The organism is Bacillus sp. ISL-46 (assembly GCF_018613205.1).
On sequence record NZ_JAGGQR010000049.1, the window covers coordinates 57,672 to 115,342 of the forward strand.

59 protein-coding genes (2 of these 59 cut by a window edge) are annotated in these 57,671 nt (G+C 40.9%); 25 read left to right on the forward strand and 34 right to left on the reverse strand.

Annotated elements, in window-relative coordinates; translation table 11 throughout:
• Positions 1-393 carry the 5' end (the start) of a radical SAM/CxCxxxxC motif protein YfkAB gene (yfkAB, locus tag J7E67_RS22935; protein WP_214715266.1) on the reverse strand. Its footprint begins 726 nt before the window's first position, so 393 of the gene's 1,119 nt are visible here — the first part of the coding sequence; its start codon is at positions 391-393; its stop codon lies off the left edge, out of view.
• Positions 394-609: 216 nt separating this feature from the next.
• Here yfkAB and J7E67_RS22940 point away from each other — a divergent pair, with 216 nt between their 5' ends.
• A complete protein-coding gene (locus tag J7E67_RS22940) occupies positions 610-1,410 on the forward strand; it encodes a formate/nitrite transporter family protein (RefSeq protein ID WP_214715265.1) in 801 nt (266 codons plus the stop codon).
• Between the two features lie 156 nt (positions 1,411-1,566).
• Here J7E67_RS22940 and recQ read toward each other — a convergent pair whose 3' ends face one another.
• Positions 1,567-3,699, reverse strand: coding sequence for a DNA helicase RecQ (recQ, locus tag J7E67_RS22945; protein WP_214715264.1), 2,133 nt, complete (start codon positions 3,697-3,699; stop codon positions 1,567-1,569).
• A gap of 225 nt (positions 3,700-3,924) precedes the next feature.
• Here recQ and J7E67_RS22950 point away from each other — a divergent pair, with 225 nt between their 5' ends.
• A complete protein-coding gene (locus tag J7E67_RS22950) occupies positions 3,925-4,569 on the forward strand; it encodes an HAD family hydrolase (protein ID WP_214715263.1) in 645 nt (214 codons plus the stop codon).
• A 177-nt stretch (positions 4,570-4,746) separates the two neighbouring features.
• Here J7E67_RS22950 and J7E67_RS22955 read toward each other — a convergent pair whose 3' ends face one another.
• From J7E67_RS22955 to J7E67_RS22990, 8 genes are all read right to left on the reverse strand, one after another.
• A complete protein-coding gene (locus J7E67_RS22955; protein WP_214715261.1) occupies positions 4,747-5,841 on the reverse strand; it encodes a CaiB/BaiF CoA transferase family protein in 1,095 nt (364 codons plus the stop codon).
• A 15-nt stretch (positions 5,842-5,856) separates the two neighbouring features.
• Entirely contained in the window at positions 5,857-7,431 is a 1,575-nt protein-coding gene (locus J7E67_RS22960; RefSeq protein WP_214715259.1) for a fatty acid--CoA ligase, read from the reverse strand.
• Between the two features lie 138 nt (positions 7,432-7,569).
• Entirely contained in the window at positions 7,570-8,727 is a 1,158-nt protein-coding gene (locus tag J7E67_RS22965; RefSeq protein WP_214715257.1) for a thiolase family protein, read from the reverse strand.
• A 14-nt stretch (positions 8,728-8,741) separates the two neighbouring features.
• Positions 8,742-9,887, reverse strand: a complete 1,146-nt coding sequence (locus tag J7E67_RS22970; protein WP_214715256.1) for an acyl-CoA dehydrogenase family protein — start codon at positions 9,885-9,887, stop codon at positions 8,742-8,744.
• 210 nt (positions 9,888-10,097) lie between these two features.
• Positions 10,098-11,633, reverse strand: coding sequence for a long-chain-fatty-acid--CoA ligase (locus J7E67_RS22975; RefSeq protein ID WP_214715255.1), 1,536 nt, complete (start codon positions 11,631-11,633; stop codon positions 10,098-10,100).
• A 175-nt stretch (positions 11,634-11,808) separates the two neighbouring features.
• On the reverse strand, positions 11,809-13,554 hold the full coding sequence (locus J7E67_RS22980; RefSeq protein WP_214715254.1) for a sigma-54-dependent Fis family transcriptional regulator: 1,746 nt from the start codon (positions 13,552-13,554) through the stop codon (positions 11,809-11,811).
• 131 nt (positions 13,555-13,685) lie between these two features.
• The gene (locus J7E67_RS22985) at positions 13,686-14,453 is read right to left on the reverse strand and encodes a 3-hydroxyacyl-CoA dehydrogenase (protein ID WP_214715253.1); all 768 of its coding nucleotides are present in this window, start codon (positions 14,451-14,453) and stop codon (positions 13,686-13,688) included.
• Positions 14,454-14,676: 223 nt separating this feature from the next.
• A complete protein-coding gene (locus J7E67_RS22990; protein WP_251026937.1) occupies positions 14,677-15,885 on the reverse strand; it encodes an MFS transporter in 1,209 nt (402 codons plus the stop codon).
• Between the two features lie 250 nt (positions 15,886-16,135).
• On the opposite strand from J7E67_RS22990, the gene J7E67_RS22995 reads away from it, so the two are divergent.
• Positions 16,136-17,092 (forward strand): D-2-hydroxyacid dehydrogenase, encoded by a 957-nt coding sequence (locus J7E67_RS22995; protein ID WP_214715252.1) that lies wholly within the window; start codon positions 16,136-16,138, stop codon positions 17,090-17,092.
• Between the two features lie 72 nt (positions 17,093-17,164).
• Here J7E67_RS22995 and J7E67_RS23000 read toward each other — a convergent pair whose 3' ends face one another.
• The 3 genes from J7E67_RS23000 to J7E67_RS23010 form a co-directional block, all read right to left on the reverse strand.
• Positions 17,165-18,391, reverse strand: a complete 1,227-nt coding sequence (locus J7E67_RS23000; RefSeq protein ID WP_214715251.1) for an RtcB family protein — start codon at positions 18,389-18,391, stop codon at positions 17,165-17,167.
• A gap of 112 nt (positions 18,392-18,503) precedes the next feature.
• Positions 18,504-21,257: a dynamin family protein gene (locus J7E67_RS23005; protein WP_214732890.1), complete on the reverse strand. Its 2,754-nt coding sequence runs from the start codon at positions 21,255-21,257 to the stop codon at positions 18,504-18,506.
• Between the two features lie 325 nt (positions 21,258-21,582).
• Positions 21,583-23,262, reverse strand: a complete 1,680-nt coding sequence (locus J7E67_RS23010) for an acyl-CoA dehydrogenase family protein (protein WP_214715248.1) — start codon at positions 23,260-23,262, stop codon at positions 21,583-21,585.
• A 157-nt stretch (positions 23,263-23,419) separates the two neighbouring features.
• On the opposite strand from J7E67_RS23010, the gene J7E67_RS23015 reads away from it, so the two are divergent.
• Together J7E67_RS23015 and J7E67_RS23020 are read left to right on the forward strand one after the other, a co-directional pair.
• Positions 23,420-23,926 carry a hypothetical protein gene (locus tag J7E67_RS23015; protein WP_214715247.1) on the forward strand — a complete coding sequence of 169 codons (507 nt, stop codon included), beginning with the start codon at positions 23,420-23,422 and terminating at the stop codon, positions 23,924-23,926.
• Positions 23,927-23,943: 17 nt separating this feature from the next.
• Positions 23,944-24,210: a zinc ribbon domain-containing protein gene (locus J7E67_RS23020; protein ID WP_214715246.1), complete on the forward strand. Its 267-nt coding sequence runs from the start codon at positions 23,944-23,946 to the stop codon at positions 24,208-24,210.
• Positions 24,211-24,241: 31 nt separating this feature from the next.
• Here the strand turns inward: J7E67_RS23020 and J7E67_RS23025 are convergent, their stop codons facing one another.
• The 3 genes from J7E67_RS23025 to J7E67_RS23035 all read right to left on the reverse strand — a co-directional run bounded on the left by J7E67_RS23025 (position 24,242) and on the right by J7E67_RS23035 (position 26,542).
• Positions 24,242-24,964 (reverse strand): amino acid ABC transporter ATP-binding protein, encoded by a 723-nt coding sequence (locus J7E67_RS23025; RefSeq protein ID WP_214715245.1) that lies wholly within the window; start codon positions 24,962-24,964, stop codon positions 24,242-24,244.
• Positions 24,961-25,617 carry an amino acid ABC transporter permease gene (locus J7E67_RS23030; RefSeq protein WP_214715244.1) on the reverse strand — a complete coding sequence of 219 codons (657 nt, stop codon included), beginning with the start codon at positions 25,615-25,617 and terminating at the stop codon, positions 24,961-24,963. The genes J7E67_RS23025 and J7E67_RS23030 overlap by 4 nt, the downstream gene beginning before the upstream one ends.
• A 103-nt stretch (positions 25,618-25,720) precedes the next feature.
• Entirely contained in the window at positions 25,721-26,542 is an 822-nt protein-coding gene (locus J7E67_RS23035) for a basic amino acid ABC transporter substrate-binding protein (RefSeq protein ID WP_214715242.1), read from the reverse strand.
• A 260-nt stretch (positions 26,543-26,802) separates the two neighbouring features.
• Here J7E67_RS23035 and J7E67_RS23040 point away from each other — a divergent pair, with 260 nt between their 5' ends.
• The 16 genes from J7E67_RS23040 (at position 26,803) to leuD (ending at position 43,108) form a co-directional block, all read left to right on the forward strand.
• Positions 26,803-27,186: a hypothetical protein gene (locus J7E67_RS23040; RefSeq protein WP_214715240.1), complete on the forward strand. Its 384-nt coding sequence runs from the start codon at positions 26,803-26,805 to the stop codon at positions 27,184-27,186.
• Between the two features lie 187 nt (positions 27,187-27,373).
• Positions 27,374-27,511, forward strand: coding sequence for a hypothetical protein (locus J7E67_RS23045; protein ID WP_166256179.1), 138 nt, complete (start codon positions 27,374-27,376; stop codon positions 27,509-27,511).
• A 37-nt stretch (positions 27,512-27,548) separates the two neighbouring features.
• Positions 27,549-27,701: a Fur-regulated basic protein FbpA gene (locus tag J7E67_RS32370; protein ID WP_374197122.1), complete on the forward strand. Its 153-nt coding sequence runs from the start codon at positions 27,549-27,551 to the stop codon at positions 27,699-27,701.
• A gap of 145 nt (positions 27,702-27,846) precedes the next feature.
• Positions 27,847-28,173, forward strand: a complete 327-nt coding sequence (locus J7E67_RS23055) for a MerR family transcriptional regulator (protein WP_214715238.1) — start codon at positions 27,847-27,849, stop codon at positions 28,171-28,173.
• 236 nt (positions 28,174-28,409) lie between these two features.
• The gene (locus J7E67_RS23060; protein ID WP_214715237.1) at positions 28,410-29,669 is read left to right on the forward strand and encodes an ammonium transporter; all 1,260 of its coding nucleotides are present in this window, start codon (positions 28,410-28,412) and stop codon (positions 29,667-29,669) included.
• A gap of 75 nt (positions 29,670-29,744) precedes the next feature.
• Entirely contained in the window at positions 29,745-30,701 is a 957-nt protein-coding gene (locus J7E67_RS23065; protein ID WP_214715236.1) for a DUF294 nucleotidyltransferase-like domain-containing protein, read from the forward strand.
• A gap of 1 nt (position 30,702) precedes the next feature.
• Complete coding sequence (locus J7E67_RS23070; protein ID WP_214715235.1) at positions 30,703-31,434, forward strand: exonuclease domain-containing protein; 732 nt, start codon at positions 30,703-30,705, stop codon at positions 31,432-31,434.
• Between the two features lie 410 nt (positions 31,435-31,844).
• Positions 31,845-32,753, forward strand: coding sequence for a branched-chain-amino-acid transaminase (gene ilvE, locus J7E67_RS23075; RefSeq protein WP_214715233.1), 909 nt, complete (start codon positions 31,845-31,847; stop codon positions 32,751-32,753).
• A gap of 13 nt (positions 32,754-32,766) precedes the next feature.
• Positions 32,767-34,437 (forward strand): dihydroxy-acid dehydratase, encoded by a 1,671-nt coding sequence (ilvD, locus tag J7E67_RS23080; RefSeq protein WP_214715231.1) that lies wholly within the window; start codon positions 32,767-32,769, stop codon positions 34,435-34,437.
• Between the two features lie 573 nt (positions 34,438-35,010).
• A complete protein-coding gene (ilvB, locus tag J7E67_RS23085; RefSeq protein WP_214715229.1) occupies positions 35,011-36,738 on the forward strand; it encodes a biosynthetic-type acetolactate synthase large subunit in 1,728 nt (575 codons plus the stop codon).
• On the forward strand, positions 36,735-37,256 hold the full coding sequence (ilvN, locus tag J7E67_RS23090; RefSeq protein WP_214715227.1) for an acetolactate synthase small subunit: 522 nt from the start codon (positions 36,735-36,737) through the stop codon (positions 37,254-37,256). The genes ilvB and ilvN overlap by 4 nt, the downstream gene beginning before the upstream one ends.
• A 27-nt stretch (positions 37,257-37,283) precedes the next feature.
• The gene (ilvC, locus tag J7E67_RS23095; protein WP_214715225.1) at positions 37,284-38,318 is read left to right on the forward strand and encodes a ketol-acid reductoisomerase; all 1,035 of its coding nucleotides are present in this window, start codon (positions 37,284-37,286) and stop codon (positions 38,316-38,318) included.
• Positions 38,305-39,849: a 2-isopropylmalate synthase gene (locus tag J7E67_RS23100; RefSeq protein ID WP_168242129.1), complete on the forward strand. Its 1,545-nt coding sequence runs from the start codon at positions 38,305-38,307 to the stop codon at positions 39,847-39,849. The genes ilvC and J7E67_RS23100 overlap by 14 nt, the downstream gene beginning before the upstream one ends.
• 33 nt (positions 39,850-39,882) lie before the next feature.
• Entirely contained in the window at positions 39,883-40,989 is a 1,107-nt protein-coding gene (gene leuB, locus J7E67_RS23105) for a 3-isopropylmalate dehydrogenase (RefSeq protein ID WP_214715223.1), read from the forward strand.
• 109 nt (positions 40,990-41,098) lie between these two features.
• On the forward strand, positions 41,099-42,520 hold the full coding sequence (leuC, locus tag J7E67_RS23110) for a 3-isopropylmalate dehydratase large subunit (RefSeq protein ID WP_214715221.1): 1,422 nt from the start codon (positions 41,099-41,101) through the stop codon (positions 42,518-42,520).
• A 3-nt stretch (positions 42,521-42,523) separates the two neighbouring features.
• Positions 42,524-43,108: a 3-isopropylmalate dehydratase small subunit gene (leuD, locus tag J7E67_RS23115; protein WP_214715219.1), complete on the forward strand. Its 585-nt coding sequence runs from the start codon at positions 42,524-42,526 to the stop codon at positions 43,106-43,108.
• 47 nt (positions 43,109-43,155) lie between these two features.
• On the opposite strand, the gene J7E67_RS23120 is transcribed toward leuD, so the two are convergent.
• The 4 genes from J7E67_RS23120 to J7E67_RS23135 all read right to left on the reverse strand — a co-directional run bounded on the left by J7E67_RS23120 (position 43,156) and on the right by J7E67_RS23135 (position 45,908).
• Entirely contained in the window at positions 43,156-43,731 is a 576-nt protein-coding gene (locus tag J7E67_RS23120) for a GNAT family N-acetyltransferase (protein ID WP_214715217.1), read from the reverse strand.
• An 11-nt stretch (positions 43,732-43,742) separates the two neighbouring features.
• Positions 43,743-44,057: a DUF3892 domain-containing protein gene (locus J7E67_RS23125; protein ID WP_214715215.1), complete on the reverse strand. Its 315-nt coding sequence runs from the start codon at positions 44,055-44,057 to the stop codon at positions 43,743-43,745.
• 67 nt (positions 44,058-44,124) lie between these two features.
• A complete protein-coding gene (locus tag J7E67_RS23130) occupies positions 44,125-45,027 on the reverse strand; it encodes a hypothetical protein (protein WP_214715214.1) in 903 nt (300 codons plus the stop codon).
• A 227-nt stretch (positions 45,028-45,254) separates the two neighbouring features.
• Positions 45,255-45,908, reverse strand: a complete 654-nt coding sequence (locus J7E67_RS23135; RefSeq protein WP_214732891.1) for a glycosyltransferase — start codon at positions 45,906-45,908, stop codon at positions 45,255-45,257.
• A gap of 122 nt (positions 45,909-46,030) precedes the next feature.
• Between J7E67_RS23135 and J7E67_RS23140 the strand changes: the two genes are divergently transcribed.
• The gene (locus J7E67_RS23140) at positions 46,031-47,599 is read left to right on the forward strand and encodes a glycosyl hydrolase family 28-related protein (protein ID WP_214715212.1); all 1,569 of its coding nucleotides are present in this window, start codon (positions 46,031-46,033) and stop codon (positions 47,597-47,599) included.
• Here the strand turns inward: J7E67_RS23140 and J7E67_RS23145 are convergent.
• Complete coding sequence (locus J7E67_RS23145) at positions 47,590-48,180, reverse strand: DUF1836 domain-containing protein (protein WP_214715211.1); 591 nt, start codon at positions 48,178-48,180, stop codon at positions 47,590-47,592. The genes J7E67_RS23140 and J7E67_RS23145 overlap by 10 nt on opposite strands.
• Positions 48,181-48,310: 130 nt before the next feature.
• Here J7E67_RS23145 and trhA point away from each other — a divergent pair, with 130 nt between their 5' ends.
• The 3 genes from trhA to J7E67_RS23160 all read left to right on the forward strand — a co-directional run bounded on the left by trhA (position 48,311) and on the right by J7E67_RS23160 (position 49,905).
• The gene (gene trhA / locus J7E67_RS23150) at positions 48,311-48,958 is read left to right on the forward strand and encodes a PAQR family membrane homeostasis protein TrhA (protein ID WP_214715210.1); all 648 of its coding nucleotides are present in this window, start codon (positions 48,311-48,313) and stop codon (positions 48,956-48,958) included.
• A 121-nt stretch (positions 48,959-49,079) separates the two neighbouring features.
• Positions 49,080-49,631: a YitT family protein gene (locus tag J7E67_RS23155; protein ID WP_214732892.1), complete on the forward strand. Its 552-nt coding sequence runs from the start codon at positions 49,080-49,082 to the stop codon at positions 49,629-49,631.
• Positions 49,534-49,905 carry a YitT family protein gene (locus J7E67_RS23160; RefSeq protein ID WP_251026939.1) on the forward strand — a complete coding sequence of 124 codons (372 nt, stop codon included), beginning with the start codon at positions 49,534-49,536 and terminating at the stop codon, positions 49,903-49,905. The genes J7E67_RS23155 and J7E67_RS23160 overlap by 98 nt, the downstream gene beginning before the upstream one ends.
• Positions 49,906-50,184: 279 nt before the next feature.
• On the opposite strand, the gene J7E67_RS23165 is transcribed toward J7E67_RS23160, so the two are convergent.
• The 13 genes from J7E67_RS23165 to J7E67_RS23220 form a co-directional block, all read right to left on the reverse strand.
• Entirely contained in the window at positions 50,185-50,559 is a 375-nt protein-coding gene (locus tag J7E67_RS23165; protein WP_214715208.1) for a DUF488 domain-containing protein, read from the reverse strand.
• A gap of 117 nt (positions 50,560-50,676) precedes the next feature.
• Positions 50,677-50,907, reverse strand: a complete 231-nt coding sequence (locus J7E67_RS23170; protein WP_214715206.1) for an excisionase family DNA-binding protein — start codon at positions 50,905-50,907, stop codon at positions 50,677-50,679.
• A gap of 5 nt (positions 50,908-50,912) precedes the next feature.
• Positions 50,913-51,047: a hypothetical protein gene (locus J7E67_RS31480; RefSeq protein WP_374102974.1), complete on the reverse strand. Its 135-nt coding sequence runs from the start codon at positions 51,045-51,047 to the stop codon at positions 50,913-50,915.
• A complete protein-coding gene (locus J7E67_RS23175; RefSeq protein ID WP_214715205.1) occupies positions 51,044-51,979 on the reverse strand; it encodes a dipeptidase in 936 nt (311 codons plus the stop codon). The genes J7E67_RS31480 and J7E67_RS23175 overlap by 4 nt, the downstream gene beginning before the upstream one ends.
• A gap of 98 nt (positions 51,980-52,077) precedes the next feature.
• Complete coding sequence (locus tag J7E67_RS23180) at positions 52,078-52,536, reverse strand: SRPBCC family protein (RefSeq protein ID WP_214715204.1); 459 nt, start codon at positions 52,534-52,536, stop codon at positions 52,078-52,080.
• A gap of 118 nt (positions 52,537-52,654) precedes the next feature.
• Positions 52,655-53,473, reverse strand: coding sequence for an urease accessory protein UreD (locus J7E67_RS23185; RefSeq protein WP_214715203.1), 819 nt, complete (start codon positions 53,471-53,473; stop codon positions 52,655-52,657).
• Entirely contained in the window at positions 53,474-54,085 is a 612-nt protein-coding gene (gene ureG, locus J7E67_RS23190; protein ID WP_214715202.1) for an urease accessory protein UreG, read from the reverse strand.
• Positions 54,086-54,109: 24 nt separating this feature from the next.
• Positions 54,110-54,781 (reverse strand): urease accessory protein UreF, encoded by a 672-nt coding sequence (locus J7E67_RS23195; protein WP_308161470.1) that lies wholly within the window; start codon positions 54,779-54,781, stop codon positions 54,110-54,112.
• Positions 54,782-54,788: 7 nt separating this feature from the next.
• Entirely contained in the window at positions 54,789-55,235 is a 447-nt protein-coding gene (gene ureE / locus J7E67_RS23200) for an urease accessory protein UreE (RefSeq protein WP_214715200.1), read from the reverse strand.
• 10 nt (positions 55,236-55,245) lie between these two features.
• A complete protein-coding gene (gene ureC, locus J7E67_RS23205; protein WP_214732894.1) occupies positions 55,246-56,958 on the reverse strand; it encodes an urease subunit alpha in 1,713 nt (570 codons plus the stop codon).
• A complete protein-coding gene (locus tag J7E67_RS23210; protein ID WP_214715374.1) occupies positions 56,955-57,284 on the reverse strand; it encodes an urease subunit beta in 330 nt (109 codons plus the stop codon). Before J7E67_RS23210 ends, ureC begins: the two co-directional genes overlap by 4 nt.
• Positions 57,285-57,316: 32 nt before the next feature.
• On the reverse strand, positions 57,317-57,619 hold the full coding sequence (locus tag J7E67_RS23215) for an urease subunit gamma (RefSeq protein ID WP_214715196.1): 303 nt from the start codon (positions 57,617-57,619) through the stop codon (positions 57,317-57,319).
• Positions 57,616-57,671: the 3' end of an ArgE/DapE family deacylase gene (locus J7E67_RS23220; protein WP_214715194.1), read on the reverse strand. It continues 1,204 nt past the right edge of the window; 56 of the gene's 1,260 nt are visible here — the last part of the coding sequence; its start codon lies off the right edge, out of view — the gene reads right to left on this strand; the stop codon is at positions 57,616-57,618. The genes J7E67_RS23215 and J7E67_RS23220 overlap by 4 nt, the downstream gene beginning before the upstream one ends.

The following is a 57,671-nucleotide window of genomic DNA, read 5'->3' on the forward strand; positions in this document are numbered from 1 at the left end:
ATCTAAGTAAGGCACGATTAGATCATAACGATCTAATTCAAGGGTTAAATTAGAATTAATCTGCGTCCGTACTCCGCGCTCATGGGCATATTTTAAAATCGGTACAACATAATTTTTTACCGAGGATAAGGATAACATCGGTTCTCCTCCGGTAATGCTAAGTGATCGAAGCGTCGGGATTTCTTCTAATCTTTGTATGAGCAAATCAAGAGGAAGCGCCTGCGGATCCTTTGTTTGGAGTGTATAGCCTACCGCACAATGCTCACAACGCATATTACAAAGGGTCGTCGTGGTGAATTCAATATTGGTTAATTGAGGCTTTCCATATTGCTCAATATCTAAATAGGCTTCCCATGGATCATACGAAGGGGTAATTTTTTTCAATTTTGACATAATGACTCCTTAAAATCAGTCTTCAAAAAACTTCTCTATTATAACTGAATTACGGATGTTATTGCTATTTTTAACCATTACAAAAGTTTATGTTTTAAAAAATGTAATTATACTAAGCTTGTTTAATGAAAAATTTACCCACTAATACATAACTAAGCCCTTTTCGATTAAAAATAAACGGATAATATCTATTCGTGAATGGTGGTTATGACAAACATGGAAATGCAGCCTTTAGGAGAAGCCGAGAAACTCGCCCTAAAAAAGATGAAAATCTTTCGGCAAAGCATCCTCCGTTATATTTTACGGGCAGCGCTTGCCAGTATGTTTATTGGATTCGGGGTCATTGTAGCTTTTAAAACGGGGAATTTCTTTTATGTTAAAGATAACCCGTTCGCCTATCCGATGGCGGCACTTACCTTCGGGGCTGCCATCATTTTAATTGCCTATGGCGGTGGTGATTTGTTTACTGGAAATACGTTTTATTACACCTATGCCGCACTGCGCAAGAAAATGACCTGGATAGACGTCGTAAAACTATGGATTTGTAGTTACGCGGGAAACATTCTCGGTGCGGCGGTTTTTGCCTTTATTATTTTTACAACGGGACTTTATGAAAGTTCCGAGGTTAACGGCTTTTTACTTCATGTTGTGGAAATAAAGATGCAAGTTCCAATAACTGAGTTATTTTTCCGAGCAATCCTTTGTAATTGGCTTGTCTGCATGGCCTTTTTTCTTCCAATGGGGTTAAAAGGAGACGGACCGAAAATGTTTGCGATGATGCTGTTTGTCTTTTGTTTCTTTATTTCCGGGTATGAACATAGCATCGCTAATATGTGTACGTTTGCCATTGCCTTAGTTTTAAACCATCCAGGGACGATTTCGTGGGGTGGAGTGATTCACAATCTAGTGCCGGTAACGATTGGCAACCTGATTGGCGGCGCTGTTTTCATGGCGATGATGTACTATTATGCTAATAAGCCATTTTTAGATGAATATGATAAAGAACAGGGCAGCTAAGTTAGATTGCTGCCCTGTTCTTTTTATTAGGCGTGATATCGACAAATTCCCGGGGAAATATCAACAAGATAACAGGGATATCGACAACTATTAGGAATATTCTAAAAATATTGATAATTTTAATATTTCTCTGATGTGTGCCCTCTTTTTGCCAAACTATTTCTTTTTGCTAATAAAATAAACATAGGCTTTGATCATAAAATAGCTTACTTCCTCAGGAAGCAATTCCTTGATTGGTTTGAGGCGCTCACGGCCAGCTTCTGCCAAGGCTTTTTCCAGAAGCGGAATGTATTCATCAGGAATATGTTTTGAAAAATCAACTTCTAAACCTTGTTGCGCACATTGAAGCAAGTGGGTTTCCACCGTGCTGACAGCCAAATCCCTCTGTTCAGCAATTTCTGCTATCGAAAAATCACCCTGGTGTAATTTTAAGGTTTCCAAATGCGTATCGGTTACCCCAGCTTTTTTGGCAGGCTTCTTTGGAGCTTTCTCTACAGGTACCAACTCACTTTGATAGTCTACATTTGTTTCGCAGAAGGTACGGATAGCTTGAATAAATTCAAGCCCATATTTTTTAAGTTTCAGTTCCCCTACTCCACTTACTTGTAAAAAATCTTCCGTAGACTTCGGCAGTTTCGCACACATATCTTTTAAGGCAGCATCAGAAAAAATGACAAATGGTGGTACTTTTTCTAATTCGGCAATCTGCTTCCGCACTTCTCTTAACACTTCAAACAACGGATCATCCTTGGCCACTTGTTTCACCTGTACAGTTTCACGGCGATGGACCTGTTCTTTACCTAACAGAATATCTTTTCCTTTTGGTGAAACGAATAGGGTTGGAAATTGCCCTTGCTCGATCGCGATTAATTCTTGTGATATCAAGAATTCAATAAAGTCGCTGACATCCTTCGAACTCCTATCCTTCATGATTCCATAGGTTGGAAGTCTGTCAAAACCCATTTCTGTTACTTTTTTATTTTTCGATCCTGTTAACACTTGGGCTGTAATCGTTTTACCAAAGCGCTGCCCCATCCGAATGACGCAAGACATCACCATTTGGGCTTCCTTCGTTACATCGATGCTTGTCCTCGTATCCAAGCAGTTGCCGCATCTACCACAAGGCTCTGTTTCAGTTTCACCAAAATATTTTAAGATAAATTCCTGCAGACAGTTTTCGGTATGGCAATAATCGACCATTTGCTGGAGTTTAGCTAATTCTTGTGTGATTCGGCTTCGATCACTGGATTGATCAATTAAAAAACGCTGAATTTGCACATCCTGTGAGGAATGAAGCATGATACATTCACTCTTAAGACCATCCCTGCCCGCACGGCCCGCTTCCTGATAATAACTCTCCATATTTTTGGGCTGCTGATAGTGAATGACATATCGGATATTGCTTTTGTCTATACCCATCCCGAAGGCAGAGGTCGCCACCATCACAGTGGCATTATCTGCTAAGAATCGTTCCTGTTCACGGTTTCGCTCCACATCACCCATCCCTGCATGATAGCGGGCCGCCTTTATGTTTGCTTTCAGCAGTTTTTCATAAAGTTGGTCGACGTTCTTTCGAGTTGCTGCATAGATTATGCCTGCTTCTTTATCATTCTTTTTTAAATAGTCTCTGATAAACTTATCCCGATCCTGACCCTTGATAACGGTAAAGGATAGGTTTTCCCGCTCAAATCCAGTAATAATCGTATTCTCTTCATCAATGTTCAATAAATTGCAAATATCCTCACGTACTTTTGGTGTTGCTGTAGCAGTAAGTGCTAATACAATTGGCCTTTGCGGCAGGCTATTAATTAGTTGTTGAATATGGCGATAGCTTGGCCGAAAATCATGTCCCCATTGTGATATACAGTGGGCCTCGTCTACTGCTACTAATGGAATTTCCATGCTGTATAGGTCTTCAAGAAAATCTCGTGATTCCAAACGTTCCGGTGCAATATATAATAGCTTGTATTTTCCTGTGGCCGCTTCATGCATTCGCTTATTTGCTTCACCAAAACTTAACGAACTATTGATAAATGTTGCTGGAATACCGACTTGAATGAGGGCATCAACCTGGTCCTTCATTAAAGAAATCAGTGGGGAAATGACAATTGTGGTACCGGGTAAGACAAGTGCAGGAATTTGATAACAGATGGATTTCCCGCCACCCGTAGGCATAACAGTAATTGTGTTTTCGCCGGATAAAACGGAACGGATTGCCTGCTCTTGTCCTGTCCTGAAGGAGCTATAACCGAAGTGCGATTCTAGTAATGGCAATGCTTTTTCAAACAACATTTTTCCTCCTTTCAATACATAGATGAACCTATTAAGTTAATAATATTCTTACTCTATTATACTGCTAGTAATTGGATTTTCAAAAAGCATTTATCAATAATAATAAGTAAACCTTTGGTAAATTGTTTCTATTCTTTTAGTTAATTTTGCGACAGAAGCAGGGATTCAATTTATAATGAAACTACCTTGAAGTGATATTGGTACACTAGAATGGAGGAGACTATGGCAATTAAAGCTGTTATTTTTGATTTTGATGGAACCATTATTGATACCGAGACGATTTGGTATCAAGTATTTGAGGAATTGTTAAAAGAGAAGTTCAATATTGAATTGCCGCTAGAGGAATTTGCTAAATGTATTGGCACTACAGATGAAGGATTATTTCAGTACATAGAGGCACAAACTGGAATGATGGTTGATTCGAAAAAAATAAATAAATTGGCCCATGAGCGCTTCTTAGAAAAAAAGGGAATCTTAGAAGTGCGTGAGGGAGTTGTGGAGAAATTAGAGGAAGCTAGGGAGCTCAGGCTTATGATTGGGCTTGCCTCGAGTTCATCGAGAGAATGGGTCGAAGGATTCCTTAGACAGTTTAAGCTTTGGAATTATTTCTCTGTCATTAAAACACGAGAAGATGTAGTTAAAGTTAAACCTGACCCTGCCCTTTATCTAAAGGCTTTAGAGGAGTTTCAGGTTGAGCCGCAAGAGGCACTAGCAATTGAAGATTCACTTAATGGAGCCTTGGCTGCAATCGAAGCAGGGATGAGATGCATCGTTATCCCGAATCAGGTTACATCATTTTTAACCTTTCACGAAAAAACCATTCGTTCAGAGTCCTTTGTTGACTTTAGCTTAAAACAAATCAATTAAAAAGCGGAGGCGCCCGTTTAGCGGCGTATGGACTGGAGCGCTCCAACTGAGATAAAGGAAACACGGAGAGCGATTATACCATTATTATACATTAATGTTTTCATATTGTAAGGTGCTATTACAATCTATACAAAGAATAGACTGCCAAATTATCCTAGGGCAGTCTAAATTCTCCTTTTATATCAAAATATTATTCAATATCTCGTCTTTATGCTCGTTTTTTTGAGGCGGAGGGGTGATGGATTCCTGATCTAAGTCACTGTGCATTTTAACTTGATAGTCTCCCCAAGAAGAGGCAAAGATGAGCTCCTTCTCTTGAAAGTAAGGGTTCTCGTTTAATTCCCCTATCTCAAGGACAGGAGCCATACAGCAGTCTACCTTTTGGGCGAATTCAATCCACTCAAAGAAGGTTTTGCTTTTAAAAAGCGCAATGACCTCTAGAAAAACAGAATTAGAATCATTCGTTTGAGAAAAATGTTCCTGAGTCCACTCTTCACGACCATGAGCCCTGCAAAAATTATTCCAAAACTTTGGTTCGAGTGCACCAATGCTCATGTAACGTCCATCCATCGTTTCATATAAGGCGTAGGAAATGATGCTTCCATTAAGAACATTAATGCCAGTTCCCGCCCCGGTTTCTTTCTCAACCATGACATGATTCCCTAATAATGACACCAGGTGGTCAGTAATCGAAATAGAATGATAGCTTCCTTTTCCTGTTAACGCTTTCGAAACGAGCCCGGCCAATATCCGTTCATTAGCCGCAAAACCGCCTATATAATCGGCAAGCGTAATCGACGGATGGACAGGTTTGCCGGCTTTATCCTTGAATTGGGCTAAAACCCCACTTAATGCCATATAATTAAGGTCATGGTTCCCTAGCTTACTTAACAGACCTTTCTGCCCGTAACCCGAAATAGAGCAGTAGACAATATCAGGCTTTACCTTTTGAACCGCCTCATATCCTAACCCGAGCTTCTCCATGACACCTGGTCTAAAGCTTTCGAGAACCACATCCGCGTTTGCAATTAATTTCCGCGCTGTGTCGATTCCTTCATGCTCCTTCAAGTTAAGGGTGATACTTTTTTTCTGACGATTGTTAGCGAGAAAAACAAGCCCGCTTCCCTGCTTAGAAATCCCCGTATGCCTGGCAGGATCTCCTTCAGGAGGCTCCACCTTAATAATCTCCGCACCCAATTCGGCCAATCGTAAGGTTGCGAAGGGACCCGGCAAGTAGTTCGTGAAATCAATGACTTTTATACCTTTTAACATAGTAAGTACCCTCTTTTACGAATTTGTAGTACCTGGGGTAAATAGCTCCTCCAGTTGTTTTCTCAAGACAAATTTCATGATTTTCCCACTGGCATTTCGAGGCAGCGCTTCACAGAAAATGTATTTCCTCGGGCGTTTGTAATTGGCAAGCTGATTGCTGTTTTTGCAGTGTATATCCAGTTCTTCGTCAGTTACCTTCAGATCCTTTTTTACCACGAAGGCAGTTACAGTCTCGCCCCACCGATCATTTGGCTGGCCAACTACTGCCACGTCAAGGACACCTGGGTGGGCATGCAAGAGGTCTTCGACTTCCCTTGGATAGATATTTTCGCCGCCACTGATAATCATGTCATCGACACGGTCATTAACATAAAGGTAACCATCATTATCGAGATAGCCAATGTCTCCGGAATGGTACCAACCCTTATACAATGCTTTTTCTGTCGCTTCTGCTCGTTTGAAATAACCGGCCATCATACATGGTCCTTGAACAATTATCTCTCCGGTTTCACCTACTGGAACGACATCATCTGGATCCGAGGGGCCGTCTTCTCTAGTGCGAACAACCCGAATATCATGACTCAAGGCTGCTTGCCCTGCCGAACCTGCTTTCCTCAGTTGGTCCGTTTCTGATAGAAAAGTAATGGCTGGGCCCATTTCGGTCATTCCATAGGCTTGAATTAATGAGATTCCTAGGCTGTCATGGAGTGCATGAACGAGTGATGGAGCCATTGGCGCCGCACCATATAAACCAAGCTTCAGACTGGATAGATCATATTTGCTTAGGTCCTCTTGTAGGAGCATGTTCCACATGGTTGGCGCTGCAAAGAATTTCGTGATTTTTTCTTGTTCGATCAATTGGAGGATCGCCTTTGGATTGAATTGATGCAATATGACATTACTTGCTCCTGCATGAATCCTTGGCAGGAACGCACAATGGAGTTCAGCGCAATGAAACATTGGTGCAGTTACGAGACCAACGTCTTCCACTCTAAGTTTGCATGAGGCAATACAGAATACACTTTGGTCTACCATATTGCGGTGGGTGTGCATAACTCCTTTCGGTCTTCCCGTTGTCCCGCTGGTATAGATAAACGCATATAGATCGGTTTCCTTTACGTCCGCCTGAACGCCCTCGGTTGATGAAGCGGCCAGTTTTTCCTGATAACAAGCAGCATACGCTGGGGCCTCGTCATCAATAAACCAGAAGGAGGTCTTGTCGAAGCGATTGGCGATCGCTGACATAACAGGTTCCAATACTTTTTCAAAAAGAACAACCTTTGGGGTGGCATCAGAAAGAATATAGGCAACTTCTTCTTGCATCAAGCGAAAATTAATCGGATTGAAAATCGCACCAATTTTCGCACAGGCGAAAAATGCTGTCCCTAATTCTTCGGTATTAAACATGAAGGTGGAAACACGATCGCCTTTTTGAACGCCTTCTTTTAAGAGGGCATTGGCGAGCCGGTTTACTTGTTCGCTCCATTCCTTATAAGTAAACCGGACATTTTTTCTGACATCGTAAATGGCTTGTTTGTTCGGATACTTTTTCACCGTCAAATCAAAGATTTTCCCGATTGTCGTCGTCATTGAATCGCCTCCATTACTGAACTTTTTATGGTCTTTCGTATGTTTTGCTAGTTTATCAGCGTATCTTTATAGTTCATCAGCGAATTCCTGTGGCCAATCAGCGAATATTGATGGTCAACCAGCGAATCTAAATAACTCTTAGTTTAACCGCTCAATAATCGTCGCATTTGCCATTCCGTGGCCTTCGCACATGGTTTGCAATCCGTAGCGCCCGCCGGTCCGCTCAAGTTCGTGCATCATTGTCACCATTAAACGCGCCCCACTGCCGCCAAGCGGATGACCAAGGGCAATCGCTCCGCCAGTTGGATTTAGTTTTGCTGGGTCTGCACCAATCTCCTTCAGCCAAGCCAGCGGAACAGAGGCGAAGGCTTCATTGACTTCAAACACATCAATATCATCGATTGATAAGCCAGACTTTTCTAGTGCCTTTTGTGTAGCCGGAATTGGTCCTGTCAGCATCAAAGTTGGATCCGAGCCAACCACCACGCGTGTGTGAACACGGAAGCGCGGTTTTAGACCAAGCTCTTCTGCTTTTTCGCGCGACATGAGTAATAAGGCAGCTGCCCCGTCACTTATTTGGCTGGAGTTTCCGGCATGAATCACTCCATCCTCTTTAAAGGAAGTGCGGAGACCTGCCAATGCTTCTATAGAGGTTCCTTTTCTCGGACCAGAATCATCCTTGATGACAGTTGTTGTACCGTCAGGAAGCTTTACATCGATTGGGAAGATTTCTCTTGAAAAATAACCTTCCTCCTGTGCCTTAAGTGCTTTTTGATGACTTTCAAGGGAAAATTGATCCAGCGCTTCACGGGTAAAGCCATAGTTTTCCGCAATCCGCTCGGCCGACAATCCTTGATGAATCATTTCGTACTTTGACCTTAAATTTGGACTAAAAGGTTCCTCAGCCCCTTTGTAGTTTGAACCCATCGGAACACGGGACATGCTTTCAACACCGCCGGCGATCACAATGTCCATATCACCGGCAAGGATCGCTTGAGCAGCGAAATGCACAGCTTGTTGACTTGAGCCGCATTGGCGGTCTATTGTTGTCCCCGGGACTTCGATTGGGAAGCCGGCAATTAACGCAGCAACTCTTGCAATATCGCCTGCTTGCTCGCCGGCTTGGGTAACACAACCCCAAATAACGTCCTCCACAAGCGCTGGGTCGATCCCTGCTCGATTGACTAGTTCCTTTAATGTCAGGGCTGATAAGTCATCCGGACGGATATCTTTTAACACGCCATTTCTTCTTCCTACTGGTGTACGTACTCCTTCAACAATTACTACTTCACGCATAGTCATCTTCCTCTCTATAATCCTAGATTTTTCGCAATAATCGTTTTCATAATTTCATTGGTACCTGCGTAGATGCTGGAAACAGGAATATCACGGAATCGTCTCGCAATCTCATATTCTTCCATATATCCATAGCCGCCATGGAGCTGCATACACTCTGCGGCAATCTTCTTGGCGATATCGGTCAGCTTAAATTTCGCCATCGAGACCTTCGTTACTACGTTTTTCCCTTCAATATGCTCGGCAATTAATTGATCCAAAAAGGCTCTACCCATTTCAATATCGGTTGCCATTTCGACTATTTTAAATTGGGTGTTTTGAAACTGGCTGACTGGTTTTCCGAACGCTTCTCTGCTTTTTACATAGTCCATCGTCATTTTGAGCATGACTTCTGAGGCAGTTTGCGCCCCAATTGCGACAAGAAGCCGTTCTTGTTGGAGTTTTTCCATTAAATAAAGGAAACCATTACCTTCCTCCCCCAGCAGGTTTTCTTTCGGTACACGGCAATCTTCAAAGATTAATTCCGCTGTATCCTGGCAATGGAGACCGACTTTGTTTAACTTTCTTCCACGTGAAAAACCAGGGGCATCTCTCTCGATGACGAGGAGGCTAACACCTTTATGCTTTGGTACCGCATTTAGGTCCGTTTTAACAGCAACAACGATGATGTCCGATTGAATTCCATTGGTAATGAATGTCTTTTGTCCATTAACAATATAGTGGTCTCCATCCAATTTTGCCGTTGTTTTGATGTTGGCCAGGTCAGATCCTGTGCCCGGTTCTGTCATTGCAATCGCTGTAATAATTTCACCGGTAACACATTTCGGCAGCCAGCGCTGCTTTTGCTCTTCTGTCCCATAGGCGGTGATGTAGGGGACGACAATGTCATTGTGGAGGCCAATCCCAATTAAGCCTGAGCCCACTCGTTCCAACTCTTCATTAATGACGACCGCAAATCCCCAATCGACCTCACTGCCGCCATATTTTTCATCAATATCAGGGCAAAGAAACCCCTGCTCCCCCATCTTCTTCCAGAAGGAACGCGGAATCATCCGGTCCTCCTCCCACTGCTCATAAAAGGGATATGCTTCTTTGTCCAAAAACTTTCTCAATGACTTGCGAAAAATTTCATGATCTTCATTTAAGTATGGATGTTTCATGTTAAATTACCTCACTTTCAATTGGAAGCGCTTTCTATCTGTGTTTTTTTTATAATTCCTCAGCTTACTACATATTTTCTGATACTCACTACATATTATTGGGCACTTATGACATATTTTCAGATACTTACTACATATTATTGGGCACTTACTACCAATTTCACGATCTTTACGACATTTATTGGAAATTAATTTCCAACTATTGTTTTCTTAGTTCAATTTACCGCTTCCCACCTCTCTCATCTTCTGACGAAGCTGGTACTTCAATACTTTCCCAGAAGCGTTCCTCGGCAGCTGCTCTTCTATAAAAATTTGCCTTGGAACTTTATAGCCTGCTAGTTTTTGACGACAGAAGTTCTTCAATTCCCTCTCATCTATCACTGCACCTTCCCTTGGCACAATAATCGCACAGACTGCTTCTCCCCAAACCTCATCGGGCAAACCAATAATAGCCGCATCGAGGACGTCCGGATGTTCAAAAAGAATACCTTCAACCTCAACGGAGTAAACATTTTCTCCGCCTGATATAATCATGTCTTTTTTACGATCAACTAACGTGATATAACCTTCTTCATCAATCGTCGCTAAGTCTCCGGTATAGAGCCAGCCATTTTTCAAGGTGCTCTTCGTTTCTTCCGGCTTTTTATAATATTCCTTCATCACCATGTCACTGCGAACAATAAATTCACCGATCACTCCAGGTAATACATCATTACCTTCTTCATTGACAACCCTTGTTTCCGTCAAGAAAATAGGTTTCCCACCCTTGCCAAGGTGATGTTTATGTCCTTCTGGATCGAGGAGAATTCCTCCAGGCCCTGCTTCAGTTAGGCCGCAAAGGTTATAGAATTGATCGGTTTTAAAGAGCTGAATACTTTTTTTGACCAGTTCCGGTGCCATTGGCGCAGCCCCGTATCCGACTCTTTTAATAGAAGATAAATTATAATCTGCTGCATTGGGAACTTGGAGTAGAAAGTTATACATAGCTGGAACCGCAAAAAGATGGGTAATTTTATGTTCTTGAATCGCCTGGAGCGTTTTAACTGGATGAAAGTCGCGATGAATAATATGAGTAGCACCAAGTGCCACCCCAGAAATAAGGAACAAGTTTAACTGCGCTGAGTGAAACAGCGGTGCGAGGTGGAGAATTCGTTCATGCTGTCTAATCCCCATATTAATAACAACAGCAATCCCTACTTTAAAAATTTGACTATGATCAAAAAGAGCACCTTTAGGCTGGCCGGTTGTCCCCGATGTGTAGAGAATTTCTAAATCATCCTGCTCGGAAACCTCAACATCCGGCTCATTTAGATTATTGGATAAAATCCTTTCATACGAATGGTATCCAGTTATTTCTGCGTCACCAACTGTAATGACCAACCGGGTTTCCGTGCCTTGTTTGGCAGTTGTGATTATTTGTTCAAACTCCTTATCACACATAACGAAAGACGTATCGGATTGGTCTAAAATATAGTGAACCTCTGATGCAGTTAGACGAAAGTTAACAGGTACGGCAACGGCCCCAATTTTGGCAGCGGCAAAAAACGTAAAGACAAAGTAATCGGAATTCTTCATCATCATTGCCAGCTTGTCACCCTTATTTACCCCCTGGACCAATAAGCCGTTTGCCAGTCTATTTACTTCTTCATTAAATTGGCGATACGTATAACTTCGTCCTTCACATTCGATGGCTAGTATTTCAGGAAATTTGCGGGCATTTTGCGCTAAAAGGTTTCCGATATTCATATAAGAATCCTCCTTCAAAAAGACTTCCCTCAATATTCATGCAATTTTTGTGCCAGTTATTCAAAAAAACAATACGTAGGCCATCAGCCTGAAAAGCAGCAGCCTTAAATGACGATATGTTTTTCAAGCAAACACAAAATACAAAAAGGTGTCCATTTTTTGGACACTCTTCACCCTAGGTCGGCAGTTTGTATTTTTTGATTTTTTCATATAAACCGGATCGGCTGATTCCTAGTAATCTAGCCGCTTTTACTTTATTCCCTTGTACTTGTACTAATGCCTTTTTAATCGCTTCGAGTTCTGCGTTTTCGACAAGTGACACATTTAAAGAAGGCTCTACAACGGAAACCTGCTTCACTAAATAATCGGGAAGATCCTCCAATCTAATTTTCCCATTTTCCGCAAATGTCATGGCCCGTTCCATGACATTTCGCAGTTCACGGACATTTCCAGGCCAGGCATAATCTAACATCGCTCCTCTTGCCCTATCTTCGATACCAGTAATGCTAGTTCCTAAAATTTGATTCAATTCAATCATGAACCGCCCAATCAAATGATCAGTATCATACAGTCGATCGCGGAGTGGCGGGACATTTAATGAAATAACATTGAGACGATAATATAAATCCTCTCTAAAAAGACCCTCTTGGACCATTTCCTCAAGATTTCGATTGGTGGCAGCAATGATTCTGACATCAACCTGAATTCTTACCGTACCGCCAACCCGGTAGAACTCTCTTTCCTGAAGCACGCGCAGCAGCTTGGCCTGCAATGAGAGTGACATGTCCCCTACCTCATCAAGGAAGAGCGTTCCACCATTAGCCAAATCAAACTTTCCAAGTTTTCCTTTTTGTCTCGCACCCGTAAAGGCCCCTTCGTCATAGCCAAAAAACTCTGATTCTAGCAAATCCTCTGGTATCGCTGCACAATTCACCACAATAAACTTTCCTGTATTTCTTGCACTGCTATTATGAATTGCTTGAGCAAACAATTCTTTACCCGTTCCACTTTCACCACGGATAAGAATAGTTGACCTTCCTTTTGCCGCTTTGGCCGCACTTTTTTTCAACTTTTCCATATATGGATCAACGGTTAATAGGTGATCCCAAGTAAACCTGGCTGACTCTGACTTCTGGAATTGCTGATGATAAAAACTCGCCTTATTTTCCGCTTTCTGTAACTTTTTGAATAACTCGCTGACCTCATTTAATTGTCTAAACACGACCTTGCCAATAGCTCCAATGATTCTTCCATTCTCTTGAATGGGAATTCGGTGGACGATATATTTAATACCATTGATTTCTAAAAATTCGCTAACCTCAGCGGTTTCTGATTGATAAACATTGTCTAATTGTAATTCCGGTAATACTTTCGCAACGGGATGGTATAGAACTGCTTCCAGTTGAAGATTAAATAATTCGAGTAGAGGAGGACTGACCATCAGGATGTTTTTCTTTTCATCCGTCATGACAATCCCGTCATAGGCATGGTCTAAAGCTGTTTCTAATGTCCTTTTTAAGGTTTTTACTGTTTTTAACTCTTGTGAGGTTTGCAGCAGTGACATGACCATATCTGTTTTCGTGAGGATTCCTACGACCTGGTCATGTTCATCGATGATCACACCGGTGCCAACCTGACTGTTTTTGACAATCAATTCGATTTTTTCATATGGGGTATTAATGGGCAGTGTTTTAACCTGAGCTTTTATGTATTTTTTGATAGGAGTGGTTAGGGGTTTCTCGTCCAAAACCATTTGAAACAAACTGCTTCGGGTAAAAACGCCAACTAGTTTTCTACCAACATCCGATACAGGAAGCAGGTTCCACTTCTTTTTGTTCATCAGACTGATGGCTTCAACTAGTGTCGTATTTTCGGTAACTATACAATCGACTGGCGTAATAAGCTCTTTAATTTGGAGCATTTCGTTACCCCCTTTTATTCATATCTTTATTGTAACAAAAAAGAGGGATATTTTTGAATATTTTAACAATACTTCTGATCATTCCATACGAACGAAAAAGAGAAGGGCTTATGCCTTCCCCAACTTCACCTTTATTTCGGCTGCATTCTTATTGCCCCATCAAGCCTAAGTGTTTCTCCATTTAACATTGGATTTTCAATGATGCTTTGAACTAGTTGTGCGTATTCACTCGGGAATCCTAGTCTTGACGGGAACGGCACCATCTTTCCAAGTGAATCTTTCGCCTCTTGTGGAAGAGTATCAAACATCGGTGTATGGAAAAGTCCAGGAGCAATGGTCATCACACGAATTCCGTAGCGAGCAAGCTCTCTTGCAATCGGCAGAGTCATTCCGACAATTCCACCTTTCGAGGCACTATAAGCGGCCTGGCCAATTTGTCCGTCATAAGCAGCAACAGAAGCAGTATTAATAATCACACCTCTTTCACCCTGTTCATTCACTTTATTACTGATCATCTTCTCAGCAGCGATCCGTATCACATTGAAAGTACCGATTAAATTCACATGAATGACTTTTGAAAAAAGTGAAAGATTATGCACGCCATTTCTGCCAAGCACTTTCTCCGCAATCCCAATCCCTGCACAGTTCACTACGGTATTCACTCCACCCATAAACGCAGCAGCTTTACTAACTGCTTCCTGAATGTCTTCATCTATAGTGACATCTGCTTTTAAAAATAAAACGGCTTCACCAAGTTCGTTTTGGAGACGTAAACCATTTTCTTCCGATTGGTCAAAAATAACAGCTTTTCCTCCGTTTTGAACAATGTTACGGATGGTTGCCTCTCCAAGCCCTGAGGCACCGCCGGTAACAATCGCACGACAAGTTTGAATTTGCATAGTTTATACCTCCTATTAGGATTTCCTATGATTCTATGATGCAAGTATTATGCCAAAGAGAAAAACTCTAGAATACTAGTCATTTACTGTTGACCTTTAATGAATGTGTTTTAGGTATGGACATCTTTTCCAGAAAAGTGAACATTTACTGAACAGTTTTATAAAGTTGTAAATGAAATTGCTCCCAGGCTGGATTAAAACATAAAAAAGGTCAGGACCTCATTTAATATGATGTCCTGACCTTTTCCTTTGCTACTTCGTCTTTTAACGACGCTCGTTTTCTTCTTTCCATTATTACAACTAAAACAATAGCTGCTATGAGAAAAAGACTAGCGATACGAAAGATAGATGCCGTCCCAACAAACTGGGCGAGCACCCCAAAAATAAGACCGCTTAGCCCAATCCCCAAATCAATCGACGAAAAGATCATCCCGTTGGCCACACCTCGTCGATGTGCAGGTGTCATGAGTAAGGCCCAAGATTGCAGCGTTGGTATCAAGCAACCGAATCCGATACCGAATAATGCACCTGAAATGGCAATAAATAAGCTGGAATGTGCAAAAGAGAGTACCCATATGCCAACAAATGTAGCGAATGTACAGAACAATACAAGTCCTATTGGGCCCTTCTCATCAAACCATCTCCCTGCAAATGGTCTGCCCAATGTGGCCATCACCGCATTAAAAATATAAAATAAAAAGATCTGCTCAATGCCACGCTCTTCACCAAAAATGACAATAAATGTGACCACCGATCCGTAACCTAAATTGATGATAATCGTGATAAATGCTGGAAACCAACTTGATTTTTCAACCAGTGAACCTAGATAGGAAAATTTCAATTCTTCTTTTCTAGTATTTATCACTGCTTTAGGAGTTTGATACTTTACAGCAGTAAGTAAAATGATCGAGATAACCCCTAATATCGCTGAAAAATAAATTAGATTCGTGAAAGAAGTAATATTGTAAACAAATATTCCTACACTAGGGGCAATAATGTATGCAATTGTCATCGAAAGTCCGAAATAGCCCATCCCTTCACCGAGCCGTGAATTTGGAATCACATCAACCGCCGCTGTGCCATTTACAGTTGTTGACCAGCCCCAGGCAAGACCATGGACAAAACGGAATAATAGAAAAATCACCACAACCTGTGAAACAGGATAAAGAATCGTGACCATTAAAAGCATAATTGCTCCTATTAAAACTAGTGCTTTTCTAGGCTTATACTCAAGCATAAAGCCGATAAACGGCCGGCTAATGACAGCGCCAATCGAAAACAATGCCGTCACTAGGCCGATCTCCAGCCCCGAGGCCCCAATGGATTTTATATATGGCGGCAGTGTGGGAATAAGCATTTGAAATGACATAAACACAAACAGATTTCCCACCATGAGCATAATAAACGACTTCGTCCACAAACGCTCTTTCAAACAATCCCCTCCCTTCACTCCAATAAAAAAGAATCTTCACACTGAAGATCCGCTTACTTATATTTACTTCGTATTTCTAAATAATAGCACAGAAGATGGAAAAAGAATATTTGGATATCAGATAGTTTTATAAAATTTGTTGGTTTCTTCGGATTAGTGTCCGACTAGTAAACAAAAACCTTATCAATTTTTTTGATTTCCGTTATCATTAAATAAAGAAAACATTGTTAAATTGGAGGAATCCCCACTTATGAAAAAAATGGTTATCACCCGTAATATTGATCAAGATTACATAACACAAATCAATGCGATGATACCTGATTGGGAATTGATTGTAGGCAAGGATAAAAATATTTGGCAAGAGCATCTAAAGGACGCGGAAATCATCGCTGGCTGGCATAATGGGATAGAAGAATACTGCCTCGCTCCATATTCCAAGCTGAAGTGGCTCCAATCATGGAGTGCCGGTGTTGATTACCTGCCGCTTGAAGAGATGGATTCTAGAAACATTTACTTGACTAGTGCTAATGGCGTCCATGCCTATCCGATTTCTGAGACTATTTTTGCATTAATGCTTGGCTTAACACGAAAAATCCATACCTATGTTAAAAACCAACAGAAGAAAACTTGGCATCATGCCCATATGGGACTAGAAATACATGAAAAAACCATTGGAATTATCGGCGTCGGTACCATTGGGAAAGAAACAGCGAAAATCGCTAAAGCATTTGGCATGCACGTCCTTGGAGTCAGGCACTCTGGAAAGCCAGAGGACTATGTGGATGAAATGTATACTCCAGACCAATTAGATCAGCTGCTGCCAAAATGTGATTATGTTGTGGTTACATTACCGCTCACAAAGGAAACGAATCAAATGTTTGGCGCAGAACAATTTAAGCAAATGAAGACGTCCGCATTCTTTATGAATATCGGCCGTGGGGAGATTGTCGTGGAAGCTGACCTTATCCAGGCATTAAAGGAAGGAACAATCGCGGGAGCAGGACTCGATGTGTTTGAAACAGAACCGTTGAGTCCGGAAAGTCCGTTATGGGAGATGGAAAATGTAATCATCACCCCCCACACTTCTGGGTCAACCGATCACTATAATCAGCGGGTCATTGAAAACATATTGATCCCTAACTTAAAAGAATATCTTTCTAGTAATATCCCATCGATTAATCTTGTTAATTTTTCAAAAGGATATTAATACAGGAGTACAGAAATTATTGAAAAAAGAAAAGAGAGAGACTATTTTTACAGTCTCTCTCTCCCAAATCTATCATTTTTTAAATCTTCCAGGTGTGAACTTTTCACTGGCTTTAAAGTTATAAACCGGTTTAATGAAACCTGCAATCTCAACAGTTTCTTCTACCTTTTCTAAAATTTCATTCATTGACTTATAGGCCATTGGCGCTTCATCTAAGGTTTCTTCCGAAACAGACGTCGTCCACACGCCCTCCATTGTTTTATGAAAATCGTCCATATTGAGAGTTTTCATTGCTTTCGTGCGGCTCAATACGCGACCCGCACCATGCGGAGCAGAATAATTCCATTCATCGTTCCCTTTACCGACTGCTAGAATCGACCCGTCTCTCATATTAATCGGAATAATAAGACGTTCGCCTTTTTGCGCGGACACGGCCCCTTTTCGTAAAATCAGGTTCTCCGTGTCGATATAATTGTGTACCGTATCGAAGCGGTCCTGCTCCTCTAGTCCCATATTTTCCGTGATCGCTCTTGCAATTTCTTCGCGGTTAGCTTTTGCAAATGCTTGAGCTAACTTCATATCATGCATATAGTTATGAAAATCCTCGCCTTCTAAATACGCTAAATCATTCGGAATAACGGGATTCTTTTCTTTATAGCTTTTAATCATTGCTTCGATTTCTTTTTGACGTCCTTCCGCCTTTAATTGGTCAATGATATCAGTTAAATCCTGCTGACGAAGTTTTGAGATAGCTACCTTTTGGTAGTAGGTGGCAATCTTCGCCCCAACATAGCGGCTGCCAGTGTGGATGGTTAAATAGTGATAGCCATTGGTATCAACTGAGACCTCAATAAAATGGTTCCCTCCGCCTAATGTACCTAAGCTATAAAGGCTTCTATTTTCACTCAATATGTGATCTGCTTCAAATTCTTGAATGGCGGGAAAACTAGTATTAATAAACCTGACTGTCTCCTCTGTATGAAGCTCCTGCCCACTTGGGACATACGTACGGATCACTTGATCAAGTTTATTAAAATCAATTTTTTGATCCTGAAGTTTGACGGTTAACACGCCGCAGCCGACATCTACACCCACTAGATTTGGGACGACCTTATCCTTTAGCTGAATGGTTGTTCCAATCACACAACCCTTTCCGGCGTGATAGTCTGGCATAATACTAATCTTTGTATCCTTTAAAAAAGCTTGATTACATAGCTCTTGGATTTGCTCTAGGGCTGTTTCCTGAGGATAGTTCGAAAAAACACAAGCCTCTGTTTGTGCACCCGTTACTTTAATCACTCGTTTTCCCTCCTTCAAAACAGATTACCCATAGGCTACCATTTTTTTGACATTTGGGCAACGCAATTTCATAAAAAAGGAAGATGCCTCGGACACCTTCCCTTTTCAAATATTAATAGACGGTTTGCATGCCTTTTCCTGCCACCGTCATCCACTCAAACTGACGCAATCTAACTTCAAATAGTGTCAACGGATCGCGGAACATTTCTGGATTGGTATTCATATTCGTAAGCATTTCTTGGTTTGATTGAATTCCTGATCTTGCTTCCTCCACTGAACGATTTAACAGATTCAATGGACTCTTGAAAAATAGGGTAACATCTCGCTCCAGTGATTTTTCAAACAGCTCAAATTGCTGGAAAAACTGTTGCTTGACGGCAGAAATCGCTTCGATATACTCCTCATTTTCTACAAATGATTTGTATTTGTTAAAAAGCGGTGCTTTATTTTGTGTCATGGCACCAAACAGCTTACCAGCGCTTTTTAATAAAAATTGAGACGGGGTTCTGCGCAGCAGAATATTGACAGTTTCCAACTGAAAGCGACTTGTCATCCGGTCAGTATCACGGTGCCAATCATCGAGCACTTTAAAATCGCAATCAAGGCTGAGGCGTTCTTCCCCATACATGTGATTAAAGCCTTCACCTATTTCATTCAAGAATTCCTGCCCTTGCACGAACTCCTCTTTGCATCCCTCAATCCATTCTTGGAGCAAGTGGTAATATTTTGGCATGACCGTCTGATCTAGGTATACTTCCAGTCTTTTGTTCATCTCATCATTAAGTTCTAAGTGAATCTTGCTAAAATTACTGTCTTCTTTAATGAAAGAGGAACACTCTTGAAGCATCTTTGGAACAGACTCTGATATATCCTTTTCAATTGAAGCTTTGATGGCACCGTAGGACTGCACCACTGCTTTTGTTTTTTGGGTCTCCGTATCCTTCAGTTGATTTACTGCCCCCGTTAACTTCTGCAGCATTTCTTCATTCCAACGTACGGATTCTACCAATTGATTTTCAACATCAATCCGTTTTTGCATAAGGCTGGCAATCGTGGTCCGAATATAGAACAACAGCTTTGCCAACCGCTTATCTTCAATGTTTCTCATATTTTTAATGGATTGGATAAACTCTTTTAAGTCCTTAAGCTGCTGACTGCTTTCATATTGCGATGAAAAAGCAAACACGAAAGCATCCGGTAAATAGGATTGAATCCTCGCCCTAGTTTCATCGAAAACTCTTATCGCTTCCTGCTCATTTACAAGCGTATCGGTCTTACTCAATAGAAAATGAACTGGAATATCAGGAGCTAACTCTTGAATCTTTGCAAGCACTGACCTTTCTTTATCCGTAAACGGTGCATTTGCATCGAGCACAAAGAGGACGGTATCTGCCAATTGCAGATTCTTCAATACTTCATAGGAATCATTATAGTTTCCTTTTAGGCCAGGGGTATCAATTAGAGCAACCTTATTTTCCTGCAAAAAGGCGTTCGGACGCCTAAATTCAATCATAGATTCCAACGCATTACGGCGTCGGTCCATTCGTTCTTGAAAATCAGAAAAACCAGATAAACGAGTCTTCTCTCGATCAGTAATTTCTATGATTTCTTCTTCAGCAGAATCTTTAAACATGACCACAGAAGAGGTTGGGCTGTCCTGTAAATCCTCTCCAAGAACCAAATTAACAAAAGTCGATTTTCCACTTCCGCTTAACCCGGTAATTAATAGATGTTGTTTGTCAAAATCGACTAATTGCTCAACAATCCATTTTACTCGATTATTCTCGCCCATCTCATTTGATTGGGCCCAATTCGTAATAGCATCAAATAGTGTCAGGCACTCCTCTAATTCGTCCATATCAGTTTCCGTAATGCTGATCAGTTTTTCAGCCTCACTAACGATAGACATACTTATGCTTGCTGGAAAAAGCTCATTCCATGAGAGCACGGCAGCTGCTGCAAGCACGGTATCTTTACGATCGGCAAGTCGTAACCAATTTGTTAGGAAGTCTGGAATAAAATCCTGCAGACTTTTAATGAAATACCTTCCATCAATTATGTTGAAAAATGCTTCCTTATGGAGGCCTGAAAGTACAGATAAGTTTCTATCCCGACTGATTTCAAGGTTTAATAACAAATGGTTCATTTCTCTTATCCAAGTAAAATACGATTCTTCATTCTTATAGCTGTCCCAAAGGGCGGAAATAAGCATCTCAAATTTTTGTTTATTCAGACTAAACACTTCAAGTAAAGCCTGTGAAAAATAACTCGGCGCATGACTTCTAGCCACACCATTTTCCACATAGGTAATGATCATATCGTACCAGTCTAATGATTCCGTCCGTTTTGCCTCGTTTACTGCTAGTTCAATTGCATGATTCCAATCCTGCTGCTCTTCAAAAAAAGTACGGGCGATTTCCGTTACATTTGGATAATCTGGATTTGCAGCAATTGTTTTTTTAATCACCGACAAGGCCAAGTCGAGCTTATCTCGCTCTATATACAACGAAAATAACTGTAAGGCCACTTCCGTATTTAGGGTGAGATTATTGGTTTGAATTGCACAATAAAGGTCTTCAGCAGTCGATAATAAACCTAACTCATAATATGCATCCGCAGTATTTTTCTTTGCCCAGGGTTCAAGTTCATTGATTATATTCTCCCATTTAAAAATGGCAGCCTCATAATCTTTATGATGGAAGTACACTTCCCCCTGCGCAAAGCGAATAGACGATAAATCAGGCAGGTCCTTTAGCGCTTCCTCCTGAAACAGTTCACCAAGCACCTGGATCGGATGAATATTTTCATGTTCATTAATGAACATTTCATAATACGTTTTCTGTTTTAATTGCGTCTCTAATGTCATATCTTTCCCTCCAATTACACCACTCTCTGTCATTCATATGGAAAAGAGGCCTAATTATTCTATATACTATTCGACGGATTTTCTGATTATAAGTCCTAATTATACGATTCTACCAGAGCAATTTTTTAAAAGGATGTCATTTGTATTTCATTTTGGAGACAAAGAAAAATAATTAATGACACTTACTACATATTTTACGAAACTTACGACATTTGCTGGATATCATTGGAAATAGATTGATTATTAAACGTAAAATGAATTCTTATTTTCAAATCAAACTAAAAAAATAAGCCCACCATGAAATGGCAAGCTTCATAGAGTTCACTTATCTGACTGATAAAGGTTTCTCACTCTTTGAATTCAAAACAATTTCCGAAAAGTATTCGACTGTCCTCATTTCTTCATTAAACAAGTAAGAAGACTTCCACGTCTCCTCTAAAAATACCTCCATTACTATGATGGCACGGCGGTCACCGCTTGCTGCCTGTTCAAGCGCGACAATACTCTCAAAAATTTTCACCATAAGTTCGGCCGCCTTTTTCGAGTGAAAGGTTTTATGATCTGCGGATGCCGTACGTAATGATTTCGATAGGTTCTGCAATTGAATTAATTTATTTTCAACCAAATAAGTCCATTCGGATGGCAAATGGGCAGCTCCCCGTAAGCGTTGACTCATCTCTTCTAAAAACAGCTCTTCTGCCTTATACTTCTCGATTAAACGCAGAACCTCCAACCCGAGAATATTGGCCGTTCCTTCCCAGACAGTCAGGACTTGAGCGTCCCGCAATAGTCTAGGGGTGACGAAGTCTTCAATATAACCATTTCCGCCGTGCATTTCTATCGCTTCATGTGCATAATGAATCGCTTGTTCTGCCGTTTCTTTTTTCAAAAGGGCGATGTAGAGACGATTGAGAATGGCCTCCTTTTGACTTGCTTGATTATTCATAACGCGCTCAAATAAAGGAAGATAGCTAAAAACGGTGCGGGTTTCAATTTCCAGCTTTACCGCAAGCCGTGTCAGCGTGTCCTTGATCATTGGATAGTTTGCGAGCTTACTTCCGAACGCATCCCTTTTTAAAGAATATTCCTTTGCTTCATAATAGGCTCTTCTCATAATTCCTAATGAGGCAACGGCATTGCAGACTCTTGATAGATTTAGAGCTTCCATCATATAGTAAAAACCTTTCGCTGGATCGCCCACTACAAAGGCATCTGAGGCATCAAATTCCACCTCAGCAGAAGGGACTGCCCTGACACCAAGTTTATCTTTTAAACGGCGAATACGAATCCCATTAAGTGTTCCGTCCTGGTTTCGCCATGGCACTGCAAATAGAGTCAGTCCCTTCGTTCCTGATGGTGCACCTTCTTTCCGCGCTAAAACCATAGCGACCCCGCACATACCGGCATTGGAGGCAAAGTACTTTTCTCCATAAAGTTTGAAATGATCTCCTTCTTCAACAGCTTTCGTCTCATTCGCACCGACATCGGAGCCTCCTTGACGCTCTGTTAAAAATGTAGCACCCTCATAGTGTGGAACTTCACCTGTTGAGAGGACATGCGGCAAAAATTGCTCCTTCATTTCTTTAGAAGCATATTGGTTAAGTAAATAAGCAGTAGCCATCGACAATGTGACTGGACAGTAAAATCCAGGCTCTGTTTGCGAGAGAAGATACCCTTGTGCATAAGAATATATGTAATTTCCTTTTTCCCCGAGTTCTGGAATTTCTTTATGAACATAACCAACTATTCCAGTATTGTAAGTTTCTTCAACGGTTCTTCTGTAGCCCTCGTTCACCCATACTTCAGAAATATCTTCACCATAGGCATCATATCTGTTTAAGCGCGGCTGTCCTTCCCGGTCCGTAAACCTTGCCCGATCATCGATAGCAGTTGCACATTTCTCACCAAAGACAGTTAACTCCTTGTCTGCATATTCAAAAAAGGGTTGATCGAGTAGCTCTTTAAGCAGTGATTGAAAATGTATATCATCTTTGTAAAAATTCATCAAAAAACCTCCTTATTAATTTTCAGAATAATCAATAAATAAAGTATACCACTTTCTAATTCAGTTAAAAATATGTTTAAGTTAAATTTGGACATTCTTTCTTTTTCATCCACTTTCAAAGTATAATTGGTTCAAATACATAAAGGGGAAATCTAAGTTGGAAAAGGAACAAGCTATATTTTTAGCTAACTGTATCGAGTCCTCTAATTCATCGACCTATGAGATTAAAAAACTTGAAATTACGGGTGGAAGCCTCCAAAAGTTTCATCAATGGACTAATGGAAAACCAACGTTAGCAGCATATGAGGTAACCAGGCCAGATAGCGATACGGGTTATTATTTTTTATTCATCGATTGGCATCGTAATGACAACTATTATTTAGTCATTTATGCACATGATCGGTCCACAACCTGCGCAGAGATACGACAAATCCAAGAAATTGATGGGGTGCCCCATATTGTCTGGGCTTACAAACCTTTTAAACGAGACGGAAAAAATGATCAAAGAAAGGCCTATTTTAAACAAATGTTTGGTTCAACAACCGTTCAAATCAAACTGCCTTCTACATTACTTGATATCGAAGTATTTTTGGAACAATTATTTAAACTGTGTCAAAACCGGCTAAAAGCAGACCGGATTGTGGATGTTTTTGACTTTGAATAAAGAATGGGGTGATAGAAATGACCAGCTATAAAAACTGTCAAAGCTGTGGAATGCCGTTAGCAAAAGATGAGCTTGGGGGCGGGACAGAAAAGGACGGAACGAAAAGCACCAAGTACTGCAGCCACTGCTATATGAACGGAGAATTCACTTTACCTCATATTAGAGTTGACGAAATGAAAGAAAGAGTAAAACAAAAGATTGTTGAATTTGGGATGCCGAAGTTTATTGCGGGGATGTTTACAAGAAACATTCCGAAGCTGGAAAGATGGCATTCGAGGAATTAACAAAAAGGAGGCTTTGAGCCTCCCTTTTCTCTTATAAAACCTTACTTAAAAACGCCTTTGTTCGCTCTTCCTTCGGATGATCAAATAATTCGTTCGGAACATTTTCTTCGACAATCAATCCGCCATCCATAAATATAACCCGATCGCCAACTTCTTTGGCAAAGCCCATTTCATGTGTCACGACCACCATCGTCATACCTTCTTTAGCTAGGTCCTTCATAACCTCAAGTACCTCACCAACCATTTCAGGGTCGAGTGCAGACGTTGGTTCATCAAAAAGCATGATTTTCGGCTCCATTGCTAGCGCCCTTGCAATCGCAACCCGCTGCTTTTGCCCTCCGGATAAAGAATCGGGATAGGCATCTGCCTTATCCTCTAATCCAACTTTCCGTAAAAGTTCCAAACCCTTAGCTCTCGCTTTTTCCTTTGGAATATTTCTTACTTTCATTGGTGCAAGCATAATATTTTCAATCACTTTTTTATGCGGAAAAAGATTGAATTGCTGAAAAACCATTCCCACTTCTGTACGTACTTTATTGATATCTGTTTTTTTGTCCGTCAAATCGATTCCTTCAATTAAGACATGACCACCTGTAATGGTTTCCAGCATATTAATACAGCGAAGAAACGTCGATTTTCCAGAACCCGAAGGTCCAATTACTACGACGACTTCTTGATTCTTGACTGTAACATTGATGTCCTTGAGGACCTCGTTTTTGCCAAAGGATTTTTTTAAATTCTTTACCTGAATCATTCGGTTGCCAACCTCCTTTCAAGAAGATTTAACAGGAAGCTTAAGGAAAGTGTTAACACAAGATAAATAACTGCGGCCGCAAGATACGGTTCCCAGACTCGGAAATACTGTCCCTGCATGGCTCGTCCCCAATACATAAGTTCAGGGGTTGCAATAAGAGCCGCTAGCGATGACTCTTTTATTAAGACGATAAATTCATTTCCAAGCGGTGGAATCATTCGTTTAAAGGATTGCGGGAGGATGATATACCGCATAGCTTGTACATGATTCATCCCTAAAGAGCGAGCTGCCTCCATCTGGCCCCGATCAATCGATTGAATTCCAGCGCGGAAGATTTCAGCGATATATGCCGCAGCGTTTAATGAGAGAGTAAGAATTGCAGCTAAAATGGGACTTGTTTTCCCAAGAAAAAGAGGTACGACGGCAAAATGGATTAATAATATTTGAACGAGTAATGGTGTACCTCGAAAAAAGGTAATGTAAATGGTAAAAGGCCAGGCGAGGAGCTTATTTTTCATTATTTTCCCTAATCCGATGAATAAGCCAAGAATGGTACCAATCAAAATGCTAGCGATTGAAAGCCCAATGGTTAGTAATGTTCCTTTAAGAAAAAAAGGAGCATATTCAACTAAAATATCCCAACGAAAATCCATACTTTAAATCCCCCTATTAAACTACCAGCTAATTATTCGAAGCTAACTAGCAAAAATTGCGTAACTGCTTGGTTAAGAGTTACGCAATTTTATTCAGCGATGTTTACTGCTGATCTTTTAAGATTTGTGTATCGGGTTCTACTTTAAACCACTTCTTGTATACTTCTGCATACGTTCCGTTTTCAATAACCGCATTCACAGCCTTATCAAAGTCTGCTTTAATCTTGCTTCCCTTTGGAAACATTAGTCCGTAAAATTCCTTAGCAAAAGCAGCTGAATCTTCAATGACAACAAAATTATCTTTCGGGTTGTTTTTTGCATATTGCTCGATAACTGTGTTATCAGCAACTACAGCATCTGCTCCGCCGCTTTTTAGTTCTAAGATTGCTAGGTTATTATTTTCAAACTTTTTGATTTTATCGCTATTTTTGCCTAAAAGACCTTCAACTGCTTCTTGTCCAGTTGTTGCATTTTGAACGGCTACCGTTTTATTATTCTTTAAATCTGCTGCACTCTTAATATCACTATCTTTTGGAACTAAGATTTTATTGGTTGATAAAAAGTAAGGTACTGAAAAATCATAGGTTTGTTTTCTTTCATCGTTGATGGTGATAGCGGAAAGTCCAATGTCAGCGATTTTCTTATCTAATTCAACGAAAATCGGATCCCAGCCAACATGCTCCACCTTAATTTTATAACCAGCTTCTTTTGCCACTACATTGATAAAATCGATATCAAAACCGACAACTTCCCCTTTATCCTGGTATTCAAACGGTGCATAGGCGGCATCTGTTACCACACGCAATGTCTTCTTTTCCCCGTCTCCCCCAGTTGTTGTGCTTGTACTCTTACTCGTTCCACAAGCTGAAAGAACTAAGAGTAGTGCTACCATTAATACAGTTGAAAATAGTTTAAATTTCTTCATTTGTTCAGACCTCCAATGTTTTTTTATAAAAATAATTATTGTGAGAATTGATAATATTTTGAATATACATGATTATAACCTGTTTTGACTTTATATTCAATATTTTAAATATTTTACTATATTAATACTGTAATAACCTGAAGTGTTTAGCATCGTAGAATAATGACTTATAACTTTCCTCTGCAATGGGCATTCGCCGTTACACCTCCTTTACACCTTCATAATCTATAGGGTATTTACCACATAAGGAGAGATGCCCAATGAATCCGTATGGTTATTATCAAATGCCACAAATGCCGGTTGATTATAATGCCTATGTACAACCAGAACAAATGAATTACTATGGTCAACCAGAACAATTTATTTCCTATGATCAACAAGAGCAAATGAATCCCTATGCTCCAGCAGAGCCATTTAATCCCTATCTTCAACCTGAACAATATGACCCAGCAAGGCAGCCACAGCAGGTTGAGCGCAGACTGAATCAACTGGAGAGGGCGAATGAGCGTCAAGAAAGAGAGATCAATCAACTACAACGCCAAGTAGCCCAAATCGACCGAAGACTCCAACGCATTAATCAACGCCTTCGTGCAGTTGAAAGAAGATTTAATTTCCCATTCACACCATTTGATGGAGAATACTAAGAGAAACTTTAAGGACCGGGCATGCGCCCGGTTCTTTTTATTCCCCAAGCATACATAGTCAGATTCTTTTACCCAATCTTGGATGACGATTTAAAATTCCTGTCAGTTTATCTAACAAAACCACTGACAAGAACCAAAAATTCAGTTAACTTTTCATTATAAACAAGGAAAGAAAGGAGGATTTCAAATGTATCGAAGAAATGATATAAAACTAGCTGAAAGAATCCTTCAATTAGATAAATTAAGAGATGAGTTGTATGAAGAACTCATGAAAACAATGGGATCTCAGGCGAATGAGCTTTTAAGAAGACTCCAAAATTATTAATTTCAGTTTGAAGGGGTGATGAAAGTTGGCCACTCATTTGCGTAAAGGACTCGAACGCCTTAGGCAGTTTTATATTATGAAGTTGTTAGACTCAGGCATTTCTGATTCTTCTGACCACGAGCTTTACTCTCTTACCTTCAATGAACTGGAAAGCCTATACAAAAAAATATTTTCCCCAACAAAATCATGACGAATGTACTCCATAGAACTTCTTCTGGTAAACAAGCAAAATAGTATGAATACCCAGTCCAATGTAAGAAAATCTAACATATAATATCATGTAATTAACAAATTGATTAATTATTGTAAACAATAGGGTGTGGTGAGAAACAAAAATGGGAAAAGACATATCATATAAAGATAAAAAAGTTATTACAATCGGGATTGTTCGGGACCTCACCGGTCTCTCCGAACGACAAATACGGTATTATGAAGAACGAAAGCTTATTTTTCCTGAAAGGTCTGCCGGAGGAAGCCGCAAATTTTCATTTTCAGATGTTGAACTACTGATGGACATTGCCAATAAAATTGAAGACGGCATTCAAACACATGATATTAGGAAAGAAATGCTTCGTGAACAAAAGAAACACAACCAAGAAGATGTACGCAGACAGATGATCCAAGGACAATTAAACGCCCAATTTGGTATCCGGAAAAAGTAAGGAGTTCACCCTTCAGTCCCATTCCTTCTATAAGGAATGGGCTTTTTCATTCCTTTATCTCTTATAACCTCTTACTTTCCCTAGCTCCAGTTAACGAACTACATAGGATGATTAACCACTTTTAAAAACCATGTAAGATTATCTTCCAGACTTATAGAAAATGATTCAGAATCATGTAAGAATACTAGCATACCGAATGTTAAGAAAATTAACATCAATCATAAGGGGGAAAATAAATGGATACTTTATTCTTAATGAACAGTCTCTGGGTAATGCTAGGTGCAATACTTGTCATTTTAATGATTGGCGGGTTCATCCTGTTAGAAACAGGTTCCACCCGCATGAAAAACGCAGGACATATTGCTGGTAAAACCATTCTCACATTTAGTATTAGCTCGATTGTATTTTGGGCAGTTGGATTTGGATTAATTTTCGGAAAAGGAAATGCACTTATAGGCTTTTCTGACTTCTTATACTCAGGCTATGATATCGATAGTTTATCACTTTCTGGTTCTGTTTTCTTTTTGTTCCAATTAGCTTTTGCAGGTATTTCCTTAACGATTGCATTTGGCGGTTTTGCTGAACGAGCAAAATTAGCTGTATATCTCGTATTCGCGGTATTATTTTCTGTTATTGTTTATCCTCCAATTGCTCACTGGATTTGGGGCGGCGGCTGGTTAGCAGAGATTGGTCAACAAGATTTTGCCGGTTCAACCGTTGTTCACTTAACTGGTGCTATGGCTGCATTGGCTGCTACGATTCTATTAAAACCACGTATCGGAAAATTTAATAAAGATGGTTCCGCCAATAATTTAGCTGGTCATAACCAAGTATTTACGGCATTAAGTGTTTTACTCTTATGGGTTGGTTGGTTCGGATTTAACGCGGGCAGTACATTATCCGTTGACAAGGGTTTCTTTGGATTCGTCGCACTAAACACAAACCTTGGTGCTGCTGCCGGTACTGTGGCAGCAATGATTATCTCTTGGATCGTATTGGGTAAGGCAGATGTTCCAATGATGTTAAATGGTGCATTAGCAGGCCTCGTAGCTATTACTGCTTCTTGTGCATTTGTTGATACTTGGGCCGCTGTCCTGATTGGTTTTATCTCTGGTATTCTTGTATTTTATAGTATTCGCTTCTTTGAGAAAAAAGGAATTGATGATCCAATCGCAGCACTATCTGTACATGGTACAGCAGGTGTCTGGGGAACGTTATCGACTGGTTTCTTTGCAACAAAAGAATTAGCCACTGTCGGAAAACCTGGATTATTTTATGGTGGCGGCTTCCATCAGCTCGGGGTTCAAGCATTAGGCGTTATCGCCTCTGGTGCCTTCGCCTTGGTCGCATCCTTTATCTTGCTCGCAATTATTAAAAAAGCAATGAATGGCTTGCGTGTCACAGAAGAAGAAGAGATTATTGGCTTAGATATTAGCGAGCACGGAAGCTATGGTTATCCAGAATTGCTTAAGACAGAACAAACAAAGGCTCTATAAATATTAATCTAGAAAGTGTGCAACTCCTATTTAGGGGTTGCACTCTTCTAGATTTTTTAAGAGGAGGTGAAAAATATGAATGATAATACCTACTCAGCAATTGCAGATTATAGAAAACTTCACATGAAGGGTGCTACAAGAGATCACTTTAAATTAAACGAACTTCATGACAACATAATTAAACAGGTATTGGAGATATCACTAAAAGAGGTTCTTGCTCGATATGGCCCACCGCCGTCTCCCTTTTCTTTCTTTGTGATGGGGAGTGCCGGACGTTTCGAACAATCTGTATGGAGTGACCAAGACCATGGAATTGTTTATCTCGATCCTACTGCTGAAGCAAAAGCTTATTTTTTGTCATTAGGTAAGGAAATTTCAAAAGGTCTTTATCAAGTTGGGTATCCTTATTGCGATGGCGGTGTCATGTCAGGCAATCCGTTCTGGTGTAAATCACATTCCGAATGGGAGAAACAAATAAAAAACTTGGCACTAGAGGCATCTTGGGAATCGTTACGGTATCTACTCATTTTTATTGATGGACGTTCTTTTTATGGAAAGCATCAACTCTTGGAACAACTAAAGACCTTTGTTTATCAAACCGTTCAAAAAGAACATCTTCTGTCAAGAATGTCAAACAATACTCTTCATTTCAAAAAAGGAATTGGCGTATTAGGTCAGCTATTAGTAGAGACCCATGGGGTACATACTGGATCTCTAAATATAAAGGAGACTGCCCTCTTTCCATATGTGAATGCCGCTCGTCTATTGGCAGTGAAAGAAAATCTACAGGAGACCTCTACCCTATCAAGGCTCAGCAAACTACAGATACATGACAAGGATATATATACAGCTATGTTTTTAAAACTGTTAAACTATCGTCTTCTATTTGCCAGTCAAGCAGACTATGATTCTGGTCACTATTTACCGGTCGACATCCTAACAAAAGAGCAAAAAAATGAAATAAAAGATATCATTAAAAATGGTGTAACTCTTCATCAATCAGTAAGAAAATTAATAGAAAAGGAGGGATAACATGAGAATGAATGATTTAGCACAATACTTTAGGCTAATTTCCGGCAAGCTTAGTTCTAATATTTATGCTGGAATTCAGGGACAAAGTAATCCACAACAGCTCTCGTTCATCCGGCAGCTGCAGAAAGAAATGAAAGTAAAAAACAACTTAGATACCCCGCTTAACGAATTAGAAGTCGTTGTATTTGATTTGGAAACCACTGGGTTTTATCCAGAAAAGGGAGATCGTGTCCTATCAATTGGAGCAGTAAAAATGATCGGTCAGCATATCGAGGACAATAATACTTTTTATTCCCTTGTAAAATCAAACCTTCCTCTTTCCGCAGAAATTTCAACTTTAACAAATATTCATGAAGATCAATTGCGGGATGCACCAGATGCCAGAGATGTCTTAATTCAATTTTTTAAGTATGCACAAAGCCATATCCTTGTTGCACACCACTCTAAACACGAAAAGTCCTTTATGCAAAAAATGACATGGGATCTGTTAAAGACTCGATTTGAACATCGAATCATCGATACGTCTTTCTTAATTCGCCTATCCGACTCCTCTATGAAATCATTACCACTTGAAGAAGTCTGCCATAAATGTGGGATTACCATAAAAGATCGCCACCATGCACTTGGCGATGCGATCATGACAGCGCAAATTTGGGCTAGCTATTTAAAAATAGCTCAAAAAAACGGATATAGTAATTTACGAGAAGTGTATGAACATCTTGCAAAGCTTTGAGCTTAAGAACACTATTTTAAACTAGTGTTCTTTTGTTAAGAATTAAAAATTTAAAGTTTGAAATACAATCGACTTTACAACACCTCCATCTTACTTACCTCTGAATATTCCCCCAGTTTTAATCCATTTCGCGGACAAAATAACCTTAAAATAAAAAAATTTCAAAAAAATTTTTTTCGCTGTTTTCCTTATCAGGACAATAATGTAAACGCTATCAACTTTTTTGATTTATTTGAATTGTCAGATTTTTATATTGACCATGTTTTCGATTGGTTGTATGATTATCGAAAATAATCATCTATTCAATAACAGCCATAGCTCCTCACCATTTGGAGATGGGTATGGCAATTCTTTTTAAAAAATTTGTTTAATCATTAAAAGCGTTCTATTATAAAAGAGGAGTGGTTAGGTTGGGGAGTCAATGGATTTTCCTTGGCGGCGAGTTCGTCAAGAAAGAAGATGCTGTAGTTTCAGTTTTCGATCATGGTTTTTTATATGGTGATGGTGTGTTTGAAGGGATACGCGTTTATAGCGGAAACGTCTTTAGACTCGATGCTCACCTGAAAAGACTGTATGAATCAGCACAATCCATTATGCTGAATATTCCATACACACAGGAGGAAATGACTCAATTAATCATCGAGACAATTAGAAAAAATCAGCTAGAAAGCGCCTATATTCGTGTCGTTGTTTCCCGTGGAAAAGGGAATCTCGGCCTAGACCCTTCTTCCTGCTCGAAACCAAGCGTCATTATTATTGCTGAAGAACTTAGCATGTACCCTAAAGAGTATTACGAACGTGGAATTAAAATTGCATCTGTTGCGAGTCGAAGGAATCGCCCAGATGTACTAAGCCCACAGATTAAATCACTTAATTATTTAAACAATATTCTAGTAAAATTAGAGGCCAATCAAGCTGGTGTTGAGGAAGCATTAATGCTTAATGATCAAGGTTATGTTACTGAAGGCTCAGCTGACAATATCTTTATTGTAAAAAATGGTACCATCTATACCCCGCCTGTTTATTTGGGGGCGTTAGAAGGAATTACCCGCAACGCTATCCTAGATATTGCAAGAGCCAAGGGCTTTGATGTCCGTGAATCACCATTCACAAGACATGATGTCTATGTGGCTGACGAGGTGTTCTTAACCGGAACAGCTGTAGAAGTAATTGCAGTTATTGATGTGGATGGCCGTAAAATTAGTGATGGAAAACCTGGTGAAGTTACTAAAGTTCTATTAGAAGAATTTAGGAAAATTGTAACAACAGACGGAGTGGCTTGTAACCCAACAGGTTCAAACCATGCAATCGTCAGTTAGGAGCTAAATTAATATGCGTAGCGATATGATTAAAAAGGGAATTGATCGGGCACCCCACCGCAGCCTTTTATATGCAACAGGGGTAAAAACGAGTGATCTCGAAAAGCCATTTATTGGCGTCTGTAACTCGTTTATTGAAATTATTCCAGGACATAAACACCTTAATCATTTCGGTGAGATTGTAAAAGAGGCCATCCGTGAAGCTGGCGGTATTCCTTTCGAATTTAATACGATTGGTGTTGATGACGGCATTGCAATGGGCCATATTGGTATGCGTTACTCCTTGCCAAGTCGCGAGATAATCGCCGATAGTGCCGAAACAGTCATTAACGCTCATTGGTTCGATGGTGTTTTCTACATTCCAAACTGTGATAAAATCACACCCGGAATGTTAATGGCAGCAGCCAGAACCAACGTCCCATCTGTATTTGTGTCAGGTGGCCCAATGGAAGCGGGAGTTTCCCCATCGACAGGAAAGAACCTTTCCCTCACTTCTGTTTTTGAGGGCGTTGGTGCTTACCATAACGGTACAATCAGCCAACAGGAATTGCTTGATATTGAAACAAATGCTTGCCCTACTTGTGGATCTTGTTCTGGTATGTTTACAGCGAACTCTATGAATTGTCTTATGGAAGTTTTAGGGATGACTGTTCCTGGAAACGGAACAATTGTCGCAACTTCAGAACAAAGGCATGAATTAATTCGCCAAGCTGCAAGGCATTTAATTGAATTAGTGAAACAAAATATTCGTCCACGTGACATCATTACAAAAGATGCAATTGATAACGCATTTGCTCTAGACATGGCCATGGGCGGATCAACCAACACGGTTCTTCATACACTGGCTATCGCTCATGAGGCTGGGATTGAATATGATTTGCGTAATGTTAACAAAATTGCAGAAAAAGTACCTTATTTAGCAAAAATAATGCCAGCATCCGATTACTCGATGGACGATGTACATCGCGCTGGCGGGATTAGCGCAATTATTAATGAGCTTTACAAAGTTGAAGGCGCGCTGCATAAGAACTGCTTAACTATTACTGGAAAGACACTTGAGGAGAATGTCAAGGATGCAATAATCACGAATGAACAGGTCATCCGGAGTAAAGACTATCCATATAGCCCAGTTGGTGGACTTTCCATCCTTTATGGAAACATTGCTCCAGATGGTGGAGTTATCAAGGTTGGTGCTGTTGATCCATCCATTAAAACATTCTTGGGTGAAGCAATTGTTTTTGAATCCCAGGAAGAAGCACAAGAAAATATAAATAATGGCACTGTCCAAGCGGGACACGTTGTCGTTATTCGCTATGAAGGTCCAAAAGGCGGTCCTGGAATGCCTGAAATGCTTGCTCCAACTTCCGCTATTATGGGTCGTGGATTAGGTAAAGAAGTTGCGCTGATTACTGATGGCCGCTTCTCTGGTGCCAGCCGCGGAATCTCCATCGGTCATATTTCACCAGAAGCAGCTGAAGGCGGTCCGATCGCCCTTGTTGAAAATGGTGACAAAATCTTAATCGAGCTAGAAGCACGCTCCATCCAACTACTAGTTGATGACGAAGTTTTAGAAGAAAGACGTAAGGCATGGGTGAAACCTGAACCAAAAATCAAAACAGGTTACCTTGCAAAATATGCAAAACTCGTTACATCTGCCAATACTGGCGGCATTATGAAATTTTAGAAATACCAATGGGAATTCGTAGTACCCCTCCCCTTCCTAAGGAAGTTAAGGTACTAAAAGCGTTAAATGAAGATCTTTTGACAAAAAAATAGCGAATAAATCGATGACGGGAATAAAGGAATAAGATTTAGTATTTTCAGAGAGCTGGGGTTGCTGGAAGCCCAGTAATACAACTTATTCCGACATCATCCCTGAGTGTTGAGCCGAACGGTCCTGACTTTAGTAGGCTCAGTCGGGTGCATATCTTAGAGCACCTGTTACAAAAAGAAGCGTTCTATGTTTTAGTGGATCGCTTCATAAGGCAGTATTCGTAAGGATACTGTAAAACCGGGTGGTACCGAGAAAATGAAAGGCCTTTTCTCCCCGATTATTCTGCTTATGTTTTCGTTTTTGCAGTTAATTCGTGGAGAATGGGCCTTTTTGACTATGCATAAAGATTTATTGTCAAATTCCGACGTTTTTCCAACAAAATTTTCTGTTTATTTACAAATTTCTATATTATAATACAAAAATGACAAATCACTATTTTCCGACATCTACATTCAATTTTTACCCTTAAGGAGGGATTATGACGTGAAAGTAGAAGCAAAAAAGCTTGAGGTCCAAACTACAACAGAGCCGAGAACCGGTGCAGACCTTCTCATCGACTTACTGAAAAAAGAAGGTGTGGAAACGCTGTTTGGATATCCCGGGGGTGCCGTCCTTCCAATCTATGATGCCATTTACCGCGCCCAGGGTACAATCAAGCATGTTCTCTTCCGACATGAACAAGGAATGATCCATGCAGCTGAAGGGTATGCCCGAGTTACAGGGAAACCTGGAGTCGTTCTTGCCACATCAGGACCTGGGGCAACCAACCTTGTGACAGGAATAACTGATGCGATGATGGATTCCCTGCCGCTTGTTATATTCACAGGTCAGGTTGCACGAAGTGTCATTGGAACTGACGCCTTCCAAGAGGCTGATGTTATGGCGATTACAACACCAATCACTAAACATAACTATCAGGTACAATCTATCGAGGACTTACCACGCATCGTCAAGGAAGCTTTTCATATCGCTTCTACCGGACGACCAGGGCCCGTCTTAGTCGATGTCCCTAAAGATATTTCCGCAGGATTTTTAACTGAGGAACCAGAAGAAGCGAGCATTAATTTACCTGGATACCAGCCAACAACAAAGCCAAATCCATTACAAATTAAAAAGCTTGCCGATTCGATTTCAAAGGCGATCAAGCCTGTAATTCTTTCAGGCGCAGGTGTTCTCCATGGGAAAGCCTCTGCTGAACTAACAGCTTTGGCGGAAAAACACCAGATCCCGGTGGTCACAACTTTACTTGGACTTGGTACTTTTCCGGCAGATCATCCCCTCTCGTTAGGAATGGGTGGAATGCACGGAACATATGCAGCTAACATGGCCATTTACGAATGTGATCTGCTTATCAATTTTGGAGCCCGCTTCGATGACAGACTAACAGGTAATCTTAAACACTTCGCACCTTTTGCGAAGGTTGCCCATATTGACATCGATCCAGCCGAAATTGGTAAAAATATTCCAACAAATCTCCCAATCGTTTCTGATACGAAAGAGGCACTTACTGAACTGCTTGATCAAGCGATTGAATCACCAAATTCTGCTGAGTGGCTGGAAAAACTGAGCCAAAACAAGCAGGAATATCCGCTTTGGTATAAGCATGATCCAAACGGAATGTGTCCGCAATGGGTCATTGAAGCAGTCCATAAAGTAACTAACGGTGACGCCATCGTCGCAACCGATGTAGGGCAGCACCAAATGTGGGCAGCACAGTATTACACTTTTAAAGAGCCGCACCGCTGGATTACCTCTGGCGGACTTGGAACAATGGGCTTTGGCTTCCCTGCTGCGATTGGCGCACAAATTGCCGCACCGGATAGTACCGTTGTTGCAATTGTTGGAGATGGCGGTTTTCAAATGACACTTCAGGAATTATCGATTATTTATGAAAGAAACCTTCCTGTAAAAATCATTATTGTCAACAACGGCGCACTTGGAATGGTTCGCCAATGGCAGGAACTATTACACGGAAACCGTATTTCAGAATCGATCCTTCATACACAGCCTGATTTTGTCAAACTTGCAGACAGCTATTCGATTAAGGGTTATCGGGTTAATAATCAAGAAGAACTGATCACTGTTTTACCGGAAGTATTTGCTCATAATGGTCCGGTATTAGTTGATTGCCGTGTACTTCAACAAGAGAAAGTATTCCCAATGATTGCTCCTGGCAAAGGAATCCATGAAATGATTGGGGTGAAACCATGAAACGAATCATAACCGCAACCGTTCAGGATCGAGCCGGTGTACTCAACCGCGTTACTGGACTTTTGCAAAGACGGCAATTCAATATTGAAAGTATTTCCGTTGGTCCAACAGAAACGGAAGGTGTTTCAAGAATGACCCTGGTTGTCGAGATTGAAGATGAACAGCGTCTCGAACAAGTGACAAAGCAACTCAATAAACAGATTGATGTTTTAAAGGTTTCTGATATTACTGATAAAGCAGTCGTTGTCCGCGAATTGGCCTTGATTAAAGTAGCCAGCAGCAGCCAGCTCCGCAGTGAGATTAACGGAATTATTGATCCATTTCGTGCGATTGTTATTGACGTAAGTAAGGATAGCTTAGCCGTTCAAATCACCGGCAAACCTGAAAAAATCGATGCATTACTAGAATTGCTTCGCCCTTATGGAATTAAAGAAATTGCCAGAACAGGGTTGACCGCCCTTTTACGCGGGCATCAACCGCACGTAAACGAACTAACTCACCACACCCTACAAAAATAATAATTTACCTTGAAAGGATGATAGATCATGGCAAAAGTACTATATAACGGAGATATTCAAGAAGAGGTTTTACAAGGAAAGAAAATCGCAGTAATTGGATATGGTTCACAAGGTCATGCACATGCACTTAATTTAAAAGAGAGCGGTTTTGATGTAGTAGTTGGATTAAGAGGCGGAAAATCATGGGATAAAGCAGTTGAAGATGGCGTTGAAGTTACTTCAGTTGCAGAGGCAGCTGCAGCAGCTGACGTTATTATGGTTCTTCTTCCTGATGAAATGCAGCCAAAGGTTTACAAAGAAAGCATCGAACAACACCTTAAAGCAGGTAAAGCCCTTGTTTTTGCCCATGGTTTCAATGTTCACTTTAGCCAAATCGTTCCTCCTGCAGATGTAGACGTATTTTTAGTAGCACCAAAAGGCCCAGGTCATTTAGTACGTCGTACTTACACTGAAGGCGCTGGTGTACCAGCACTTTACGCAGTTTATCAAGACTACACTGGTCAAGCACGTGATCTTGCCCTTGCCTATGCAAAAGGTATTGGCTCAGCCCGTGCAGGTGTTTTAGAAACTACCTTCCAAGAAGAAACAGAAACAGATCTTTTTGGAGAACAAGCTGTTCTTTGCGGCGGAACTACTGCCCTTATCAAAGCTGGATTTGAAACTCTTGTTGAAGCTGGTTATCAGCCTGAAGTTGCCTACTTTGAGTGTTTACATGAATTAAAATTAATCGTTGACCTTTTATATGAAGGTGGCTTTGAAAATATGCGCTATTCAATCTCCGATACTGCACAATGGGGAGATTTCGTTTCTGGACCACGTGTCGTAAATGCGGATACCAAAGCACGGATGAAGGACGTATTAACAGATATCCAAACTGGTGTGTTTGCTAAAGGCTGGATCCTTGAAAACCAAGCAAACCGCCCACAATTCAACGCAATTAATCGCGCTGAAAACAATCACCAAATTGAACAAGTAGGTCGTGAGCTTCGTGCATTAATGCCGTTTATTAAAAACAAACCAGTAAATGCAAAGAAAGAAGTGGTGGTAAATGGTTCACGTTAACATCTTCGATACGACATTACGCGATGGCGAACAGTCCCCTGGTGTAAATTTAAACCAGCTTGAAAAATTGGAAATCGCAAGACAACTTGAACGGTTTGGTGTTGACATTATGGAGGCCGGCTTCCCGGCTTCCTCCCAAGGTGATTTTGAAGCAGTAAGAGCAATCGCCCGGAATATTAAAAATGTATCAGTCACAGGCCTGGCAAGAGCGACGAAATCGGACATTGACATTGCGTGGGATGCGTTAAAAGATGCTGCAGAACCAAGGTTGCATGTTTTCCTTGCCACCTCTCCTATCCATATGCAATATAAACTGATGAAAACACCTGAGGAAGTCACCCAAATAGCGGTAGACATGGTTTCATATGCTAAACGGAACTTCCCGCATATTGAGTGGTCCGCTGAAGATGCTTCTCGCTCTGACCTTGATTTTCTTGTTCAAATTATTACCAAGGTCATCGATGCTGGTGCAACAGTCATCAATCTTCCGGATACAGTCGGATATACCACACCAGAAGAATATGGACGCATGTTCCGCTACATCCGCGACAACGTTCCAAATATTCATAAAGCAGCATTATCTTGCCATTGTCATGATGACTTAGGGATGGCCGTTGCCAATTCCCTAGCTGCTATCGAAAACGGGGTTACGCAAGTCGAGGGTACGATTAATGGAATTGGAGAACGCGCAGGTAATGCAGCTTTAGAGGAAATTGGAGTTGCCTTAAATATTCGTAAAGATAAGTATCCTTATACTACGAATCTCGTGTTAAAAGAAATAAAACGCACGAGTGACCTTGTCAGCCGCTTTACAGGTATGATTGTTCCTCCGAATAAAGCAGTTGTTGGAAAAAATGCCTTCGCACATGAATCAGGGATCCACCAGGATGGCGTCTTAAAAAATACGTTAACCTATGAGATTATTACGCCTGAATTAGTAGGGGTTAAATCTAATGATTTAGTTCTTGGCAAACATTCCGGCCGCCATGCATTCAAAGATAAAATTGAGCAAATGGGCTTTGAACTCTCGGACGAAAAACTAGTCGAAGCGTTTACTGCTTTTAAACTATTAACCGATCGTAAGAAAGAAGTAACAGACGAAGATTTATTTGCAATTTTAACCGATATCCAAACAACGGCTGTTGATATTAAAAAATATGAACTGGTTGCCTTCCAAGTCCATTACGGTTCAGCAAACTTGCCAACCGCAACTGTGGCGCTAACCACTCCCGAAGGTATTCGCGTGGAAACGGCGCGCACAGGCTCAGGCAGTGTCGAAGCTTTAATGAATACCTTAGAAGCATTGATTAAAGAAGAAATCCATCTTACTGATTTTAGATTAAGCTCGATCGGTCAAGGACGTGATGCACTTGCTGAGGTTCATGTCAAAATGACAGTAAACGGATCACCTGTAACCGGCCGTGGTTCAGCACAGGATGTTCTGGAAGCATCAGCAAAATCATTCTTGAATGCAGTGAATCGTGTATTTTTCAACCAAAGTTCAACTGTGAAGGAAACGGCGAAAATATAAAAAATCAAACAAAAAATGAGGAGGTTGCTTCTAATGAAAAAACGAATTGTCTTACTTCCCGGTGATGGCATTGGTAAGGAAGTTATTAACTCTGCAAAAGACGTGTTAAATGCAATTGCTGAAGAATACAATCATACTTTTAGCTTTGAAAGCCATGAAATCGGAGGAGCAGCCATTGACCTTTACGGCACACCGCTTCCTGAAACAACCGTTAATGCTTGTAAACAGGCAGATGCGGTCTTGCTGGGTGCTGTTGGGGGGCCAAAATGGGATACCAATCCCTCCCATTTACGTCCTGAACGAGGCTTGCTTGGAATCCGGAAGGCACTTGATTTATATGCGAATTTAAGGCCGATCAAAGGATTTAAAAACCTTCTTCATGCATCACCCTTAAAGGAAGAAGTAGTCTCTGGGAGCGACCTCCTTATCGTTCGTGAATTAACTGGCGGCCTTTATTTCGGAACACCAAGTGAACGCCGCGACAACGGAAACTCCGTTGTAGACACGCTTGTTTATTCTCGTCAAGAGATTGAAAGAATTGTCGATAAGGGCTTTCAAGCAGCCCAGCAGCGCAGCGGTCATCTTACTTCGGTTGATAAAGCAAATGTACTTGAATCCAGTAAGCTATGGCGCGAAATTGTCGAAGAGAAAAAAGCTCAGTATCCAGATGTAGCCGTTGAACATGTTTTAGTAGATGCTGCTGCTATGAAATTAATCACAAACCCAACTCAGTTCGACGTAATCGTAACGGAGAATCTATTTGGTGACATTTTAAGCGATGAAGCCTCAGTAATCACAGGATCATTAGGTATGCTTCCTTCTGCTAGTTTAAATGAAAGTGGGGTTGGTCTTTATGAGCCTGTTCATGGCTCTGCCCCAGATATCGCTGGTAAGGGTATAGCCAATCCAGTTGCAATGATTTTGTCTGCAGCACTGATGCTTCGCTATTCCTTCCAATTGAATGACGAAGCAAAAGTGATTGAAGATGCTGTCCAATCGGTTTTAGATGCTGGCTTCCACACAGGCGATCTTCAAGTTGCAAATGGACGCCTTGTTGGGACAGCGGAAATGACTAAGCTTATTGCAGATTATATTAAATCGCAAAACGCTTCGAAATGTATCGCCAGCTGTTATTTTTAATGATTGATTGGGTGGGTAAATCGTCTTTGTTGCGATTTACCCCTAAATTTATCCAAAATATTTGTTAGTTAGTCATACAATAAAATTCATAAATGTGAGGAAGGACGCTATGCAAACACCAAAAAATATTATCCAAAAAATTTGGGAAAAGCATGTTGTACATCAAGAAGAAGGAAAGCCGGATTTATTATATATTGATTTACACCTTGTTCACGAAGTAACCTCTCCTCAGGCATTTGAGGGCTTGCGAATGAACGGGCGCAAGGTGCGACGACCGGACCTTACTTTCGCAACGATGGATCATAATGTTCCAACTCGCCAGCGTCTTGTAATCAATGACCCTATTTCAAAAAAACAAATCGATACACTGCAAGAGAATTGTCAGGAATTCGGGATTACACTCGCTGATATTCATCATCCTGATAACGGGATTGTCCATGTAATTGGACCTGAACTTGGTCTTACCCAGCCTGGTAAAACGATTGTTTGCGGTGATAGTCATACCTCTACACATGGTGCATTTGGTGCACTTGCTTTTGGAATTGGTACAAGTGAGGTTGAGCATGTTCTTGCAACACAAACACTTTGGCAAGCACCGCCTAAAACGTTAAATGTAAAAGTGAACGGAAAGCTAGGTACTGGCGTAACTGCTAAAGACTTAATTCTTGCCATTATCGGTAAATTCGGTGTCCAATTTGGAACTGGCTATGTGATGGAATATACAGGTGAAGCCATCCGCGCCCTCTCCATGGAAGAACGAATGACCGTTTGTAACATGTCCATTGAGGCGGGCGCTAGAGCCGGGCTTATTACTCCGGATGAAACCACTTTTGAATACTTAAGAGGAAGACGGCATGTCCCTCAAGGTGAAGCGTTTGAAGAAGCAGTTGCACAATGGAAGGCTCTTGCTACGGATGAAGATGCTGCCTATGATCGGGTTGTTGAAATTGAAGCAGCCGAAGTTGAACCACAGGTAACGTGGGGAACAAATCCAGGAATGTGTATTCCAATTACTTCCAATGTACCAAACCCTGATGAAACTGAGAAGACAAGCGAGAAGGACGAGATTAACCGTGCGCTTGAATACATGGGCCTTGAAGCAGGTCAGCCTATTTCAAGTGTAAAAATTGACCATGTTTTCATCGGTTCTTGCACTAATTCGCGCATAAGCGACTTACGAAGTGCAGCTGAGGTTATACGGGGCTTAAAGGTCAGCCCATCTGTTACCGCCATCGTTGTTCCTGGTTCATTTAGCGTTAAGCTTGCGGCAGAAAAAGAAGGACTTGATAAAGTCTTTACGGATGCAGGCTTTGAATGGCGCGAGGCTGGCTGCAGCATGTGCCTTGCGATGAATGATGATATCGTTCCACCGGGGGAACGCTGCGCATCTACTTCTAACCGAAATTTTGAAGGGCGCCAAGGTAACGGGGCCAGAACCCATCTGGTCAGTCCTGAAATGGCAGCCGCGGCCGCTGTTGCAGGCCACTTCGTTGATGTTCGACAATTTACTGCAGCACAGGAGGTTAGATAATATATGGAACCTTTAAAAACCCATCAAGGCCTTGTTTATCCATTAAACCGGTCAAACATTGATACTGACCAAATTATCCCAAAGCAGTTTTTAAAGCGGATTGAACGCAGCGGCTTTGGACAATTCCTGTTTTATCATTGGCGTTTTGATGACAATGGAAATCTTCGTCCTGATTTTTCTCTGAATGATCCAAAATATAAAGGCGCATCGATTTTGGTTGCTGGTGAAAACTTTGGCTGCGGCTCCTCTCGTGAGCACGCTCCATGGGCAGTTCAAGATTTTGGCTTTAAAATTGTCATTGCCCCAAGTTATGCAGATATTTTTAAAAACAATTGTGTAAAAAATGGGATTCTCCCTATCCAGGTTAGTGACGAACAAGTTCAGTACATTATTAAAAAAGCTGAATCCGAAGAATACCAATTAACCGTAGACCTTGAGAATCAAGTGGTTTATGATAACGAAGGCTTTAAGGTTACATTCGAAATTGCCCCGTATCCAAAAGTCATGCTGCTTAATGGCTGGGATGAAATTGGAGTTACCTTAACGTACGAGGATAAAATAGAGCAATATGAACTTGCAAGTAAATAACCATTAAAAAAATGAGCTTGGAATCCAGGCTCATTTTTTATTGCTTCTCACAGCTTGTTTAATATATTTCTATTCTCAGGTTCTTCGTTAAAGGTCAGGACCTCCTCAACTGGCTCGTAGGATTCACCATAAAACTGATGATCTTTATAGGTGTGAATCATATCATATGTTTTTCTCATAGCTTCAAAAATCATTTCTTCTGATTCTTCATTAGGCGCCCAGTAGAGGATTTCCATCCTATTTACCTCATTTGTCGCCAATGATTTTCTCTCATATCCAATGGACACGGCGTGCTCGAATTTTTCTCTTTTATAAAAATGAAGACGTTTTTCTGTATCGCTATCCTCATAGCTGACTGGTTCCACTTCAAGGATGATCGGCTTCCCTTTTTGTTTTAACTTTTCCAAGAGTTTATGGCCTAGTCCCTCACCACGAGCATTTTTTGAAACAAATAAATAATCAATAAACACAAAATTGTCTAATTCCGCATACATCAAAACATGGTTTGGCCCCTCATCTTTATGATAGATGTTTGAACGTTCTTTCAGTAAGGTTTCCATGTGAGCTCTTGATTTCATTTCTTCAACAGGAAAATACTGATTCAACTTTTCATACCAATGCATGGACACACTCCTTAAAAACCAGGTAATTGATCAAGATTATTTTCTTTAATTCCGTCTGGCTCACTACGGATGATGTCACGACCATATTTGTGAAAGACATCCACATGAGCGATCTTGCCAGCTTTCGCCTCATTCAAAGCCGTGATATAATCCAACTCGCGTCCAGCGCTTGTTTTAAAAGCGATAATATCTCCATCATCGTTCTTCCTGACGGAAACGAACTCTTCTTTGCCATCTGGATTACTATCACCTGCTTCCATTTGGGCTTGCTGCTGACTCTCCTGCTTGTATTCCTCATAAATTTGTTCAAAATCTTTTTGATCCATTGATTCCACCTCCGAACATTTGTTAGTATTTTTCTTTTTATTAAAAATATCCGCTCTTAAGAAATTGTCAAAAATTTTTCAAATTTGTCCTGTTACAGGAATTGCCCGACTCTTCAGTTATGTTTTTCAAAATTAAATACATGAGATAAATGACAACGATATTTAGGAGTAGAATGAGCACCACAACTGCTGAACTTACTTCAACACCGGCCTGAATTTGAAGGAAAATCATCGCTGAGAGGGCTGTTAACAAGGTGATATCTTTGATGATGATGACGGATGCTAGAAGATAGCCAAATGGCTTTCGCTTAATGAGCAGTATTCCCGATATAATTCCCACAGGAACAACAAACCCAAGATCTAATGCCTGAATGACGAGTGTAGTATAGTGTTCGATACCTTCTGTAGGGGTGTGATTCATTAGTGGCTTTACTATCTTCCCGAGCCACATCATTCCAAATACAAACGAAGCAAAGAGTAAGAAGCCGCCAATTATTTTCACAGGTAGTTTTTCTTTGAATGATAGCGGTAATTTCGCAATCTCAAACGACATCATTGCCAGTGTAAAAGCAAAGAAGCTTGCCGCCATAAGGATTACATAAACGAGGAACATGGAGTTATACATAGATAGAAATGAATAGGATGCATAGGTGTACAAGAAATACCCAAGCGTTCCAGTGAGGAGCAAATGCCCTTTTAACAGTCCTTTTCTAGACAAATATAGTGAAAAGACAAGTAAAGGTACGCCAAAGAATAATGTCACATAATCCTGGGCGATTGCCTGTGCTGCCATCGATACGGAATCATGTTTGTATAGACCCTTCCCATAAATTGAAACGGTTTCTCCAAAAATAGACTTATATTCGTACTCCCCTGCTCCTTGATTTGGAAAAATTGCGTAAGACGTTGCAATAATCGATAAAAGGGTTATTACAAAGACAAGCATACTTATAGACTTTTGGTTCTTCATGTTGAATTCCTCCCTTCTAAAATAGTAATTACTCTATATGTTCTTATTTACATCCTAAACTAACTCATTTAAATAAACTAACCGCTACCTGGCTGTTCACAAAAAATTCAGAACTTAATCAATCGTAAAGCTGTTTCCTTTACGGCGTTAACAATAAAGAGTAATTTCAGGCAAAAAAAAAGCTTGTAGACTGGTGAAATTTGTCCACAAGCTAATCTTTCCTTTTGTTAAAACTTCTGAGGGAACTGTTTGATGATTCCATCTGATAAGACGTCAGCAATTTTTATTAGATGGATTTCCCCTTCATCAAACGCACGAATGTCTCCGTTCCAATCATTTTTAAGTCTTGCAAGTACACTCTGTGTAATCATTTTTAAGTGCGCATGTAACAACTGCTTCAATGCAGTGTTATTCCAATTTGGATTTGCACTGCTGAGAAATTCTGCAATATCATCGGCATTTTTGTACCATGCAGTATTATATTTTTGCAAATCAACTTGATTATTGGCTTTGGCAGCTTCGAGTACCTTTCCGGCAAGCAGGATATCCTCTCGTAATAATTGTGCAAGCTTTGTTCCTGCTGCTTCACCGTAAAAAGGTTTGATTGCATTTCCTAAATCATCTTGGTTTTTCAAAAGTCTTGTCAGGACCATTTGTTGGTCTTTAAGATTTGCTTCCGCACTAACAATATAACTTCTTGTCCAAATGCCATGCTCCATCCAAAGTCTTCTAAAGTTAAACTTTAGCTGGTGTGCAGACTCACTCATGGTCTGCTTCTGGTTAACTGGTGGTGGGGGCGGGGCTGCCTTCACGCTAATGGCAGGTAAAATTAAGGCTATAGACAATAGCAATAGAGTAAATTTCTTAGAAAATTTTTTCAAATGATAATCTCCTTCTAGTAAAGTTAATTCAAAAGGATTTTTCCCTAAAAATGAAAATATTATTTATCGCCGAATAATGTCATAATAATTTTAATAAGAATGTCCTTTGGAGTGAGAAATGATTGCTTTATTTAGAGAAAAACCATGATCCAAGAAAGAATGCCGCAATCCTTGCCCAATTTACAAACCAATTGGACCTAAAAAGGGCCATTCAAGAAACCGAGCAGCTTTTCAATCGAACACGAAGGAATGAAGCCTCTCCTCGTCAGAAGGAAATTCGTCATCTGACCGGATCACTTCCTCAAAAAATGACAACAGCTTTGTTTCGCCACTTATCGACGACCGCTAATTCTGATGATCAAGGAAAGGTTAAGATAGATCCTGAAGGAAATGTGATTCCGGATTGGAAAGGCATGTTGGATGAAGAATACTTGAATTTACATAAGAATATGGTGAAAGAGGTCCATGTTGAAGATTTTGGAGCAATTGGCGATGGGAAGACGGATAACACCTTTGCATTTAAAAAAGCGATTGGCAACGGCAAGGTGAAAGTGGTTGTACCAGCTGGAGTATTTATAACAAAGGGAATCCAACTGCCCTCTTGGACCATGTTTGTTGGCGCAGGAAAAGGTGTAACGACGATTAAACTTCATGATGTTGCCGATAAAGGTACTCGGCTCATTACTAACAGGAATCACTGGAAAGGGAATCATCATCTTTATGTCGGCTCCCTAAGTTTGGACTGGAATGTCGAAAGGCTTGGCAACGTGGCGAAAACAAGTACTTGGGGAAATCACTCCAGCTGCTTAACGTATGCAAATGTTACTTATGGCTGGGTTAAGGATGTTGAAGGAATGAATCCAGGACTGCATTGCTTTGATGTTACATCAACTCTGTACAATTATGCGGGTGACGGCTTTCGCGCCCGCGGCGGCAGCAAGTATGTCTGGCTCGATAACTTGAATGGCTATGGTTTCGGTGATGATGGTATCACCACCCATCACAGTGATTATGTCTTTATCTCCCGCTGCCATCTGTGTGACCCAAGTGGTCGTGCCCACAAGATGGGCTTTTCTAACTCCAACGGGATTGAGGTCGATGATGGTTCGAGGAATGTGTTGCTTGTTAATAATTCTTCTGCCCGATGCTTTGGCGGGGTGGAAATAAAAGCGCACGAAAATTCTTCAGCCGCTTCAAACGTACAAATTATCGGGCATATTTCGGTCCACGATAACCGCTCGTTTAATTTCCGGCATATTGGACATCACAAAAGCACGGAGGCTGAGTCACAAACTGCTTACAATATTAGTGCTGCCAATCTTGTATCCATCGCGCCGATTTTTACTGAGTTATATAAAGGCTCAACGCCGCGCGGTATGGTTGTCTCAGCTTATAAAAATGTAGTCATTAACCATTTTACTTTGGCTGGTGACCCCAATTATGACTACAAAGGCCACCCGGTAATTGCCGTTCAATATCGGGCCAGAAATGTGATATTAAAACATATATCTGTTAAAGATTTTAAAAAAGCGGGGAGCGATATTAAAGTATTCGGAGGTGAAAATAGAGCGGATTCTATTCAAATTTATGATGTGATGAGTCAAAATTCCGCGCCAAAAGCGATCGAGGTCGGATTAGGGGTCAAAGATATTACCATTGAAAATGCGAAAAGCGTCGACAATTATTTGTGACGCTTTTCTTCTTTTTCTACTGTTATGTCATCGACTAGTTTTTCGGCCACTTTCCGATATAAATTACTCATATGAACGAGTGATGAGATCATTAGCACCTGCTCAAGGTAGAGGGAAGTTTCATTGTGTGCCTCTTCAATTTCCTCTTTTACCTCGGTCACTCTTTTTTCGATATCCTCTTTAAAATCCTCGACATTTTGGCCGTTTAGGTTCAAATAACTAGTATAAAAAGAATCTAGGTCTATCTCATCCTGGATAATCTTCTTATTTACCCCATCAAGGGTTACCTTAATATCATTAATTGATAGTGCCCCTTTAAGCTGGTAAATCAAGCTCATTAAGATCAAGTGTTCTCTTGAATATTTCTTATTGTGAATCGGAAAAATTAGCTTCCCTTTTGCATAATTATTAATCATCGTTTTAGTAAGTACCTTTTCCTCTTCATTCCGCTTCGATTCATTAAATTTATTTTCGAATAATTGAATGACTTGATCCATATATAAGTCTATTTTGGGTATTTCATTTAAATTTAAGTTCGTATCTAGGCCAAGATTTTCAATAATTTGATTGATATTTTCCAATTTAAAGACCCCGTTCATTTGCTTTATATTTTTTATTATACCTAAACAGATATGTATTGACTAGATATAAAAATACCAGTATCATTATATGTAGTTATCAAAACTATATGCTGTGCTAGGGGGCATTTAAATGAACAATTACATTCGCGAACCTATCAACGGACTAACCCATTTAGCCGGAGCAGTTTTAGCCTTTGTCGGGCTCCTTGCGATGGTTATCAAGGCGGCTGCGACGACAAGTTCACCGTCTGCAATTACTGCGGTCATTATTTTCGGCGTTAGTATGATTCTGCTTTACTCGGCATCGGCCACCTATCACATGGTGATTGCTCACGATCAAGTAATTGCCTTTTTACGACGGCTGGATCATTCGATGATTTTCATTTTAATCGCAGGTACGTATACTCCTTTTTGCTTTATCAGTTTGAACGGAAAAATAGGTGCGATTCTATTTTCAATTATTGCAGGAATAGCGATTAGCGGGGTTGTTTTTAAAATGGTCTGGTTTAATTGCCCTCGCTGGATTTCTACCTCCTTGTATTTAGCGATGGGTTGGATGATTGTGTTTGTATTCTCGCCGCTAACTGGAAGCTTAAACCCGATTGGTTTATTTTTGCTCATCCTCGGGGGAATTTTTTATACGATTGGCGGGATCATCTACGGTGCAAAACCTAAGTTCTTGCAGTCAAAGTACATGGGCTTCCATGAGATTTTTCATATTTTCATTTTACTAGGAAGTTTGGCACATTTTTTAACCGTGTTCCTTTACGTCATTTAATTTCGAGACTTTCAAAACGCCTACGTTATTGGCGTTTTTTGTTTTTGAAATATCTTTTTAAAAATAGCACAAAATAATACTAGGACTATTAATAAAGCACCACAAAAAGATAGAGGTGTTTATGTTGTTTCGATTGATTTTTCAACTGATTGTGATTGGACTTTGTTCGATGTTATTTGGATTTGCCTTTAATACGTTTCTTATTCCACATAAACTAACTTCCGGCGGTGTAACAGGCATCGCCTTTTTTATTCACCATTTTTTACATATCAATACTGGCTGGATTATTTTGCTGATCAATATTCCTCTATTTTTAGTAGGACTAAAATATTTAGGAAAAAAATTCATTTTGCTCACTGGTTATGCCGTTATTGTTTTATCATTCAGCATGAAATTTATTCCGATTCATCCCATTAGCCATGATATTCTTCTTTCTTCCATCATTGGAGGGGCCCTTTATGGTATCGCGGTTGGAATTATCATTCGGATTGGAGGCTCGACTGGCGGAACGGATATAGTTAGTCTCACACTTGCAAAAAAAAAGGAACTTACAAGTTGGCTTTTTAAATATTTGTATGAATTTTTTAGTGGTGGGGATTTCTGGGCTGATTTTTGGATGGGGCATCACACTTTATACGATTATCACCATTTATGTGTCTGGTCGTGCCGTTGATATGGTATACACTAATCAGAATAAATTAACCCTAACGATTGTGACGGATAAGTATGAAGAGCTTACGGATGCACTAATTCATTTGCATGCACGAGGGGTCACGGTAACGTATGCAGAAGGGGCATACACCCATAAGCCCAAAAAAGTGTTAACCACGGTGATTACAAAATACGAACTAAATGAAACAAAACACACGATTAGAACGGTGGATCAGAAGGCTTTTGTGAACATCATGCAAACGATGGAGGTAATGGGACGCTTCCGAAGGGATTAAAGAGGGGCTGATGCCCATGGAACTTAATTTTTTTTGGTTGAAGGGATTAGTCGTATGCACTAGTTACCGTTGGGCTGATTTTTTAGCCTTCACGAGCATTAGTCGGTTCCTTTGGTTACCGCTGGACCATCTTTTCAGCCTTTCCGGGCATCATACGCTTCCTTTGGTTACCGTCAGACCAATTTTTCATCCTTCACGGGCATCATACGAGTCGTATGATTACCTCTGAACCGATTTCCCACCCTTCACGGGCATCATACGATTGAAATCCCTCCTACTTCATCGTTCTATCCCAATTAATCTACCAAGTTCCTCCATCAATACCAGTGCGTGATTATGGACCGGGTCCTTTGCTCCATAGAGGAGTGTTACTGGGCCCTTAGCTTCCATTTCAATGATTTGCCGGATGTATTCCCGCTTTTGTTCGTCCGTGCGAAGTTCCTCTAGGTATCTAATGCAGAATTCTTCAAATAGCTCAGGTTTATGACAGAACCATTTCCTCAATTCGTTGCTTGGAGCTAGATCTTTAAACCAAAACGAAAGCTTCGCGGCTTCTTTCGAAATCCCCCTCGGCCATAAGCGGTCAATTAAGATTCTGCAGCCATCCATTTCCTCATAGGGCTCATAGATCCTTTTCATAAAAAGATTAGACATAATAATTCACCTCATTCTTATATTAGTTTTTGTGTCCACCCCGTATGGACAAATACATTGATTTGTCCACGAATGGTGTCAGGCACCAAAATTGAAATGGTATCAAATGCGACCCAGTTAATCTTCGTCTTTTACGTCGATACTTTCTGGGATGGGTTCGTTCAGGATTTCTTCGATTAGTTGTTTGTATTTTTCCATTTGTTTTAGGTGGGTCCTGAATTGTTCTTTGTAGATTAGGTATTCTTCCCCGTCAAATAGGGCGCGGATTTTCTTTTGTTGGATGAGGCTTTTGACAGTTGCCTCAGGAACCGATAAATATTCTGCTGTCTCTTTTATAGTAATGTACAATATGATTACTCCTCTTTTAATAAATTGATTTGTTGGACAACCCGGCCTGCTTTTCCCATTGTATTGACTGCTTGTGACAATGAATTGAGGATCGTTTCCTCAGCTGCTTCCGTCGCCGCTGTAAAAAGTTGATTCTTCATCGGATCATCCCTGGCCGATGGTCAAGAAAGTTTTGATAGGCAAATCCGCGGACCACTTCTTCACTGTAATATTTTAATAGTTCATTAATAAGATTTTGGCTCTTAGAGGCGTCTTCCAAATTAGTAATAAATGTTGAAATCCCATCGAAATCCGAGCCGAATCCAATTTGCTTTACCCCTCCTAATGAGCAAAAGTGATCAATATGTTTAACAAGGTCTGGAATCGTCACTTCTCCAAATTCTTTTACAAAAGGTGGATTGTAAACAACATGAATCAACCCGCCTTTAGCAAACATCGCCGCTGCCTGTTCATCTGTGAGGTTTCGCAGATGGTTGCAAAGTGCTCGAGCATTCGAGTGGCTCGCAATCGGATACTTGGCTAATTCAATGACTTCCCAAATCCCTTTGTCGCTTAAGTGAGAAACATCGGTCAGGATTTGATGCTCGTTATTAAACTCGACAATTTCTTTTCCGAACAGCGTCAGCCCCGCGCCGCGCGGTTCACCAGCGCCATCAGCGGCCAGATTGGCTTGGTTCCATGTCAAACCAACGGAACGGACACCTAGTTGATAGAGAATATGGAGCTTCGATAAATCGTTGCCAATTGGATCCACGCCTTCAAGCGTTAACATTGCGCCAATCTGACCGATCTTTAAGCGATCAAAATCCGACCATTCTTTGATATGGACCATGTCTGGATTTTTTCCAAGCACTTCCTTGTAAAAATAATCGATTTGCTCAAGGACAACCTGAAATTTCTGGTCCCCCTTTATTTCGGGTTCAATAAATATCGCAAAACACTGGACTTTGATTTGGCCCTGCTGGAGGCGTGTTTTACTAGTTTGTAACTCCGGCGCATCAGCAAATCGTAACGTACCATGCGCTTCTTGGAGTTTCATTAGGGCATCACAATGTAAGTCAATGATATTCATTTAGTAAGTCTCCTTTTTATAAAAATTTTAACACAACAAAATAAGGCTAGGAGAATCATTTACCTAGCCCAACATAAATTTATGTTTTTCATAAAAATCTAGTTAGTCGATTCCGCCATTTCTTTGACCATTGGGAGCACCTTGTCCCAAATTTCTGCACTTAAATCGCGGTATTTCTTCCCTTCCAGCATCACTGAGAAATCCCCTTGTAAAATATGTAGTGTCGTCTTTCCATTATCCTCAGACAATTGGAAGGTGATTCCGTCTTCTTCCGTGACAAGTGCCTTTTCCTCGCTCCGAACATCAAATACAGTAAACCGAAGGAGTTTATTCTTCTCGAGAGCCGTCACATTCCCTTCGACAATTACGGTCCCATCCTCGCCTTTCCATAGGACAGGACTTCCAAGCTCCCAAGTGGATTCGAGTTGAAACTGTGGTCCGCCGCTTGAAAATTCCGTCGCCCAACGGTTATTATACTCACTGACCGTAAGAACATCCCATACCTTAGACGCTGGAGCATTGATTTCAATCGTTTGGTCAACAAAAAGCTTACCCATTTCATTCCTCCTCAAATATAGGCATTCTAGATACTCTCATTATACTTCAATGAAAAACCTAACTACAATTATTCCAGTATAGACAAGAAAAAATCGGCGATGATGATACATCAGCCGATTAATATTTTCTTAGAAATACAGGTTCTTTTTCCAATACTTTGATCCTAATGATTTCATGACAGACATGTAAGACTTTTTCTATAACCTGTGTGGTATTCGCCAATACCCTTAGCGCAAACCCTGATACGGCTAGTATCGAAATACCAATTCTAACATCAAGGAAAGTATCGAGAATTTCTTGCAACTCTTCTACTAAAGCAGGATTGATACGATGATCAATAACAATCATCGTCCCAAAATGAGAAAACCCTTCCATCATGCCAATCCCTTTAAGATCATTGTCAGGTTGAAGTTTTACATGATCAAATAAAATAAGTTTGTCTTCCATATAAATTTCCATTTTTGCTTGGAGTAAGTCATATTTAAAAAGTGTCCCATCAGGAGCCCAACCCGGAGTAAAAATATCCGTGCAAATAAGGGAAGAGTTTTGTTCCATTCGAATGACCGTACGCTGCTTGAAACGAGCATGCTGGTAAGCAATGACTGGATCTGGCAGATATTCTAAAACACTTCCGCTTTTCAAATGTATGTCCATTTCCTGAAAAGCCGGAGAGGTTCGTGTTTTATATATTTTAGTAGAGGATTGGGTGGTAACAACTACCTCAGCATTCTCCTCCAATAAGATGACCGTTTGGTAGGAATCACCATCAATGTATCCCCCACCTGGATTCATCACATAAAGATAGGCTTCGCCGCCTCCTGTTAGGTAAACAGGTCTAGTAATTTTTAATGCACCCTCTGAATAGGATTCTTTTAAAATCGTTTTCTTACCTTTCCTTGCACCCGTTAGTCGCAAATATCCGGTCCGCTGTTCCACCTACCCTAATCCTTCCAATAGCGCATTTAACTTGAGCCACTCAATAACCTCGTTTACACCAACATCCTCTTTTAAGTTTGTAAAGATATATGGCTTCTTGCCTCTTGCCAGCTTTGTATCTGACTCCATGACTTCTAAGCTTGCTCCTACATATGGGGCTAGATCAATTTTGTTGATGATAAACAGATCAGATTTAATCATCCCTTGGCCGCCTTTACGCGGAATTTTTTCCCCTTGGGCTACATCAATAATATAAATAGAAAAGTCTACGAGTTCGGGACTAAAGGTGGCAGCTAGGTTATCGCCGCCGCTCTCGACAAAAATAAGTGATAGATTCGGATGTTTCTCCTTTAGCTCATCAATGGCAGCGAAATTCATGGATGCGTCTTCCCGGATCGCCGTATGCGGGCATCCTCCTGTTTCCACACCAATAATTCGATCCTCTGAAAGTACACTATTTTTTATTAAAAATTGTGCATCTTCCTTGGTGTAAATGTCATTGGTTACGACCGCCATGTTATATTCATCTTTGAGGTGTCTCGTTAATCGCTCCACAAGCAACGTCTTCCCTGCTCCAACTGGTCCGCCAACTCCTATACGTATCGGTTCCATCGTTACCCCTTCTTTCATCATTTTTTAGGACATAAACAAACGGGTATGTAATCTCTCGTGTCGCATTTGTGAAATTTCAATTCCAGGAGCCACAGCTCCAAAGTCATCAGCATCCATTCCTTCAATTATCTCTGTAGTCTTTTGTAAATAAGGGTGTAATTCTAAAAGAATACGTTGACCGGCTGTTTGCCCTAGTGGTATCCCTCTTACACCATTCTGAATAAGGGTCACCATACTTGAATACAGGAAAGTCAGTATTCCTTGTCTTTTCTCGATTCCTAAGTACTGGCAGATAATCGAAAAAGCAATTCCAGGATGACCATACGCCTCCTTGGCACGTATCTTTTTTAGGTATTCTTCTAATAATGGTATCGAATATAAATCAATTCCCATCCGAATCAATCTTTCCCCAATCCTCCGGTTTGCCTCTCGTGCTTCTTTAGGGATATTCTGGACAAACAATTTTTGATCGAGCACCCATAGCCCTTCGATATCATCTTTAAGTAAGGCGTCAAAGGTTAGACGGCAGGCAAGTCCATCGGTATAGGCGATTTGTTTTTCCAAGTAAATTCGAATCCATTCAAAAAAGGTTTCCTTACTATAGACGATTTCTTCCTGGATGTAGGTTTCCAATCCAAATGAATGTGAAAAAGCTCCGGACGGAAAATTGGAATCCCCTATTTGCAATAAGGACAAGAGTTGATTATCCATGGGAGTGACCGATATGCCGGAATGCCTTTTTCACTTTTCTATCTTCCCTTGCGTATGGAATCTCTAATTGTTTCAGCAGTTCTTCAACAAGATAATCATATTGGACGAGCATCACCTGGCCTTCAAATTGTGCAGGCAAGTGTCGGTTACCCAACTGATGCGCAATTTCCCCCATTTGCTTAAAGCTTGTCGGATGAATTACCAGCAAGTCGTCCCTCGTGACACTGACAACGATCATATTTCGGTCATCCATGAATAATACATCGCCATCAATCAGGTCTTTTGGTTCTTTCAGCCGGATGCCAATCTCTTTACCGTGGTCCGTTGTCACCCGCTGAATTCGCTTCACTAAGTCATCACTGGCTAAATATACTCTTTCGATGTGTCGGCCAGAGGCTGCGATTTCATCTACATTTCCCACGATTTGTTCAATAATCATGATTTTCCTCCTAAAATAAGAAATAACGCTGTGCCATCGGTAATACTTCTGCTGGTTCACAGGTCACTAGCTCACCATCCACAATAACTTCATAGGTTTGTGGATCGACTACAATTGTTGGCATTTCCGCATTGAGCTTCATATCTGTTTTTGATAGTTGGCGAATTCCCTGTACTGGTTTGATTTGTTTTTTTAGTCCAAGCTTTTCAGGTACACCAAGTTCAATGGCTGCTTTTGACATGAAAGTAATCGAGGTGCTGTACTTGGCTTTTCCGAAGGAAGCAAACATTGGACGGTACAGAACTGGCTGCGGAGTAGGAATGGAGGCATTCGGATCTCCCATTAAACTGTGGGCAATCATTCCACCTTTAATGACGATCTCTGGTTTAACGCCAAAGAATGCAGGTTCCCAAATGACGAGATCCGCCAATTTCCCCACTTCCACCGAACCAACCTCCTCAGCAATACCGTGCGTAATTGCCGGATTAATCGTATATTTGGCAATGTATCGCTTTACACGGGAGTTATCTCCTACTCCTGTGTCTTCAGCCAACTTGCCTCGTTGCTTTCGCATCTTATCAGCGGTTTGCCAGGTTCGAGTAATCACTTCGCCGACTCTTCCCATTGCTTGTGAATCTGAACTTATCATGCTGAATACACCCATGTCGTGGAGAATATCTTCCGCTGCAATCGTTTCTTTTCTGATGCGTGAATCAGCAAAGGCAATGTCCTCAGGTACGTCCGGGTCTAAGTGATGACAAACCATTAGCATATCTAGGTGTTCATCTAAGGTATTTTTTGTATAAGGTCGTGTTGGATTGGTGGATGACGGCAGGATATACGGGAAGCTTGCGACCTTAATAATATCGGGAGCATGACCGCCGCCGGCCCCCTCTGTATGATAGGTATGGATAACTCGGCCATTAATGGCTGCCAAAGTATCTTCGACAAAACCGCCTTCATTTAATGTATCGGTGTGAATGGCAACTTGGACATCATACTTGTCCGCTACCCTGAGGCAGTGGTCAATGGCTGAGGCGGTCGTCCCCCAGTCTTCATGCAGTTTAAGTCCAATCACACCGGCATTGATTTGTTCAATCAACGGTTCTTCAGCGGACGAATTCCCCTTTCCTAAGAACCCAAGATTCATTGGGAATTCCTCGGCAGCTTCTAACATTCGGTGAATATTCCATTCTCCCGGTGTACAAGTGGTTGCATTTGTTCCGGTTGCCGGACCAGTGCCGCCGCCAATCATGGTTGTAATCCCAGATGAAAGGGCGGTTTCGATTTGCTGCGGGCTTATAAAATGGATATGGGCATCAATGCCGCCAGCCGTTATAATCATGCCTTCTCCAGCAATGACTTCCGTTGAAGCCCCAATGATCATGTCTACCCCTTCCATTAAAAGAGGATTTCCACTTTTTCCAATCCCAGCAATTCGGCCATCACGAATTCCAATGTCCGCCTTATAAATCCCGCTATAATCTAGAATAATCGCATTGGTTATGACAGCATCAAGTGCCCCATCTGCTCGTGTAGCAAGCGGATGCTGTCCCATCCCGTCACGGATTACTTTTCCGCCGCCAAATTTGACCTCATCACCATAAACGGTAAGATCCTTTTCTATTTCGATAAATAAATCGGTGTCCGCTAGCCGGATGGCATCACCCGTTGTAGGACCAAACATGTCTGCATATTGCTTTCTCGACATTCGAAAGCTCATAACGGATTCCCCTCTCCTTGGTCCAATGGGCCATCTGTTTTATTATTTAACCCATAGACTTCACGCTGACCGGCGAAGGGAACGAGTTCTACTTCTTTCGCATCCCCTGGTTCAAACCGGACAGCCGTACCGGCAGGGATATTTAGGTGCCTGCCAAATGCTTGGTCTCGTTCAAATTTTAGTGCGGAATTCACTTCGTAAAAATGAAAATGGGACCCGATTTGAATTGGCCGGTCACCTTGATTGAGCACGATAACTTTAGAAGCCTTCCTACCCTGGTTGCAAATAATCGGCTCTTGTCTTAATCGATATTCTCCTGGTATCAACATCGCACCCCCTTATCCATAAAAATATCAATCTAGCGAATCGGCTCATGTACGGTAACAAGCTTGGTTCCATCTGGAAATGTTGCCTCTACTTGGATATCGTGAATCATTTCCGGTATCCCTTCCATCACATCTTCGCTTGATAATATCTTTGTTCCCTCACTCATTAATTCAGCCACCGATTTCCCATCTCTTGCCCCCTCCATAATTTCGTAGGTGATGATGGCAATCGCTTCGGGATAATTTAATTTTAGACCCCGGTCCTTTCGGCGCCTGGCCAAGTCTGCTGCAATGACAATCATTAATTTTTCCTGCTCCCGCTGGGTTAATTTCATCCCTTACCTCCCCCTAGTAAATCGTAAAGTGTACAGGCAATAATCTTTGTGG

What these genes read in the sequence shown, in the direction of transcription:
- J7E67_RS22940 (WP_214715265.1), top strand. Translation starts at nt 610, where the DNA reads ATGGAAATGCAGCCTTTAGGAGAAGCCGAGAAACTCGCCCTAAAAAAG.
- J7E67_RS22950 (WP_214715263.1), top strand. Translation starts at nt 3,925, where the DNA reads ATGGCAATTAAAGCTGTTATTTTTGATTTTGATGGAACCATTATTGAT.
- J7E67_RS22955 (WP_214715261.1), bottom strand. Translation starts at nt 5,841, where the DNA reads ATGTTAAAAGGTATAAAAGTCATTGATTTCACGAACTACTTGCCGGGT.
- J7E67_RS22960 (WP_214715259.1), bottom strand. Translation starts at nt 7,431, where the DNA reads ATGACGACGACAATCGGGAAAATCTTTGATTTGACGGTGAAAAAGTAT.
- J7E67_RS22965 (WP_214715257.1), bottom strand. Translation starts at nt 8,727, where the DNA reads ATGCGTGAAGTAGTAATTGTTGAAGGAGTACGTACACCAGTAGGAAGA.
- J7E67_RS22970 (WP_214715256.1), bottom strand. Translation starts at nt 9,887, where the DNA reads ATGAAACATCCATACTTAAATGAAGATCATGAAATTTTTCGCAAGTCA.
- J7E67_RS22975 (WP_214715255.1), bottom strand. Translation starts at nt 11,633, where the DNA reads ATGAATATCGGAAACCTTTTAGCGCAAAATGCCCGCAAATTTCCTGAA.
- J7E67_RS22980 (WP_214715254.1), bottom strand. Translation starts at nt 13,554, where the DNA reads ATGCTCCAAATTAAAGAGCTTATTACGCCAGTCGATTGTATAGTTACC.
- J7E67_RS22985 (WP_214715253.1), bottom strand. Translation starts at nt 14,453, where the DNA reads ATGCAAATTCAAACTTGTCGTGCGATTGTTACCGGCGGTGCCTCAGGG.
- J7E67_RS22995 (WP_214715252.1), top strand. Translation starts at nt 16,136, where the DNA reads ATGAAAAAAATGGTTATCACCCGTAATATTGATCAAGATTACATAACA.
- J7E67_RS23005 (WP_214732890.1), bottom strand. Translation starts at nt 21,257, where the DNA reads ATGACATTAGAGACGCAATTAAAACAGAAAACGTATTATGAAATGTTC.
- J7E67_RS23010 (WP_214715248.1), bottom strand. Translation starts at nt 23,262, where the DNA reads ATGAATTTTTACAAAGATGATATACATTTTCAATCACTGCTTAAAGAG.
- J7E67_RS23020 (WP_214715246.1), top strand. Translation starts at nt 23,944, where the DNA reads ATGACCAGCTATAAAAACTGTCAAAGCTGTGGAATGCCGTTAGCAAAA.
- J7E67_RS23025 (WP_214715245.1), bottom strand. Translation starts at nt 24,964, where the DNA reads ATGATTCAGGTAAAGAATTTAAAAAAATCCTTTGGCAAAAACGAGGTC.
- J7E67_RS23030 (WP_214715244.1), bottom strand. Translation starts at nt 25,617, where the DNA reads ATGGATTTTCGTTGGGATATTTTAGTTGAATATGCTCCTTTTTTTCTT.
- J7E67_RS23035 (WP_214715242.1), bottom strand. Translation starts at nt 26,542, where the DNA reads ATGAAGAAATTTAAACTATTTTCAACTGTATTAATGGTAGCACTACTC.
- J7E67_RS23040 (WP_214715240.1), top strand. Translation starts at nt 26,803, where the DNA reads ATGAATCCGTATGGTTATTATCAAATGCCACAAATGCCGGTTGATTAT.
- J7E67_RS23045 (WP_166256179.1), top strand. Translation starts at nt 27,374, where the DNA reads ATGTATCGAAGAAATGATATAAAACTAGCTGAAAGAATCCTTCAATTA.
- J7E67_RS23055 (WP_214715238.1), top strand. Translation starts at nt 27,847, where the DNA reads ATGGGAAAAGACATATCATATAAAGATAAAAAAGTTATTACAATCGGG.
- J7E67_RS23060 (WP_214715237.1), top strand. Translation starts at nt 28,410, where the DNA reads ATGGATACTTTATTCTTAATGAACAGTCTCTGGGTAATGCTAGGTGCA.
- J7E67_RS23065 (WP_214715236.1), top strand. Translation starts at nt 29,745, where the DNA reads ATGAATGATAATACCTACTCAGCAATTGCAGATTATAGAAAACTTCAC.
- J7E67_RS23070 (WP_214715235.1), top strand. Translation starts at nt 30,703, where the DNA reads ATGAGAATGAATGATTTAGCACAATACTTTAGGCTAATTTCCGGCAAG.
- ilvD (WP_214715231.1), top strand. Translation starts at nt 32,767, where the DNA reads ATGCGTAGCGATATGATTAAAAAGGGAATTGATCGGGCACCCCACCGC.
- ilvN (WP_214715227.1), top strand. Translation starts at nt 36,735, where the DNA reads ATGAAACGAATCATAACCGCAACCGTTCAGGATCGAGCCGGTGTACTC.
- ilvC (WP_214715225.1), top strand. Translation starts at nt 37,284, where the DNA reads ATGGCAAAAGTACTATATAACGGAGATATTCAAGAAGAGGTTTTACAA.
- J7E67_RS23100 (WP_168242129.1), top strand. Translation starts at nt 38,305, where the DNA reads ATGGTTCACGTTAACATCTTCGATACGACATTACGCGATGGCGAACAG.
- leuB (WP_214715223.1), top strand. Translation starts at nt 39,883, where the DNA reads ATGAAAAAACGAATTGTCTTACTTCCCGGTGATGGCATTGGTAAGGAA.
- leuC (WP_214715221.1), top strand. Translation starts at nt 41,099, where the DNA reads ATGCAAACACCAAAAAATATTATCCAAAAAATTTGGGAAAAGCATGTT.
- leuD (WP_214715219.1), top strand. Translation starts at nt 42,524, where the DNA reads ATGGAACCTTTAAAAACCCATCAAGGCCTTGTTTATCCATTAAACCGG.
- J7E67_RS23120 (WP_214715217.1), bottom strand. Translation starts at nt 43,731, where the DNA reads ATGCATTGGTATGAAAAGTTGAATCAGTATTTTCCTGTTGAAGAAATG.
- J7E67_RS23125 (WP_214715215.1), bottom strand. Translation starts at nt 44,057, where the DNA reads ATGGATCAAAAAGATTTTGAACAAATTTATGAGGAATACAAGCAGGAG.
- J7E67_RS23130 (WP_214715214.1), bottom strand. Translation starts at nt 45,027, where the DNA reads ATGAAGAACCAAAAGTCTATAAGTATGCTTGTCTTTGTAATAACCCTT.
- trhA (WP_214715210.1), top strand. Translation starts at nt 48,311, where the DNA reads ATGAACAATTACATTCGCGAACCTATCAACGGACTAACCCATTTAGCC.
- J7E67_RS23155 (WP_214732892.1), top strand. Translation starts at nt 49,080, where the DNA reads ATGTTGTTTCGATTGATTTTTCAACTGATTGTGATTGGACTTTGTTCG.
- J7E67_RS23160 (WP_251026939.1), top strand. Translation starts at nt 49,534, where the DNA reads ATGAATTTTTTAGTGGTGGGGATTTCTGGGCTGATTTTTGGATGGGGC.
- J7E67_RS23165 (WP_214715208.1), bottom strand. Translation starts at nt 50,559, where the DNA reads ATGTCTAATCTTTTTATGAAAAGGATCTATGAGCCCTATGAGGAAATG.
- J7E67_RS31480 (WP_374102974.1), bottom strand. Translation starts at nt 51,047, where the DNA reads ATGAAGAATCAACTTTTTACAGCGGCGACGGAAGCAGCTGAGGAAACG.
- J7E67_RS23175 (WP_214715205.1), bottom strand. Translation starts at nt 51,979, where the DNA reads ATGAATATCATTGACTTACATTGTGATGCCCTAATGAAACTCCAAGAA.
- J7E67_RS23180 (WP_214715204.1), bottom strand. Translation starts at nt 52,536, where the DNA reads ATGGGTAAGCTTTTTGTTGACCAAACGATTGAAATCAATGCTCCAGCG.
- ureG (WP_214715202.1), bottom strand. Translation starts at nt 54,085, where the DNA reads ATGGAACCGATACGTATAGGAGTTGGCGGACCAGTTGGAGCAGGGAAG.
- ureE (WP_214715200.1), bottom strand. Translation starts at nt 55,235, where the DNA reads ATGATTATTGAACAAATCGTGGGAAATGTAGATGAAATCGCAGCCTCT.
- ureC (WP_214732894.1), bottom strand. Translation starts at nt 56,958, where the DNA reads ATGAGCTTTCGAATGTCGAGAAAGCAATATGCAGACATGTTTGGTCCT.
- J7E67_RS23215 (WP_214715196.1), bottom strand. Translation starts at nt 57,619, where the DNA reads ATGAAATTAACCCAGCGGGAGCAGGAAAAATTAATGATTGTCATTGCA.